This is a genomic window from Motilimonas eburnea (assembly GCF_021295345.1).
Classification (GTDB): Bacteria; Pseudomonadota; Gammaproteobacteria; order Enterobacterales; family CBDFNC01; genus Motilimonas; species Motilimonas eburnea.
In genome coordinates this window covers 230686-288356 of the sequence record NZ_JAIMJB010000002.1, presented here as the reverse complement: position 1 = coordinate 288356, position 57671 = coordinate 230686, and the positions used below count along the sequence as shown (strand labels likewise).

The following is a 57671-nucleotide window of genomic DNA, read 5'->3' as shown; positions in this document are numbered from 1 at the left end:
CAAAATACTCGGTGCGGGCTGTTTCACCCGTGTGGATACTTGATAGGGTTAATATACGTGGGCTCGGCGCCACGCTTTTACTTGCGAAAGCGGTGTTTGGCAAGATGCTTGAGGCTGCTGTCAGCCCACTCATGACTAAAAATTGTCTACGGTTTAACGAAGCCATAAATACTACTCAACTGTTATGGATGGGTAAAACGTGGAATGCAATTTAGTTGCCAAAGAGTACAACTGACTTTCTATCAAGCATGTTGATTAGAAAAGTATGAGGCGTTCCATGCCCCGCCACCATAACGATTGCACAAAAAAGGGTCAAATCAGATTTGACCCTTTTGAGTAGTTTGTGAACTATTTCACCGTCATTTTTTTATGAAAAAGCTAAAGGTTTTGCGTATTGCTTACCAAATTGCTAATAGAAATATTACTAACTGGTTGATCAAAGTCGTAAATATCTTTTCTAAAATTGACTTTACCTTGTCCGTCAACCCAAGCCGTTTGATAGATGGTGTGAACGGGCAATTTTAGCCTTAACGAAATGGCTTTGGTCTTAATTTCCCCTTCGTTACCTTGAAGGTAATCGTAATCTTTAGGGTTCTTTTTGTTCAAGGTTAATAAGGTTTGGGCAAATTTATTGGCATTTTCAACCCGCACACACCCCGAACTTAATGAACGGTTTTCTTTATTGAATAGGGATTTTCCCGGTGTATCATGCAGGTAAATCGCCATGTCATTGGGTGTATTAAACTTGTATCGCCCTAGTGCATTAAGGTTGCCTGGCGGTTGGCGCATGCGATAAGGGAAGCGTTTCGGGTTGAGGGTGTCCCAATCAATTTCTTCGGGTGGAATAACGGGGGCATTGGCACTCCAGCTGGCCAATACTTGATACCCTTTGCTCGATAAATAGCTTTGATCGCGTTTTGCTTTTGGCAAAATATCTTCACGCATGATCTTAACAGGTATATTCCAGCCTGGGTTAAATACGATGGAATCGAGACGTGTAGTGAAAATAGGGGTCTGGCGACTGGGTTTACCGACGATGACCCTGGCTTCAAAAACGCGCTCTTGTTCAACCCATACGTCCATTTCAAATGCTGGGACATTGACGACGATAATGCCTTTTTTATCCTCAGGCCATAAGGAAAGGCGAAGCATGTTTAGAGCAAGTAGCTGCTCACGCTTTTCAATATTGGCATTGAGCCAGCCTATGGTTTTAGGGCCGAGCAAGCCATCGGGGTAGAGGCCATGGCGACGCTGGAATACGCGGATATGCTCTTGTAATGTGTTAGACAGATACGTTAGGTGTTGCTCTCTCAATTGCTGCGCTTGGGTTTCATCTATATCGCCAAGCAGTAACAAGATATCGATAATTTGCTCGGCAGAATTGAGTGGATCATTATCACGTACGACTCGTACGTCTTCGTGTACCTGCGGCCAACTGACATCGGCTAGGCTTTTGAAGTGCTCTTTAACCGCTGCCATTTGTTGGTATTGACTGTAGTGAGCCTGATGTTGCTCAACAAAATCGGAGAATTGATTTTGCTGTAAGCTTTTATAAAGCGCGTAAGCTTGCTCTCTGGGTGGAAGCGTGTGCACTTTTTGTTTGCTGGATGAATTAGGTTGAAAGAACCAATCTACGCCAACTTGAGCCATTGACCCCTTATAGCGTAATACATAAAGCAATGAATTAGCGAACAAACGGCGTTGCTCTGCGGTCTCTAAAGCAAAGTCCTGTAATTCTAGCTCAAGCCAGTTTTGAGTCAGTTTATCATCAACGCGTGCTTGTCCAGCCATGGTGATTTGTTGTCTCGCGGCTGTTAAATTGCTTGCATCCTGCCAAGTAGCACGATGCATGAGCATTTGAAAGTTTTGCGCTTGTAAGCTGACACTGGATAGGTCTTGTCGGCTTGGCCATTCACTGGGAAAGCTAACACTGGGGTCGGCAAGTACGACCGGGCTGAGCAATAATGATGCGCAGGCGACGAAGAAAGGTTTCACTGTTATAACTCCAAAAAATAAAAACGGCAAAGGCCAAAGGTTGGAGAGCTTAAAATTGTATTATTGTGCCAATGGGTGTGCAACTGTGCACTTTATTTTTATATTGCACAAGTTAGAAAGTCGCAGACATTTTGTCAAATATAAATAAAAAAGCCAATAAAAAAGCGCACTTGTATAAGCGCGCTTTGTTAGATGCATGATCTGGGTTAAGCAACAGGCATTTTTGCCAACGCTTCACATACCATATCACCGAATTTTTCGGTCGTGATCAAGGTTGCTTCGCTGTCTTTAGACAGATCCGGTGTTGAGTAGCCCGCCGCAAAGACGCTTTGCATCGCTGCCCAAAGGTTCTTCGCTTCTTGCTCCATACCAAAGCTCATTTCTAGCATAAGCGCAACCGAGCCAATCATAGAGTAAGGGTTAGCAATACCTTGACCCGCAATATCGGGTGCACTGCCGTGAGATGGCTCGTAGTAAGATTTCTCAGGACCTTTACAAGCTGATGGCATTAGACCCAGTGAACCAAGAATACCGCCGCCTTGGTCACTTAAAATGTCACCAAACATGTTTTCCATTACCATCACGTCAAACTGAGCAGGGTTTAGACATAGGTAGGTCGCTGCCGCATCAACTAGGATGTTTTTCACTTCTACTTCAGGGAAGTCTTTAGCGACTTCATCGACGATTTCATTCCACAGAACAGACGATTTTAGGACGTTTGACTTGTGGATGTTGTGCAGTACTTTTTTACGCTTTTGCGCTACTTCAAAGCCTACCTTGATGATTTGACGAATCTGGTCTTCATCATATTCAAGCACTTCACGCACATAGCGTTTGCCGTTTTCGTCAATGCCGACTTCTTTATGACCGAAGTACAAACCACCAACCAATTCGCGGATGATCATGATGTCGATGCCTTCACCGATCACTTCTTGTTTAAGGGGTGAGAAGTGAGACAAGGCTTTTGGCAAGTACACTGGACGGAAATTGGCGTAAGTATTGTAACGACGACGAAGCGGAAGTAGGGCACCACGCTCAGGTTGCTCGTCTACAGGGATTTTTTTCGATTCTTCATGGCTAAGGCCGATAGTACCTTTAAGAATGGCATCCGCTTCATCACAAGCTTTGATGGTTTCTTCTGGGAATGACTTGCCCGTGGCGAAATATGCAGCAGCGCCGAAAAGCACGTCATTAAGTTCAAAAGAGACGTCTTGGTTACGCTGTTCTACCAATTTAAGTACTTTTACCGCTTCTTTCATTACCTCTGGGCCGATACCGTCACCGGCAAGTAATGCGATTTTATAGTTTTTCATTGTTTTCCTTAGCTTGCGCTACATCCTAATTTCTGGCCAGAATAATAAGGAAAAGGGCACATTATTGCAATCTGAGAGCACGATTAAACAATACTTATGCACCATATTTAAATAAGCTTGCACTGCGAATTTACCTAGAGGCTTGCCTAGAAGCCGGCTTTGAGCGTTAATTAAGTGACATAATTTGCCATTTTTGTCCGTGAAAGTGCCTTTTTTGGTCTCTGAAATAACCCCATTTGAATGGTTTACTGTTTGCTATCCCAAAGATGAAAAGGATAACAAAGATGAACCATCAATTCGGTAAAAGCTTATTACGCAAAGGATTTCAAGCCCTCTTAGTCACCTTGATCATGTTTTTTTTAACCAATATGCTCACCCCCCTTAAGGCCGCCACTTGGCAAGGCGAAACCGAACGGCAACGGGCTGCGCCAACAGACTGGCCGATAACGGCGGCGAGCGTTAACTATGCCAGCCATCCATTGGGTAACCCATTAAAAAGCCCATTACACTCCCGTGCAGGAAAAGCGCAAAGTGGGTACTTAGAGCATGTTTCTTCATCTATAGTGGTGATATTATTAGTCACATTTTGTTGCGGCGGCATTTTGTCTATCGCATGGTCATTAAAACTCACAAAATGATAATCATATGAACTTAGATAATTATTTAACAATGGATATCAATATCTTATTAAGCATAGTCAATATGAAGTTAAGAGATGAGGAAGGTGATATTGACGCTTTATGTCATCGTTACGACATGCAGCAAAGTGCGTTAGAGCAAAGGCTCAATGATGCTGGCTGGCATTACGTCGCGAAGAATAATCAATTTAAGCAGGTGTGAGTCGCTCATTGGGCGCCAAGGCAATGGCGACTCGGTTGTTGTCATGGCCTAGGCTAGGGCCTGTTGATCTTTGGAGCTTGTTTTTGCAGCGATTTGTTGGGTATTTATACAAAACAATCGTTGTGGGCAGCATCTTTGTGGCATAGTAAACTACGCGAAAAGGCGCTAACGTAGTAGAAATGACCAACAAACGCTGTCCTTTGGATTCGGCTAAAGCCCTTCGGGCGTAAGCATTCTACGCGTCGTTGAGCAGTATTTACTTAGAATGCTAAGCTACACACTACTCGCCTTGCTCAAAACGCTTTTAGACAGGGTGTCTCCCACCCGAACAAAAATTAACCACGAAAGGTCAACAGGCCCTAACTATTTTGCGCTAACCACTGATTGAATTGGCTCGGTGGCAATGCGCCGGCAAGCTGCTGTCTAATTGCTCCGCTCTGAAAAATCATTAACGTTGGAATGCTACGAATACGGTATTCACTGCTTAAGGCGGTTTGCTCTTCGGTATTAACCTTGACAAATACCACCTTTTGTCCAAATTCTGCTGCTGCAGCCTTAAATGTCGGCGCAAATTGCATACATGGGCCACACCAACTGGCCCAGAAATCCACCACCACCGTCAGGCCGCTATGGATTAAGGCATTGAAGTTATCTTGTGTTGCCTCGATAGGGGCGCCAAACAGCAAACTCTTCTTACATTTACCGCACTTGGGGTGATCCACGAGTTTTTGATTGTCAATGCGATTGTTGGCGGCGCAATGGGGGCAGCGAATAATGGTTGAAGTCATGGTTAGCTTCCTTATTTTTTTAAGCCTCATTGTACCTGATTCTAAAGGATTATTAATCAGATGAAATGGGGGGCGAATCGGCCAAAAGTGTGAGTTACATTCCCAGCTGTTGGAAAATGTGATTGTTTTGAATGTAAAAAGTTGAGTCTGATCTAATTTTGCCGGTCCCAATTGGTTAACGCGGACAAAATTGATTTATGATGAAATGGCAATAAAGGATCTTATTGTGACACTTTCAGGATGAAAATTATGAAGATGAAATTAACGGCCATCGCCTCTTTGGTGATTGGCGCTTGTGTAAGTTCACAAGCACTCGCTGCTGAGCCAATTCAATGGCAAGCAGGTAAAACAAAAGTAAGTAACGGCGATTTAGTCATTTATAAAGACAGCTGTTACGTGGCGAAAAACAACCCAGGTACGTGGGAAACCCCGACGGCCACCTCTTGGTTTTGGGATGCGGCAAGCTGTGGCACAACTCCTACCCAAGAGCCTACCGCTGAGCCAAGTGTTCCGCCTACATCAGAGCCAACCGTTGAGCCAACCGTTGAGCCAAGTCAGCCTCCAGTCGATATGATTGTTTGGGTGCCTGGTAAAACTAAGGTCAGTAATGGCGACCAAGTGACCTATAACGGCTTGTGTTTCGAAGCTAAAAACAACCCTGGCAGCTGGGAAACCCCGGTAGCGGGTGGCAACTGGTTCTGGAATGAAATTAGCTGTAGCGGTGTAACGCCGACACAAGAGCCGACTCAAGAGCCAACTCAAGAGCCAACTCAAGAGCCGACTCAAGAGCCGACTCAAGAGCCAACTCAAGAGCCGACTCAAGAGCCGACCCAAGAGCCAACTCCACCGCCATCATCAGGCGTATGTGATGAGCCTATGTACAAAGCAGGCACTGTATATGCAGCCGGTGATATCGTTCAAAACAACGAAAAAGGCTATGAGTGTGTCATCGGTGGTTGGTGTTCTTCTGACCAAGGTTTCTATTACGAGCCTGGCGTGGGCAGCGCATGGCAAGACGCTTGGGTAGAAGTTAAAGCGTGTCCTGCTGTTGTTACTGAAGTAAGCTTTACCGCCCCCGCGAAGGGCAGCGCGTACTTACAAGGTAGCTTGATTGATTTAGCGGTAAATGCGAAATCAACCGATGCTAATCGCACTATTACCAGTGTTGAATTTTTTGCCAATGGCGCATCAATTGGTGTTGATACCAATGCACCGTTCACGGCCAGCTATCAAGCCATGGACTTAGGCGATATTGCGCTTAAGGCCGTTGCTACAGACAGCAAAAACCTAACCGGTGTTGCTCTTAGCAATATCAAGGTAAGTGATCAACCTGTTGTTGTTAGCATCACCGAGCCAAGTAAAGCCAAGGTGAACACAGGTAAACCGGTGGCAGTTGAAGTCGCCGCTGAATCTATCCCTGCCACTATTACTAAGGTTGACTTCTATCAAGATGGCGCCCTAGTAGGCACAGATACCAGCTACCCATACAGCTACAACCTTGTGTTTAACACCGACGGTGATCACACAGTGAAAGTGGTCGCAACGGATAGCAAGGCGAACCAAGCCGAAGCGACTAAAACAATCAAAGCAACCAGCATTCCACCGCTAGCAGATCGCGCCGTGATTGGTTACTGGCACAACTTTGAAAACGGCAGTGGCTTCCCGCTACTTCCAGAAGTATCACCTGAATGGGATATCATCAACGTGTCGTTTGCTGAGCCAAAACGTGGCAGCGAATCTGACATGATCTTAGATATCCAAACTAAGCTAGGTCATAGTGAAGCGCAAATGAAAGCGGACATTGAATTTGTTCAAGCCCGTGGCCAAAAAGTGTTAATTTCAATTGGTGGTGCAAATGCCCATGTGAAATTGAAATCCGATGCTGAGCGTGAAGAGTTTACCACCAGCATGATCCGCATGATCGAAAACTACGGTTTCGATGGTCTGGATATCGACTTAGAAGGTGGTTCAACACTTGCGTTAGATTCTAATGATAAAGACTTCCGCAACCCAACCACAGTCACAACGGTTAATATGATCCGTGCGGTGAAAGACATTATCGCTCACTTTAATGGTGATTTGATCTTAACCATGGCACCAGAAACCCTATACGTCCAAAGCGGTTACCGTGCATATGGCCCGTTGGAAGGGGCTTACCTACCGATTATTCACGCTCTACGTGATGAGTTAACGGTTATTCACGTTCAGCTATACAACACAGGCAGTATCAATGCGCTGGATGGACAAGCTTACGGTCAAGGTACACCCGACTTTATCGTCGCCATGACAGAAATGATGCTAGCTGGCTTTAAGGTTGGCGACCACTTCTTCCCGGGCCTACGTCCTGATCAAGTGGCTATAGGTCTACCTTCTATCCCTGCAGCAGCACCTTCCGGCGGTTACGTCAGTGTGGCTGATACGCAAAAAGCCATGGATTACCTGATTTCAGGTAAGAGCTTTGGCGGTAAATACGTACTGCAAAACCCTGAAGGTTACAACAACCTACGTGGTGTGATGACATGGTCAATTAACTGGGACCGCACTCAAGGCAGTAAGTTTGTTAATGGACATGCAAGCTACTTTGACACGTTACCGCCAGTAACAAAATAATCCTAAGTTAACGTATTAATCATTCAAGCCCCACTCAGTTGGGGCTTTTTTTTGCTTAACAATTCAAATCCGCTACTTTTCTCCAACCGCCAGTCTTGCTATAACAAGAAAAAGTTCAACAAATACAGAGAACAGCATGACACCGGCAGTTAACTTGTTGCATAAGAAAAAGATCCCATTTGAGTTGCTCGAATATGAACACGACAAATCCAATCAGGACTTTGGTAAAGAAGCCGCCGATAAACTAGGTTTAGCGCCAGAAGCTGTGTTTAAAACCTTACTGGCCTGTGATGCCAGCGACAAACATAAAATGGTGGTTGCGATTGTGCCTGTTTCAGGCATGTTAGATCTTAAAGCGCTGGCCAAGGCCGCTAAGCTGAAAAAAATGGTGATGGCACAGCCAGCAGATGCGGAGCGCGTAACAGGCTATATCGTAGGCGGCATTAGCCCCATAGGGCAAAAGAAGCGTTTGCCGACATTTGTCGACAGTTCGGCCCAGCAGTTTGAGCAGATTTATGTTAGCGGGGGCCGAAGAGGGCTAGACATTGGGCTAAGCTATCAAGCCTTAAACCAAGCTACCGGTGCGGTGTTAGCTGACATAAAGGGTTAATTTTAGCAGGCATAAAAAAACCGGCCTTTAGGGCCGGTTCGTTGTAGTTTATCTTGCTAAGTTGAAATTATAGCGCAATAAAGAAGCCAGCTAGTGCAGCACTCATTAAGTTAGCTAATGAAGCCGCCGCTACTGCTTTCATACCTAAGCGAGCGATGTCATGACGACGTGTTGGTGCCATCGTACCTAGACCACCCAGTAGGATAGCCACTGACGCCAGGTTAGCGAAACCACATAGCGCAAAGGTCACGATAACTTGAGTGTTCATTGATAGCGTGTCGCGTACGCCAACGAAGTCGATGTAAGCAACGAATTCGTTTAGGATCAGTTTTTGACCGATGAAGCTACCAGCTTGTACTGCTTCTGCCCATGGCACACCGATTAACCAAGCAACAGGTGCGAACACGTAACCTAGGATTAATTGGATAGTGAAGTTTTCAGCGCCGAATAGACCACCGATGTAACCGACCATGTTGTTCATCAGTGCGATTAGACCGATGAAGGCAAGTAACATAGCACCTACGTTAAGCGCCAGTTGTAGACCAGAAGAAGCACCTGACGCTGCAGCATCAATCACGTTAGCATTTTCTTTGTCTTGTTCAGCAATGGCTGAGTCCATGTCTACCACTTGGTCAACTTCAGGCTTGATCATTTTCGCCATTAATAGACCACCTGGCGCCGCCATGAATGATGCAGCGATAAGGTATTTTAGCTCTACGCCAAGGCCAGCGTAACCTGCTAGTACAGAGCCTGCCACACTCGCTAGACCACCTACCATGATGGCAAATAGCTCAGACTGAGTCATCTTTGGAATGTAGGGGCGAACAACGAGAGGAGCTTCAGTTTGACCTACGAAGATGTTTGCCGTTGCAGACATGGCTTCTGGGCGGCTGATGCGTAGCACTTTGTGTAGTGCACCACCGATTAGCTTGATGATCCATTGCATTACGCCAAGGTAGTAAAGTACCGCAATCAATGAAGAGAAGAAGATAATGATAGGAAGTACACGGAACGCGAATACGAAGCCGCCACCGCCAAATACTTCAAACATCTTACCGCTCACTAGGCCACCGAATAGAAAGTCGATACCGGCTTGTGCGCTATCAATGATAGCTTGTACTGCACCAGAAATGCTTTCTAGTACATCTTTACCAAATGGGACATACAGTACAAATGCACCAAGACCCGCTTGAATCGCAAACGCCCCAAAAATAGTGCGGTAATTGATTGCTTTTTTGTTATCACTTAAAAGATAGGCAATGAAGAGCAGTGCACCTATCCCTATAAGACTCATTATTGCTGCCATATTAGTTCCTTTTTATATCGTTAATCTATGTGCTGCCAAACTGGCGGGTCTACGTTTAATCTTAATATTAGCCGTTTACTAGTTTTCTTCACTGTAAGGTAGCTATCCAATACATAAAATAGCTAGCAAAACATGTTTAGCCGAGGGATATCCCCTCTCTAAAAACTCCAGTGAAATATGCCTGAAATACAAGCACAGATTTCTTTTATGCTTCACACTTTTGAGGCTGATGGCGGGAATTTGTTTTGATATTTACCAAAGGTGTTGCTTGGGGAACTAGGTAGATATTCATTCAATCGGTTTATAAAGGAAAGTGTAACCTGACCAGCCTCATTAAAACATTCACTATATAGGTAAGCCGATGTTGGTGAACAATGCAGCATAAACCATCTCTTGCGTATGGTTTATGCTTCATCAGGCGTTTTTGAAGTTTCTACTGCCAACACAGATAAGTTAGGGAGCAATCGCAGAATGCTATAGTTAAATCCCGTTAATTATCAAAATATTGATTGATCAAAGCCACTTTCGCTCTAGCAACGGGGATGCTTTTGGTTACATCCATTAATGAGAGCAAGGTATTTCGAGATTCACGGTGAACGCGTATTACAAGGTTCAAGTTAACGATATAACTACGATGGACTCTCACTAATTTATTTGAAGCAAAATCGGCTTCAAAACTTGCCATAGTCGCTTCGGTGACTATGGTTTTTAGTTGAAATTTTTCCGCGGCTAGCGGGGTTAGGTTAACCTGCTGGTAGCGTCCGATACTTTCGATAAAACTGATATCTTTATCAGCCAACCTGTAGGTTGTTTTACCGTCAAAAATCAATATTTCGGAGGCAATTTCAGCGCTTACTTGAGAAGATAATTGCTCAATTTTTTCAAGACAACGCTCAATTCTAATTGGTCTCACGGGCTTTAATAGATAATCGATGACTTTGGTTTCAAAAGCGCTTAAAGCGTATTCGGCATAAGCCGTGACATAGATGAGGTGATACGGAATATGTTCAGTTGCTTTGGCAACCATTAAACCGTCCAATCCAGGCATCTCAATATCCATAAATACGATGTCGGGTGTCAGTTCACAGATGGCATCAATACCTTGTTGTGGATCCTGATAGCAACCTATCACTTCTAGCTGTTCAAACGCATTTAAACTGCGCTGCAAAGCTTTAGTCGCGGCGGGCTCGTCATCAATTAACAAAACTCGATACACAGGGACCTCCTTAAAAATCAGGACGAATAGTGATGACAGCCGAGGTAACTTGATTGGCAAAGCTTATTGAAAAGTTGGCGTTGTCGTATTCTAAACCCAAGGTTTCGCTGATATTGCCATGGCCACTGCCTGCTTCAAACTGAGGTATGGCGCTTTCAGACCAAGTGTTGTTCACTAAAATTGAGAGCACACCATCGACATAACGTGTTTTTACTTCGAGGTAAATCTTGTTTATGGTCTTGCTAAGCGCATGTTTTATGACGTTTTCTACCAGTGGCAAAATTAACATCGGGGGGATTTGAAGCGATTGGCTAGCCCGATCAATATCCATCTTGACATCTAATCGCTCGGTAAAGCGAGCCTTTTGGATTGCCAAGTAGTGCTCGATCAACGCCACCTCATCATGGAGTGAGATACGTTTTTTATCCGCAACTGCGATGGTCCCCCGAAGTAGATCACTAAGTTCAAAGATAAGCTCCTGAGCTAACTCTGGACGCTCGGGAATTTCACTGTGGAGTAGGTTTAGGGTATTAAACAAGAAATGTGGATTTGTTTGAATTCGTAACAAAGAAATCTCAGATTGTTTTAACGACATTTCCAACTCTAGTGCTTTTTCTTTCAGCTGCCAACTGTGAATAACCATCGTATAAACAGCTACTTGAAGTAGCATGTTGAGATAGATGAGGAATTTTAGACGAAATATCTGAAACACGGTTACGCTATCGAATGTTTGAGGTAGCGTGAAGCTGTAAGATGCGATAGCAATGGCTAATGAAACCAACCCTAAGTTGATCATCACCTGATAGATCAGCCTATATCGAAAAATTGCGTTATTGTTTGCTTCAATTAACCTACGGAAAAACCAGAATAATGCGCAAATTGTAAATATTGTCGCAAGTACACGAAGGGCATAGGTCGGGGCCCGAGGGTTATCCAATACGAACATGACATAATAAAGGGCTGTGTACACAATAATAGAGTTAACTAAAGGCCACACGACGAGTAAGAGCAGATCTTGTCGAGTAAGGGACAGCTTCGGTATCAGTGACTTCAAAATAGGCTCTCGATGATTTAAGTGTTTCGCATTATATGTGAAGCAATGCCATCTGTTGACCCAATCATGACCTAAATTGTGCCAAACGTACGCTTTCTTGTATCTAACTTCAATGAACTCATTACCATGGCGAGAAATTAGCGTTGTTATGGTTGGTAGAAATGAAAGTGTCACGCAGTTTTAAAAAAGAAATCATGGTCTTAATGTGGGTACTCCCGCTTGTGGGGTGTGAAAAAGCAGCAGTTTCTCAAGATATTACTGCACCAATTAAACCGGTTAAAACCCTCATAGTGAACCATAAACAATACCAAATTAGGCATTTCACTGGGGTGATAGAAGCCAATAAGACCATTGACATGAACTTCAGAATTCAAGGAGAGCTCACCGACCTACCTATTAAGTCTGGACAACACGTTGAAAAGGGACAGCTTTTAGCTCAGCTCGATGATCACCAGCAGCGGATCAACAAAAAATCGCGTGGCGCCGCTTTAAAGCAAGCCAAAGCGGAATATCAGCGAGGCCTAAAACTTAACCTTAAAAATGTCATCAGTGAGTCAAATTTAGAACTGTTAGAATCTCAGTATATTTCAGCCCAAGCCGCTTATGAACAAAGTTTAGAAGATCTTGAATATACATCATTAATCGCGCCATTTAACGGTGTGGTAAGCCAACGACATGTCGATAACTTTACCAAAGTGACCGCTTCGACCAAGGTTCTCACCTTACAAGATGTACAACAATACAGAATCACCATTACGGTACCCCAATCTCAGTTTGTTAGGCTGCAATCTGCAAGGGATGTGAAGCTGAGTGCGAACATTGAAGGTATCTCGAAACCCTTACAGCTCGAAATTGATGAACTTAGTATTAGCCAACAAAGTAGCCAACAGCTCCAAGTATCGCTAGTGATGCAGCCTCCGTTAGGGCACAGGTTATTTACAGGGACAACGGTTAAAGTCACGGCCGAAGCAGTTGGCATGGCCCAAACTGTGGTACTACCGAGTCATACCGTGCTGAGTCATGGTCAAGGGCATTATGTATTTATCGTTGATCCTGAGACAAATGTGCTTAAACAACGTGCCGTGACCGTGGCAGGTATGAGTGAGCAAGGCATTACCATTTCCAATGGGCTATTAGAGGGGGAACGAGTGGTTGTCGCTGGTGTCAGCCAAGTTAGAGAAGGGCAGCAAGTAAGCGTTGAGGATAAATAATGTCGATGACCTCTTTTTCGCTGAATAACAGTCGCATCACACTATTTCTTATTGCTGTGCTCACCTTTTTGGGCATTCAGGCGTTTAATACTATTCCTGAAGCCTATGACCCAGGTTTTACGATACGAAGTGCACAGGTGATAACCCAGTTTCCTGGTGCTAGCCCAAAGCGAGTTGAGGAGCTGGTCTCTGACCCACTGGAAAAAGCCGTGTTAGAGCTAGCAGAGTTAGATTATGTGAAAAGCCAATCAAAAAATGGCGTTTCGATACTCACTGTGGCCATTAAAGATGAATATTCAGAGCTTCAACCTATCTGGGATAAGTTACGCCGGAAAATTGAACGGGCTGCGATACAACTGCCTGAAGGGGTGGGGACTCCTGTTGTCAATGATGAATTTGGTGATGTGTTTGGCATTGTACTGGCTATTCATGGTGAAGGTTTTTCTTATCGAGAGTTAAAGCAAACCGCTGAAGATCTTCGTAGTGGTCTGTTTTTACTTGATGACGTAGCTAAAGTGGATCTGCATGGCGTGCAACAAGAGCAAATCAAGCTTAAATTCGACGCCAATGCTTTAGCGACTTATGAGCTCACACCAAATCAGCTCGCGGATATGTTAGCAAAGCAAAATATTGTATTGAGTGGGGGCAACGTCGCCTTTGGTCAAGAGCGTCTGCCGCTTGAGCCATCGGGCAACTACGTCACACCTGAAGAGATAAATGGCACCTTAGTGACTCTGCCCAATAGTGGTAAAACCGTGCGTTTAGATACACTTGTCACCATAGAATCAGGTTATGAATTCCCCGTTAACAATCCCGTATCATTTTCCGGAACACCGTCGGTTAATGTTGCTATTGCGATGGTTGAAGGGGGAAACAATGTTCGATTAGGCGACCAAGTTAACGACTATATTGACGCGTTTTCTCGCACGCTGCCGCTTGGGCTTGAGATTAGTAAAGTTTATTTTGCGCCTATAGAAGTCGAAGAAAAAGTAAATCAGTTTGTATTAAGTTTAGTGCAGTCGATGCTTGTGGTTGGCTTGGTCATGTTCATCTTTTTAGGTTGGAGAACAGGCTTAATTGTGTCTCTATTAATCCCCATCAGTATGTTGACCACGATTTTAGTCATGTCGAAGATAGGATTAGGCTTAGATCAAATCTCGCTGGCGGCACTTATCATTGCATTAGGTATGTTGGTCGACAATGGTATCGTGATGTCAGAAAACATCTTAGTTAGGTTCAACCAAGGTGTAGATAAAGTGACGGCAGCCATTGACAGCGCCAATGAGCTTAAATTTCCTCTTCTGACGTCATCATTAACAACTTCTGCGGCCTTTCTGCCCATTTATTTAGCGCAATCGAATATGGGGGAATACACTGGCGCGCTGTTTGTGGTGGTCTCTATTACACTATTGGCTTCGTGGGTATTAAGCTTGGTATTGATCCCTTTGCTTTGTGTTTTGTTATTAAAGCAGACTGAGCCAGTTACGCTTACTCGGTTCACTTGGTATGCCAATATACTCAAGTGGGTGATTCGTTATCGTTGGTTAACTATGGGCACCATGGCAATCGTGACCCTAATCGGCTTCCAAGCTATGAAGCTCATTCCTACTATTTTCTTCCCACCGTCTGAACGTAATTTTTTTAAAATGGAAGTAACGTTACCAATGGGCACCTCCATTGAGCATAGCCAAGAAGTTGTTGCTGATATAGAGCAGTTCTTATCTACCTTGAGCAGTCGTGAGTCTGATGATGCTGAACGTCAAATTACGACGCTAGCACCGACGAATCAAGGCATAAATAGCTGGTCTGTGTATGTCGGCTATAGCGGACCTCGTTACATTTTGCCGCACTCATCGCGAACGTCGAGCCCTGAATATTCATTTTGGATTATCAATACACATGATTATCGTGACAACCCAGAATTGATGCAGCGTATCGAGGCTTATGTTTATGAGCATCATCCAGACGCTATCGCAACCACAAGGCTAATTGAAAACGGGGCAGCCATTTTGAACCCTGTTGAAATTCGAATTAATGGCGTGAACCAAGAAAAGGTGTTGGAGATTACTCAAGGGGTGAAAGCAAAACTGGCGAGCATCGCGGGCTTAAAGGACATGACGGATGATTGGGGACAAAAAACCAAAACCGTCCGCGTCATTATTGATCAGCAAAAAGCAGCATTAGCAGGGGTGAGTAACCGAGATATTGCACTTAGCCTACAGTCTTCGTTAGTAGGGAAAAACTTGAGTGAGTTTCGCGACGGCATTGTCAATATTCCGATTGTTCTGACTCATGTGGATCGTGAAAAATTAAATATCGAACACATTCTCGCGCTCCCCATCTATACACCTACGGCAAGCATAGCGCTCTCGCAAATTGCAGATGTTGATATCGTTTGGCAAAACGCCAAGATCTATCGTCGCAACAGCTACAAAACGGTCACCATAGGTGCACAACTTGAGCCTGGCTATACAGCAAATGAAGGACTCAATGCCATCTTGCCTTGGTTAGAAGCAGAGTCTAAGACATGGCCTAGCAATACCTTTTTTGAAATAGGCGGCGAGTTTGAAAAATCTAAACAATCCTCTGGCAGTATTAGCGAAAATATCCCCTTAGCATTATTTGCCATTATTGCTTTGTTGATAGCACAGTTTAACTCATTTAGAAAACCCCTCATTGTTCTTACCGCGATCCCAATTTCATTTATTGGGGTTGTAGTTGGCTTATTAGTCGGCAATAGCTTTTTCGGATTTATGACCTTGCTGGGGGTGATATCGCTCGCTGGGATCGTTATCAATAATGCGATTGTCTTTTTAGAGCAAGTTGATATCGAGCTGGGCTCTAGTCAGTGTGCTGTTAAGGCACTGATTTCAGCTGGTGAGCGACGGATGAAACCCATTTTGCTCACCGCGTTAACGACCGTACTAGGCATGATCCCGCTGCTTCTCACTGGCGGCGCTATGTGGCAAACCATGGCGATTGCAATTATTGCAGGGTTAATCTTCTCCACATTATTGACGCTGATATTGGTCCCTGTGCTGTATAGCATTTTCTACCGCGTCGAGGTTAGAGATTAGCGCCATAGACATAAATCATATTGGGGGCATAACCAAGATGCCCTCACAACCCGCTACCATACTAAATTAAACTAGGAAATATGAAATGAGAAAACTAATACTGTTAGGATTAACTTCTATGCTGGTTGCATGCAGTGCTTTACCAGAGCGCTCGCAGCACAACGATTACCATTATCAGGTCAATAGTAACTCTGATTCATGGCGGTACGTTTGGCTACCCGACGCGTATTCAGAGCCAGCCTTATTAAAAAAGAAGTTCGCGACGTATCAGAGCTTTTATATCGCGCCAACCCAGTTGGCAGTGCAAGAATCCGAGTTTACCGAAGCGGAGCTCAGAGAGTTTGCCAACTTCTTAGAGTCTGAGGCTCAAAAAAAGTTAGGTGCTTACAAAACCCCCGTATCCGCTCCCCAAGTTAATGGCCTTAATGTGCAGTTTGCACTTGTGAATGTTGAAACGCCAAATTCTATATTGGCTGTAACCAGTACAGTGCTTCCGGTTGGGCTCGCTATTTCATTCGCCTCTCTGCTTGCCACCGGGGAGCACACCAATGTGACAACGGCAAGGATCGAAGTATTGATCTCCGATGGGGAAACAGGAGAGCCACTGTTCGCCGCTATTGATCCTACAGCTGGTGATAAAAGTTTGGATAACATCATAGATCCAGAACAAGAAATTAAAAAAATACTCAAAGTATGGGTAGACAAGCTAGGGCATACGCTAGAGCAACTGCCCAAGTCATGAATTTGGTTACTATAAAATAGACAAAAAAAAGCCAGTCAATGGACAGACTGGCAAAAGGGGAAGTAACACAAAGGAAAAGGATTGGAGTCTATATCAATTGGCTAATTACAGCTTATTTACACCGTAATCCATGGCGCTTAAGCCAAAATAACTGGCTAACGTTTGGCCTATGTCGGCAAAGGTTTCACTTTTGCCCAAAAAGCCGGGTTTCACTTTTTCGCCGTAGATCAAAACTGGGATATGTTCTCGAGTATGATCTGTGCCTTGCCACGTTGGGTCACAGCCATGATCGGCCGTGATAATCAAAATGTCGTCGGCTTGCATGGCACGGATAATTTCTGGCAAACGGCTGTCGAAATACTCTAACGCTTGGGCGTAACCCGCCACGTCGCGGCGATGGCCGTAAGCCGAATCAAAATCAACTAAGTTGGTGAAAACAATGCTGTTGGCAGGTGCCGTGGCCATCTCTGCTAGGGTGGCATCTAATAACGGACCTATGCCGGTTGCCTTGGTTTTCTTGGTAATGCCGCAGTGAGCATAGATATCGGCAATTTTACCGACCGAAATCACTTCACCTTTACCTTCATCTACCAGCTTATCCAACACGGTTGGCGCAGGTGGCTCAAGGGAGTAATCACGGCGGTTACCGGTGCGGGCAAATTTACCTGCACCTTCACCAATAAACGGACGCGCAATGACGCGGCCTATGTTGTAAGGCTCAAGCTCTTCACGAACGATTAAACAAAGCTCAAGTAAACGATCAAGACCAAAGGTTTCTTCATGACAAGCAATCTGAAATACTGAGTCTGCCGAGGTATAAAATATTGGCTTGCCGCTTTGCATATGCTCTTCGCCAAAATCATCCAGCACTTGGGTACCCGAGGCATGGCAATTAGCCAAATACCCCGGCAGGTTAGCGCGCTCGACGATTTTCTCTAATAGCTCGGTTGGAAAGCTGTTTTTCTTTTGCTCAAAATAGCCCCAATCGAATAGCACTGGCACACCGGCAATTTCCCAATGGCCCGATGGCGTGTCTTTACCTGTCGATAACTCGGCAGCGTAACCATAAGCGCCGATGATATTGGCTGATTCGCTGCAGCCCGCTGGCAACTTACCGGTCGATTCTTTAGCGGCTAGGCCAAGACCTAACTGCTCCAAATGAGGAAGTTTGATAGCGCCGCTGCGCTCTGCAGTATCGCAAAGGCCCGCCGCACATTGCTGTGCAATATGACCAAATGTATCGCTACCTTGGTCACCAAATTTTTCAGCATCAGCGCTGGCACCGATACCAAATGAATCGGCGACTAAAATAATGGCTCTTTTCATGGTTATTACCTCGTTATGCGGCTGGCTTTTGTTATTAATCTTCAAGACGTGCTTTAATCATTGCCGCCAATTTTTCTTGGTCCGCAGCGAATAAGCGGATGCCTTCGGCGAGTTTCTCAACGGCCATCGGATCTTGATTATGTTGCCAATAGAACTCAGCTTCTGTTAATGCAGTCGGCTTAGCTGTTTGCTCAGCAGCTGGCGTTAATTTAGGCGTTACAGCATCTTCACTTTGCTCAAGTTGTGCAAGCAAACCTGGGCCTATGGTTAATTTATCACAGCCGGCTAGGGCAATGATTTGGCCAATGTTTCTGAAACTTGCACCCATCACGACCGTGTTGTAACCGTGTTGTTTATAGAAGTTGTAAATCTTAGTCACCGACGCCACACCGGGATCATTTTCGGCTGTGTATTCAATGTTATTTTGCTTTTTATACCAATCGTAGATACGGCCCACGAAAGGCGATACCAGATAGACGTTAGCCTGTGCACAGGCTTGTGCTTGGGCAAATGAGAACAATAATGTCAGGTTACAACGTATGCCTTCACGCTCTAGTTGTTCCGCGGCTTTAATGCCTTGCCAAGTCGAAGCCAGTTTGATCAAAACACGGCTTTTATCTATGCCTTTGGCTTGGTAAAGGCTAATCAATTGTTTCGCTTTAGCGATACTGGCATCGGTGTCGTAAGATAATCTTGCGTCCACTTCCGTTGAAATTAAGCCCGGTACTTGATTGACAATTTCAGCGCCAATAGCAACTGCTAGGTAATCACTTGCGGCATCGATTTGTTGTTCAAGCTCTGAACTGCTCTCTTTGGCATAAGCGATGGCTGAGTCAAACACGGCTTCATACTCAGGTAATTTTGAAGCACTTAAGATTAGCGACGGGTTAGTCGTGGCATCTTCCGGCTTAAATTGCTTGATGGCATTAAGGTCGCCGGTGTCAGCAACCACAGAAGTCAGTTTGCTTAGTTGCGCTAATTGATTAGCCATGTTTGCTCCTTACAGCTCAATCGCAGTCGCGAGGGCAACTTGCATCATGTCATTAAATGAGGTTTGTCTTAGTTCGGCAGACAGTTTCTCGCCGCGGCGGATATGATCCGATACGGTTAAAATACAAAGGGCATTGGCGCCTAACTCAGCCGCTACACCGTATAGCGCAGCCGCTTCCATTTCCACACCTAAAATGCCGTATTTCTCCATCACATCAAACATTTCAGGTTGTGGTGTGTAGAATAGGTCGGCTGAAAAAACGTTACCCACACGCACATTAATTTCTTGAGCGCGAGCATTGTTAACGGCTTTCTCTAAGATGTTGTAATCGGCAATGGCAGCAAAGTCATGATCTTTAAAACGCATGCGGTTAATTTTTGAGTCGGTGCTTGCGCCCATGGCAACAATCACATCCATCAATTTCACGTCTTCACTGATAGCGCCACAGCTACCAATGCGAATGATGTTTTTAACACCGTATTCGCTGATCAATTCATGGGTATAGATAGAACAAGATGGAATCCCCATACCGTGGCCCATTACCGAAATGCGTTTGCCCTTGTATTCGCCAGTAAAGCCAAGCATGTTACGCACATCGGTCACTTGCTTTACGTTTTCTAGGTAGGTTTCAGCAATAAACTTAGCGCGCAGCGGGTCGCCCGGCATTAAAACCGTTTCAGCAAAATCACCTGGGTTAGCATTAATATGTGGAGTAGCCATGTTAAAAATCCTTTGTTATATCTAAATTCGTGTTACGAAAAAAAGCGTTCAATGATCATCGCGTAGGCTTTACCGCCCAAGTAAACACCGACAATACCCATGATCCCACTCAGCACCGGTGGAGCAGGAATAGGCAGCTTAAGCGCGCTAAATATCACACCGACAATAAAGCCGGCTAACATTGCTAAAATGACTTCGTTCATATCTATCCCTGCTTGGCTGTGTTGTTTTGTTATATTCAGAATAGAGCGCAAGGGTGTGTCGTATAGCGATCTTGGTCACATAATTATTCCTAAATATTTATTTATTTCTAAATATTAACCATAAATGTTGTTTTGGTGGTAAAGGAAAGCTAAAACTTAAAAAAGCCAATGGTGTAATGAACCGGGCTGTGTTTTTAAGGATAGGCCGCGATGAGAAGTCAATTTAACTGCTGTAAAAGTTATCCTTGCCATAATTTAGGAGTTGTGGAAAGTGATGAATATGAGATGGAAAGCAACCATTTAGGTTACCCGGCCATTCATTGTAAAGCATGTGGCAGTTACCCCCCTTTGGTGGACGATGAAAGTGTCGCCAAAGTAATACATGAGAAGATTGCACGCCACTTCAGTCGCAGTTTAACCGGGTGTCCGCAATGCCAAACTTTATACTTTGATCATGGAAAAGGGCTCGTCAAATCCAATCGTTATGGCCACACTAAAGCGGGCCAGCAAAGGTTGAAATGTCAACAATGTAGTCAAGTCTACACGGTCAAAGCCATTAAGCACGCCGACAAATTGTTATTGCTACTAGAGCATATCGCCAAGCAAACGCCGACAACTCAGGTGATCACCGCATTAGATTGTGCCCCCAAAATTTATTATCAATTACTCACTCGTTTATCGAATTTACTACGTGAGTTTAGTAGGCAAAAAGAGCAAGCTGCCCTGCAGCGGGACTTTTTAGCGTTACACACCGAAAGTGCAGTGAGCCAGTATGCTGGAAACAAAGCCTTGTGGTGCATTGCGACAACAGAAGCGCAATCCGGCTATTGCCTGTTATACAGCCATAATCTTCTGCTTCAGGAAACGTTAGCTGAAGCCTATCTTGGTGGTCAATCGAGTGTATTACCTACGCCCAAATTACCGTCGATTCTTGCCGCCTTGACCGAACGTTACCAAAGCACGATGCGCCGCCAGCACTTTGAGTCTTTACATTATGGCCAATTGGCTAATATTCGTGGAGCCCAATATATCAAGCCGAGTATTTTGGCCTATGCGCATTTTCAATTGCTTGGCTTAATGACGGCGAGTTCACCCCATTTCCATCACTACATTGAGCATGAAAGTGCTATTCGCGGTGCCGCCTTGATGGCGTGTAGTGAAGAAATATTTGCCGAACAAGCGGAGGTTTATTTTGTTTATCGCCATTTTACAGGCGGGCAGGAGCTCCCCGTTAATGGCAATAACATAGGGTGGTGGAGTGACCGTTGGTATGGCACCCATTATGGGGCCTATTGTCCAATTACTTACCGAAATAAATACAAGGTTCCTTTTTCATTATTTGATGCTGACGGCCCTAAATCTGTGCATCAATGGCTCCAACAGCAGCAATGTTTAAATTTAAAAAGTGCCAAGCCGTTGGATCCGTTAATTGAAATCCAGCGTTGCCTATACAATTTTTGTCAGCCGCAAAAAAACCAACAAACTCCGGCCATGCGTTTAGGCTTAAGCCAACAAAAAATGAGTCTAACGGACTTATTAACGGCAGCCATAAAGCGCCTTGAGCACACTCATTGAATGGTTATATTTCTACAAATGGAGCTAGCTCGATGATATCGAGGTAAAACATCGGAATCGTCGAGTTGATAAATAGTTTAAGCCTTCCCAACCTATCTCATGTCCAAGTCATGTTTTTTGATTATGTTTTAGTCAATTAGCTTGAGGTATATAGTTCAAAGTCCTAGAATTTATAAAAAGTATAGGTTTTATGTTTAATTAACAAATAAACACCAGAGGTTAACACCTAAAAAACACGATATAAAAACAGTAAAAAATGTGATTTAAAGCCGCTTTATTTGATTGACGCACTATAAACTCAGCCCCTGTCAACGCAAGTACACCTACATCAATCACGACATTGTAAATGTACATTGCATATTCAATACCGTAAGCAAAGACAGGGAATAACAATGAAAAAAATTGCCATCGCAGCCGCAGTAACCATGGGTCTAAGTGCACCAGCGAGTGCTGAATACTTATACGGTTTCGGTAACATCAGTGCCAACTACCTTGATTGGTCAAAAGGGACCGAGCAACGCGCAGGACACCAAGAAGACTTCGTCTATTTAGAGCTAGAAGGCGGAGCGGGTTTTACTTGGGGCGAAATATACGGCTTCTTCGATGTTGAAAACGTACAAGAAGGATCTGACGAACTGCGTACATCTTACAAAGGTTCAGTCGCTTACAAACTGGGTGAATCAGGTTTTCGTGCCTACGCGCAACATTACGCAACCGACGGTCAATTCTTCTCAGCTAGCAACACGGTGCTAGGTGGCCAGTACCGTTTTGAAGGTCAAGGTTGGTTTGTTGCACCTTGGATCGGTGCCCATTACACCATCACTAACCCAGCCTGGAACAACGGTTTTTCTGATTTCAACGGTGGTATGGCGGGTTGGACTGCAGTCTATAACTTCACCGCATTTGACCAAAACTTCTGGGTATCAAACTGGCACGAGATGGAATTTGGTCGCGATGATGACTACCTAGCGGTATCCGGTGAAAGCGATGATACGTCAATGAACGGTGCGGTGGGTTTTTGGTGGAATGCAACCGATGCTATTACGGCAGGCCTACAATACCGCTATGCTTATAACAAGCTAGGCACCAGCGGTAACCAAAATGCATTGATCTACTCTTTACGCTATAACTTTTAAGCCTTAACGATTAATCAATGAGCCATCATTGATAGGGCCTGTTGATCTTTGATGGTTGATTTTTGTTCGAGATAAAAGCGTTTTGGGCAAGGCGAGCAGTGTGAAGCTTAGCATTCTAAGTAAATACTGCTCAACGACGAACAAAACGCTTTTAGCCGAATCCGTAGGACAGCGTTTGTTGGTCATTTCTACTGCGTTAGCGCCTTTTCGCGTAGGTGACTATGCCACAAAGCCGCTGCCTGGTATAAATACCCAACAAATCGCTGCAAAAACCAGCACGAAAGATCAACAGGCCCTAATAGATGCAAAGTCAGGCTACGGCCTGACTTTTTGTACCGGGCCTGTAACCGTGGTCAATCAGCGCTAATTAATACCAATAAGGACAGTAAACATGATCAATAAACACTTTCCTCTCGTGGATCTACATCGTCACCTTGATGGAAACGTCCGAGTCAACACCATTTGGGAGCTGGCGCAACAACACAACATTGCATTACCGGCCAATTCGTTGGCAGACCTTGCCCCTCATGTTCAAATTCAAGGTAAAGAATCTAGCCTAGTGGCTTTTCTTGCGAAACTAGATTGGATGGTGGGGGTATTAGCTGACCTTGATGCGGTTAAGCGCATCGCTTATGAAAATGTGGCCGATGCGGCCCTATCTGGACTTGACTACGCTGAATTACGTTTTAGTCCTTACTACATGGCGATGAGTCACAAACTGCCGCTGCAAGGGGTAGTGGAAGCTGTGGTCGACGGTGTCAAAGCGGGTTTGAAAGATCACACGGTTAAGATAAACCTGATTGGTATTATGTCGCGCACCTTTGGTCAGCAAGCTTGTCTTGATGAGTTAAACGCCTTATTAGCTTGTAAGCAGCATTTAGTCGCGATCGATTTAGCGGGTGACGAGCTGGGTTTTCCGGGTGCGCTGTTTAATGAACATTTTGCTAAGGTGAGAGCCAGCGATTTAGCCATCACGGTACATGCTGGCGAGGCCGCAGGCAGCGAAAGTATTTGGCAAGCGATTAATGAATTAGGCGCCACCCGTATTGGCCATGGGGTTAAAGCGGTGACTGATGAGAAGTTACTTGCTTACATGGCGCAACATAATATTGGTGTTGAGTCTTGCCCTACCAGTAATTTACACACGTCAACGGTGGCCGATTATGGGACTCACCCGATCAAAACCTTCCTTGAAAAAGGCGTATTAGTCAGTTTAAACACAGATGATCCTGGTGTAAGCAATATCGATATAGCCCACGAATATGCGGTTGCTGCAAACGAAATTGGCTTGAATGAAGCCCAGTTATGGACCCTGCAGCAAAATGGTTTAGCCATGGCTTTTCTTTCAAATTCTGAAAGGCAAGCCTTGATCGAGCTTAAAAGGAGTTAAGTATGCCGGGTTTTTGTAATAAATAAGCTCAAGCCGCTGTTACAGCGGCTTTTTTGTCCATTATACCCAATCAACCTGGAGATGCTTGATTTCAGCAAGCGTTTACAGGCGTTTAGGCAAGGCATTGATTGCAGGTAATGGTTGTTCCCTTATCAAAATCAATAACGCGGCATAAACGCCTGTAAAACTTGCCCTTTGGGAGCGCCACCGTACTTCCACTACGTTGTTACGCTAATTTAGAAGGTGCTTACATTCCTACATTATCGTGCCTAGTATTGAAAGCACGGTGGCGCTCTGAAACATGCATCTTCAAGTAGATTGGGTATATTCAGAGGACTTGTTATCGGCTACGCCAACGTGTTAAAACAGGCAACTAATCAGTCAGTCATACTTGGAGCGATGCGTGAGTCAAGATAACGAAGAGCAGTGGATCAAGCAGTACATGAAGGAGAGTTTTTCAGAGCAAAAGCGCTCTCGGCGCTGGGGGGTTGTCTTTAAGCTACTGACCTTCGCTTACCTGTTTATCGGCCTGTATCTGTTTATCGACTTCTCAGCAGGTAAAGGAAAAAAGGGGGCTGATGAGCCCCATACCGGCTTAGTGCAGGTACATGGCATGATAGCCGCAGATCAAGACGCCAATGCTAATGCTATTGTGACAGGCTTGCGTCGTGCCTTTGAAAATGAGATGAGTCAAGCGGTGATTATCCATATCAATAGTCCTGGGGGAAGCCCAGTACAGGCCGGTTATGTTTATGATGAAATCAAACGCCTACGAGGTATTTATCCGAATAAACTGGTTTATGCAGTGATATCTGAGCTGGGTGCTTCGGGCGGCTATTATATTGCCGCTGCCGCTGATCATATCTATGCTGACAAGGCCAGTTTAGTTGGGTCCATTGGGGTGACCGCGTCCAGTTTTGGCTTTACCGAAACGATGGAGAAACTGGGGGTTGAGCGGCGCCACTTTACTGCCGGCGAGCACAAAGCATTTCTTGACCCTTTCTCACCGCTAAAACAAGATGAAAAAGCATTTTGGCAGCAAGTGCTCGACAAAACACATCAGCAATTTATTGATGTTGTAAAACAAGGCCGGGGGGAGCGCTTGGTGAGTCATGCCGATGACACTCTCTTTAGCGGCCTGATTTGGAATGGTGAGCAAGCCCTTGAACTCGGTCTTATCGATGGTTTGGGCAGCGCAGGTAAAGTCGCGCGCGATATTATTAAGGCCGAAGATATCGTTAATTACACGGTACAACCCTCTCCACTGGATGCGTTTACTAAGAAACTCGGCTTGGCTTTGGGGCAGGGAATAAGCCAACAGTTGGTGCATAGTCAATATTCACTGCAATAAGTGACAGCTCCTCGGCTGAGGGCTTAGCTTGACAGGCTAAACCTTCAGCTGATTGGGTATATACTTAGATCAAGCTCATCAATCCATTTGGTACCGGGTTGATGGCTGTGTAGGAGTATAGGGTATGATCCAAACTAAACTTCATCGCTTATTGCAAGCGCATCACGTCTCTTATTATATTGCCGAGTTTTCACCTGCATATACATCGCAGCACCGCGCCGAAAATGCACATGTCACTGGATTTGCCTTAGCGAAAGCCGTGATCATTAATCAAGATGAACATCTGGCTATGGTGGTGGTGCCGGCGCCGTATAAACTCGACATTCATGCTTTAGCGAAAGAAATTGGCGCGAGTCGAGTATTATTAGCTTGTGAGCAAGAGTTTATGCCCTTGTTTAGCCAATGCGAGCTTGGGGCCATCCCGCCCTTAGGCCCGCTATTTCATTTGCCTGTTTACATGGCAAAAGCGCTCGAATCTCAGCCTTGGGTTTATTTTAATGCCGGCGCCCATGAGCAAATGATCAAGATGCGCATTGACCATTTTTTACACTTGGTCGAGCCCGTGGTCATCGAAACAGGCTTTTATTTAGCCGGTGATGCTCATGGCAAATGGCGCAATCAATTACAATTTCATCGTGTTGCGAAAACCTTGCACTGATATTGGGGTGGACAAACGCCAATTAGTTAAACTGTGTTCAGTTAATATTCAGCTAAATGCAAGTAACATAATCACTATGATTTAGGAGGTGATTATGCAAATTTCAAATACTGCCAGTTACACACACGCACATCGTATGCCGAGCAGCGCGTCAATCCCAGGTGCGAATAATGGCCAGGCATCCTCAGCTCCTAATCAAACCAAACCTCAAGCCATTAGCTATGCGGATAAGGTGACCTTGTCAACGGCTGCAAGAGAATTAAGTGCACAAGTCGAGCGAGGCCTAGTTGAACGCCCCGTACCCTTACCTGAAAAACCGTCTGATGCGGATATCAAAGGGGATTATATCGCACTGAAACAGACACAGTACAAATATAAGGTTGCTTCCGATGCAGTTAACTTGGCAACAGGTAATTCACAAGGCTTATCCGCGTCATCTGTTCATTACCTTGCGAATAATGATCAGGCCAGAGAGCAAACGGTGATGGTGATGGCGGCTCAATCCCAAGCAAGCTTAGCGCAAAGTTATATGCAGCAATCGAGCGGCGAAGAGCAAGAGAGTGATAATGAGCCGGTGACAGTGCAACCCTACACGCCAACGTTGGAAACAGCGCTATTAGCCGCGTCAGCCAGTTTATTAGCTAAGTACGGTAAAGAAGAACAAGCTAGCAGCAACATGGCCCAAACAGCCGCATAAATTACCTCGTAGCAAGTGCTTGCTGAGAACGCGGATACAAGATGCGGTTAGTTGAATAGGTGAGTGGTAACCATTTCCCCCAGTCGCGAGAGCATACCGGGGGGAAGCTTATTCAGATACGCGGTTAGCTGATGGAGTGAGTTGACAGTGTGCGTTTAAAGTCTTGGTAGTCAAACTTGTTCAATAGCTCTATCTGCCCATCGGTACGCTGACAATAAATAGCGGGCATCTTGATGCCGTTGAACCAATTAAGTTTAACCATGGTATAACCGCCGCTATCAGCAATGGTTAAGCGTTGGCCGATACTTAAAGGCGCTTCAAACTTGGCTTCGCAGAACTGATCCCCTGCCAAACATGAGCAAGAACCAATCACGTAAGCATGTGATCCTTCTTCACTGGCTTCAGCCACGGTCGCTGGCTCATTGTATATCAAGGTATCTAGGCGGTGAGCTTCGGTGGCACTATCAACAATGGCCGTCAGTTTTTTGTTTTCAACGATATCAACCACGGTAACAACCAGATCTGTGGTGCGTGTGATCACGGCTTCACCGGGCTCGAGATAAAGTTGCACCCCGTGTAGTTCACTAAAGGCTTTAAGTTTGGCCGCGAGCCCTTCTAAATCATAGCCTGGGTAGGTGAAGAAGACGCCGCCCCCTAAGCTGACCCATTCTAATTGCTCAAGTAAATCAGAAAAGTTCTCACTGATATGGTCAAGTAGGGCACTGAATGAAGCAACGGATTTATTTTCGCAATTCATGTGAAACATAACACCGGACAGTTTATTGGCGATGTCTTTTTCTAATGCCGACTTTTTTACACCCAAACGACAAAATGGACGAGCGGGATCCGCCAAGTCTTGACCGGCGGCGCTACGCTCCGGGTTGATGCGCAGGCCAATTTTACAAGTATCAGGCACTAAATGGGCGTAACGAGACAGCTGCGATTGCGAGTTAAATATGATTTTGTCACTTTTGTCTGCAACATCAATAACATCTTGCTCACTGTAACCTACGCTGTAAGCATGGGTTTCTTTACCAAAGGTTTCGTAGCCAAGCATCACTTCATAAGGGCCACTACTGGTTGTGCCATCAAGGTAAGGCTCGATGGTTTTAAACACACCCCAAGTCGAAAAGCATTTCAGGGCAAGAACCAATTTAACGCCACTTAATTCTTTTAAGCGCTGACACTTTTCAAGGTTTTCAATTAATTTGTCTTCATGGATCATGAAGTAGGGGGTTGCAAGTTCGTTCATGATTTAGCTCTAATATCTGGTTGAAAAAAAAGCCCCCAGTTGGGAGCTTTGTTAGTTACGCGCTAGGCGTCAGCTCTTGAACTTCCCAGCTTAAGCCGATTTCAGGCATCAGCTCAAGGAAGTCATCAGGGTTGAGTTGTTCGACATTGAACAAGCCAGACTCTGACCACTTACCTTTGAAGTATAAAAGTGCCGCCGTGATGGCCGGTACACCTGTGGTGTAAGAAATGGCCTGATGTTCTACTTCTTGATAAGCCTCAGCGTGGTCACAAATGTTGTAAATAAAGACGCTGCGAGGCTGGCCGTCTTTTTTACCTTGTAGCCAAGTACCGATACAGGTTTTACCTGTATAACCGGGTGCTAACGAAGTAGGATCGGGCAACAAGGCTTTAAGTACGCGAAGGGGCTGGATTTCAACGCCGTCAACATTAATGGGATCTGGACTGAGTAAGCCAATGTCGCGCATGACATTGAAGTAGTTCAGATAGCGATCTGAGAAGCCCATCCAAAATTCAATACGTTTGGCTGGGATAAACTCGGCCAGTGAACGGACTTCATCGTGTGCCATCGAATACACTTTTTGTTTACCGACAACAGGGAAATCAAATTCTAATACGCGGCTATGACAAGGTACTTGATGCCATTCATTGTTTTCAAAGTAGAATGAATCACCTTGAATTTCCAGCATGTTGGTTTCTGGGTCGAAGTTGGTCGCGAATTTACGACCGTGATCGCCAGCATTGACATCCATTACATCAATGGAGTCAATCTCGTCAAACAGGTGTTTGTGCGCGTAGGTAGCAAACACACTGACCACGCCTGGATCAAAGCCTGCGCCGAGAATACCTGTGATACCAGCCTGCGCGAATTTCTCACGAAATGCCCATTGTGGATCGTACGCTTCTGGTACTTGTTGGCCTGGGCTGCATAAATCAGTGGCAACCGAGGTATCTAAATAAGCCGATTTGGTTTGATAACAGGCTTCCATGATGGTGACATTCACCCACGGCGGCCCTGCATTAATGACCAGTTTTGGCTGTACTTCTTTAATCAGTTTAACTAATGCGTCTAAATCGTCGGCATCCACTTGTGCTGCCGTGATACTTGCATTTTTGTCTTTTTGATTATCGCGTAACGCAATAGATGAAATGATCTTTTCACACTTCTCAATATTGCGCGAGGCGATGGTAATATCACCAAAAACATCGTTATTTTGAGCACATTTATGTGCAATTACCCATCCGACCCCGCCGGCTCCTATTTGTAAAACTGACATAGTATTTCCTAAAAATTATTTAAGCGCTTTCGCAAATTTGACGATCTTATCGAATAGCTCGTTAAAATTGTTCAGTGTTAAACAAGGGTTTAAAATGGTGAGCTTTAATGCAGCTTGACCATCTACGGTTGTTTCCCCTAAAACCGCTATACCTGCTTTTAGCAATTGCACCCGTAATTGACGGTTAAATTCGTCAATGTTATTTGAGTTGCATTGGCCAACGTAGCGAAACAGTATGGTTGATAAAGGCGGCTCGGTTAATAACTCAAACTCAGGGTGGGCGTTGACCAAAGCCGCCACTTGCTGAGATTGTGCCAACAAGTGATCGATCATGGCTCCTAAGGTGTCACTGCCCACCGCCCGTAGCGTCATAAGCACTTTCAATGCATCAAATCGACGTGTGGTCGAGATGGTTTTGTCCACCAAGTTTGGCAAGTCATCACTTTCACGGTTTAAGTAGTCAGCATGGTGCAATAAGTACTTAAAGTTAGACTTATCTTTAAGCATGACTGCACTACAACTGACTGGTTGAAACCACAGTTTGTGAAAATCCACCGTGATCGAATCCGCTGTTTCAATCCCCGCTAGGCGTGTTTTAGCTTGACTTAACATCAAGGCACCACCATAAGCCGCGTCAACATGGAACCAAATTTTGTATTGGTCAGCCAGTTCACGGATGGCTGTCAGGTTATCAATGGCGCCATGATCGGTTGTGCCAGCCGTGCCAACAACAACAAATGGGATCAGCTCAGCTTCTTTTAATTGCGCTAGGGTGTCAGATAACGCACTGATAATTATTGTGCCATCGCGGTTGGTTGGCACACGCACCACTGCTTCCTCACCTAAGCCCATGATAGATGCTGCTTTTTTAACGGTGAAATGGCTTTTGGTTGAACATAAGATACGCAATTTACTGGCGTATTCCGGTAACCCATCTTTTTGAATGTTATGACCGGACATCACATCGGCAGCCCAATCGCGTGCCATCAACAGCGCCATGATGTTACTTTGGGTGCCACCACTGGTGAATACCCCATCACTGTGTTGGTCAAAGCCAAACTTGTTGCATAACCAATCCGTGACGTATTGTTCAACGTAAGTCGCTGACGCTGATTGATCCCATGAATCCATCGATTGGTTTTGCGCAGCAATAAAGTTCTCGGCAGCAATACCCGCAATCAGGGGAGGCGTATGTAAATGAGCAATACAGTCAGGGTGTTGCACAACAATGGCATTGCGGGCAACGATTTCGGCGGTTTCCGCAATCACTTGTGATAAGGGAGCAACCTGTGCTTGGTCTAAGGACAAATTATACACGGCTTGTTGCAGTGTATTGGCGTCCATCGCAGAGTAGGGCTTTTCGGTTGTTTCAAATAACTGCACAAGTTGTGCAACACTTTGCTGCATTGCGTCACGGTAGCTGTCGCTACCGTGTTGGCCAACTTGAATAAAATGTTGTTGCCAATTATTCACTTAACTTACTCCGCGCACACTTTAACTGCTTCAGCAAATGCCCATGCTGCATAGTCAATTTGTTCTTCGTTAATGATCAAAGGAGGTAAGAAACGTAATACCGCGCCGTGACGACCGCCTTTTTCAATGATCAAACCACGCTCTAGGGCGGCGCGTTGAATACGCGCAGCTAGTTCTGGGTTAGCTAGTGGCTCACCTAAAGCATTGACTTCACCCGGTTTAACGATTTCAATGCCTATCATTAGGCCTTTACCGCGTACTTCTGCAATACACGCTTGTTCAGCTTGTAATTCGTTAAGTTTCTCGGTTAAACGCTGACCCATGTTCAGGGCGTTTTCAACCAGATTATCGCGCTTGATTATTTGTAGGGCTTTTGTGCCGGTGGCCATGGCTAGTTGGTTTCCACGGAACGTCCCGGTATGTTCACCGGCATTCCAGCGGTCAAATTTTTTCTTAAATACTAAACATGACAGGGGTAGACCACCACCAATGGCTTTAGACATGATCACGACATCTGGCTCAACCCCTGCGTATTCAAATGCAAAGTTACGGCCCGAACGACCAACACCACATTGAATTTCATCGAAAATCAATAGAATACCTAGCTCTTCGGTAATGCGTCTTAACTCTTTTAGCCAAGTAACAGAGGCAGGAATAACACCGCCTTCACCTTGAATTGGCTCAAGGATGATAGCCGCTGGCTTAACAATACCGCTTTCTTGGTCATGTAATACCGATTCAATATAGCGAATAGAGGCTTTATCACCGGCTTCACCGCCTAAACCAAACTTACAACGCAATGAGTATGGAAACGGGAAGAAGTGCACGTCAGACATCAGACCTGTGCGACGCTCTTTCGCGTTTAGGTTGCCTGTTAATGCCAGTGAACCATTAGTCATACCGTGGTAAGCGCCGTGGAAAGAGGCAATGGTGTTGCGACCTGTGTAAAGTTTAGCGAGCTTGATCGCCGCTTCTACCGCATCGGCTCCTGATGGACCACAAAACTGAATACATGCTTCTTTGGCAAATTCAGATGGCAAAAAGTCCATGACTTCCTTGATGAAGGCATCCTTGGTCGGTGTTGTTATATCAAGGGTTTGATAAGGCACGCCCGAATTTAATTTGGCAATGATTTCCTGATTAATTTCAGGGTGATTGTAGCCCAGCGGTAATGCACCGGCTCCCGCTAAACAATCTAGGAAAGTTTGGCCTTTAGTATCTTGTACCAGCACCCCTTTTGCGTGCCCAATAGCAATCGGGAAACGTCTTGGGTAAGAGCGTACTTCTGATTCATAGTGCTCCTGGCTTAACAATACATTATCTGGTGTTAAGTCATACACTTCTTTGAATTCAGGGATCATTTGGTCTTGGATTAGCTCCTCAACCCCTAGGTTAACAACGTTATTCATACTGGTTTATCCCAACAATAAATTTTTTGTGCTAATTGCCTGCCAATGTAGGTATCGGCAATTAGCGAATAAAAAGGAAAACCCCTGCATAAAGCAATGCTTATCACAAAGCGATACAGAAGGGAGAAATTTAAATTGAGTAAGGGGCGATCAAGGCTCTGGCATCAGGCAAAATAGACTGATGGCCGGATATAGGTTGGTCTGTTGAGAGATCATAATCATTTCGGGCTCCTAAATCTGTTAATGATAGAGCTGGAGTCATCCAGTCCGTTCACTATCCCTACTATTACGGGGGCTGGTTACCCCATACCGATTATCTTGTCTGTGCAGATTAAGGCCGCACAGCAAGGGCTGCTCATTTTATCACCAACTTGACGTTTATCAAGCTAAGCGATCTTCCTATCTCACACTTTTTCGTCGTTAAGATTAACATGACGGATGTTAAAAAGCGGCGCAAAAATACCACATATGACTAAATGTGCAAGTATATTTTTAATAGAAACGAGAAAAATTTACGTTAAAAATAGTAAGCTCAATTATCCCTTATGTTTCATAGGGTTATGCTAGGTTGCTGGCGAGGGAAAATGGGATGTTTAGACGGCCAAAATGATTCGCAAAAGAAATGATAAAGCTAACCTTAGGTTAGCTTTATCTGCGAGGGTAAAATTTAAATGCCAAGCTCGTCGAGTAAGTCTTGATCTATGTCCACCGTAGGCGCCGGTGCTGGTTTAGATTGTGATGCGGCTGAATTTTGTGTGTCGTTAATGATTTGGTCAGGATCAATATCGTCCTGAGGATCCACATCGTGCAGTTTAATAAACTCGGTTTTATCCATCGCCAGTTCAAGATAGAAGATATTATGCTTGGCTGTGGTAAAGGTGACGCGGCGCGCTTGTGGGCGATCTAAGTTCGTATCGATTGACACCACCACTTGTTTATTAATGGTTAGCATCTTAGGTTGGTTTTGGGTTATGGAAGTATGTAGTTCTTTACCAATGGCACCAGTGAAGTCACCCACAATTTGGTTCATCAACTCGCCCATGACATTACCAACGTCGTCGGAGGTATGCATGGTGGCCAGTTCCTCTTTGGGGATCCCCATATTCACCATGTAATTGTGGTAAATCTCCAGTGCGGCTGCGGCAGAGAAGTTGATCAGGACTAAGCCTGAAAAGCCGCCATCAAATAGCACAAAACAGCCTATATCGGGTTTAAGACAGGTTTTGTTTATTTTTTGTACCATGGCTGAATAGTTAATATCGCTAGCTGTTGCACTGGACAGCACGCTGGTAACGGATTTACATAACACCAACAGTATGTCGTCTGTGGTTACTATTTCTGTTTTTCTCATTTATCTTCCCGTATCAGCTGTTTATTAATGATCTAGGTATTTATATATGTCATCTAGGCGTAATTGGGAATGACTAAATTGACATTCTGCTACCTTTGTCTCTTGTTATATTAGGTAAGCACACAGTTTTTGCCTTATTAAGCGCCATGATTTTATTTCTTTGTGATTTTTTCGCCAACGTGGATGGGCTGTCATCGCGATCGTGTCATCATCCCTATTTGCACTAAAATCAGCGATTGAATCTCAATCTTTAATGAGTATCCTAGTGCTGATAGCAATTAAGGTAATGAGATGAAAGATCAGAAGTTAGCTTGCCAAGTTACGCTCCTTGGCCACTTAGTGTCAAAACAAAACACGGTACGCTATTTTGCTGATGGCACCGCGATATTACTACTGGATATAGTGGTCAAGAAAACCTGGACATCAGCCCAAGGTGAGCAAAAGATCCAAGAGAGCTTTTTCACCGTTCGCGCCCTTGACCAATTAGCACAAGAGGTGGCCTTAGGCCTACAAGCCGGCGATGCTATTTTTGTGCAAGGCATCCTCGGCAAGTATTTGGATGCAACCCAAATTCGTATCGCGGGTAAAAATAACCTGTATTGGAATCAAGCTTATTGCTGCGGTGAAGTGGTGAAGATTGAGCACCTTAAAACCGTGAACGATCTTGATTACACGAAAGTTCACCTGCAACTTGAACATCACCAAATGGAAGTCAACCTGCGGGGTAAAACCGCGAAATTAATGCGTGATAAATTGAGTTTACAAAGCCATTTGTTAGTTGAAGGCGCGATAAGCTCAAAGTCAACTAAGGTAAAAGATGCCTTTGAGCGTCATTATTGGTTAGATGGCCATACTTGTGTTTGTTTTTAGCTTGATGCTTTCGGAGTTAAGCTTGGCTCGGATAGGCCTGCTCTAAGCCAAGGTAAACTTCCTTGGCAAACTGAGTGGATTGACTATCGAGTCGATTTAAAATGTCCATTAAATGCTCGTTATCTTCACGACCATGCCAAATTTTTATGTATTCACCGGTTTGATAACCGTGATTTTGGCGAAACAAATTCAACGTATTTTTACCCACATACATACGGTAGAGTTGGTCAAAAGAAAGGCCAATTTGCGCCATGCAGCCGGCAAAAGCGTAACCATCAAAACGTTGTTCGGCCACGGCTGCACTGGCAAGCTGCTCTAGAGTTTGAGGGAAATCCGCTGCCGTTTGTGGCTCACTGAGCTCAAGGGCCAATTGCTGGGCAATCGCCTCAAAAGTCGTGATGCCATCAATGCGCATACTCAAACCAAAGTGAAATATATCGACCAGCTCTAACATCACTTGCTCGGTATCCGGCGTTTGCTTTTTCCACCACTTCCAGCCGTAGTGATCCAGCATTTCTGCGCACTCAACCCAAATAGCACGGTGCCAAGCAAAGCCTTGGTCAAACCATTGTGGGTGTACCTTAGTGTTCATTTTATGCTGCATGTCTAGCATTTGCTGAATTTGACTCGTTGTTGCGCTGGCGCTCATGGGGGTTCCTTGTGTTGATTCTAATTCGTCTAGTGGCGAAAAGGTGGTATTGTTACGTCAGAAAGGGCATTAAGCAAATAGTTTCAAAAAGGAAAAGAAGTGGCAGTGTTTTCGGCTTTACAAGATCGTATTAAATCATGGCTCTCACCCCAAGATTTGATTGAGCCAACTCAACAAGCATGGATAGAACAAATGATGGGCGTTTTTTCGCAATATGCGCAATCCCATCAGTTTAAAGCTAAGCTGATCACGCCCACGGTGACCGATTTTCCTTCTAAGGCCACTTCGGCCAATGAGTTAGCGCAAGCAACCTTAAGTCAGTTGCAGCTGTATTTTGGTTTGAGCCAACAAGGGTTTGCCATCAGGCCGCCTGTGAATTACCAAACGCCATACAGCGCCCAGTTAACCGAACCTATGGTCGTCAATTCATCCCACAACGTGTTAACGCAGCCGGTTTATATTGATTACCATCCTGGCCACTTGAATAACCCCAATGCCTTGGTATCCGTGTTTGCCATTCAGTTATGCCAATGGTTGATGTCATCGCCTTTACTTGCACAAGGCGCAGGTGATGCTATGCGTGAACAAGCCACCGAGCTGTTAGCCATTAGTTTAGGCGCAGGTGTGATGGTGGTAAACAGTGCCTTTACCTTTCGTGGCGGCGGCTGTGGCAGTTGTCATAATACTAAACTCGGCCGTCAAGCCATGTTATCGGAGGCTGAAGCTTGTTATGCGCTAGCCTTGTTCTGCTATCAAAACAACATTGCCCTTGCTCAAGTTAGGCCGCATTTGAAACCGCATTTACGAGGGATGTTAAAACAAGGGCATCAACAGGTTTTACGTTTTCGCGCCAAGCCCACACCCACGGTCAACCGCCTCAGTGAAAATTAGGAGAATATGATGAAACATAAGTGCAAACAGGGGGTTACCGCTGCCGTGTTAGTGGCTGGATTAGCTGGTTGCAGTGACGATGTGGGTAAGGTGAGTTTAGGTTTGTTTACCACCAAAGATGTCCACATCGAAGCATTAAGCGACCCTAAAATTCCGGGCGTGACATGCCATCTGAGTCATATAAAAGCAAACTTAGATTTTGCCGACCCATCGGATATGGGCATCGCTTGTCGACAAACCGGGCCTATCACCTTGGCGCAAATTAACCAAATTGATAAATCTAAAAGTGGCGAGGTGGTTTTTACCGCTTCAAAAAGCATACTTTTCAAAAGCTTAAAAGTACGCAGGTTATTTGATGCCGAACATCAAACCTTGCTTTACCTCAGTTATTCAACCAAGGAAATGAACGGCAGTCACAAGCATTCATTATCAACCGTGCCGTTATACGGCAGTGATGCTTGGCAAGGGCCGAGCCAACAACAATGACAAAACATGCAGTACAACAGCTTTATAAGCAGCGCATGGCTCGAGTTACTCGGCCTTATTTAGCCCGTGGTGCAAACGTCGTCAGGTGCCCCAAGTGCATGATCAATCTGCACTTATGTATATGTGAATATCGACCTAAGATCGACAGTCAAGCGGCCTTCTTATTGGTTTTTTATGACGACGAAGTCCTTAAACCCAGCAATACGGGGCGTTTAATTGCGGATGTTGCCGCTGATTGCCATGCCTATATATGGTCTAGAACCGAGCCCGATGCGGCCATGCTGGCCTTATTACACGATGAGAAGTATCAACCCTATGTCGTGTTCCCGCAAGAATACTGCCAACCGGAAAGGGTAGTGCATAAGCCCCTTGTATCTAATGACAAGATCCCCTTGTTTATTTTGCTCGATGCCAGTTGGAGTCAAGCGCGTAAGATGTTTAAGAAAAGCCCCTGGCTTGATGATTTTCCTGTGTTGGCTTTCACCCCTGAGTTAGTGTCGCGTTACCTGATCCGAAAAAGTGTGCAAGACCATCAATTGGGCACGGCAGAAGTGGCGGCATTAGTCTACGACAGCTTAGGCGAGTCTAAAAACAGTGCCATTATGAATGCGTGGTTTGATGTGTTTAAAGAGCATTATCTAACCGGAAAAAAGCAGCGGCAACTTCCCAAGCCGGGTGCAGTGGCTCAACTTGAAACCGTTTTAAATTCTTAAGCTTGTACTGTGGGGCCAGCTTTAGGCTCCCATGGCTTTGATATGATCCAACCAATGGGAATACACGAATTGTTATGCCATCATGCTTATTGTCGATATATGGGGCTCACTTTGTCAGAGACACGCACTGTTCAATTACACTTGCGCTGTCGGCTTGTCACAAAAAATTTAAATCAGCGTCATTCGTTTGAAATCAACACGCTAAGAGGGTTGTTTATTAAATAGACAAAATTGATTAATTAGTACGTTGGCAGGGGTGAGTTACTCGTCTATTTTGAATGTTACGGCCTAATTTGGCCAAGGGTAACAGGTTGCCTAATGTTGGGAAGGCACTTGTTAATATTCATCTTTGTGGAGAAATTAATAATGCGTACAACACATAAGCTTTCCGATGCCTTGATCATGCTACACACCCAAAAACAAACCAAAGGAGGGTGGTTACAAACCTATGTGATCCCCCATTCCTCGGTCAAGGTTTTACAAATTTGTACGCCAACACCACAAAAAGACCAAACCATGTGCTGTTTATCTTGTTACTTTAATCGTAAAACCTTTAAAAACGGCCAATGTTACGGCGAGATAGACAGAGAGCACTTTGTTATTCACTAACTCCCGTTCAAAAAAGAGAAGGGAGCTTAGGCTCCCTTCTTGCTGTTTAGCTGCGGCTGGTGACTTCTAACAAATGATAACCAAAGTCTGTTTTTACAGGACCTTGCACCGTATTGACTGGGGCACTAAAGACCACTTTATCAAATTCTGGCACCATCATACCGGGAGCAAATTCACCGAGCTCACCCCCTTGGGCACCCGATGGACAGTTAGAGTGTTGCTTGGCAAGTTGGCCAAAATCAGCACCGGCTTCGATTTGTGATTTTAGTTCGTTACATTGCTGTTCGGTGTCGACCAAAATATGGCGTGCTGTGGCTAATGGCATGGCGTGTTTCTCTTGTTTATGAATGTAAAAAAAGTGTACCCGATTTATTGGCTATTACCAACTTATCCATCAAGAAACGCAGTATAGCCTCTTGATCTTATAGGCTAGTTTATTGATATCTGTCTTGATAATAATGCTTACGGCAAACAGAAATGTATTTGTCATTACCGCCAATTTCAATTTGGTTTCCCTGCCTAAGGACATCACCTTGTTCGTTGACGCGCACCACCATATTGGCTTTACGGCCACAGTGACAAATGGTTTTTAACTCGACCAATTTGTCAGCCCACGCCAACAAGTATTGGCTGCCTTGAAATAATTCCCCGACAAAATCGGTGCGTAATCCGTAACAAAGGGTCGGGATGGCGAGTTCATCAACGACTTGGGTTAATTGCTTCACTTGCGCTTTAGATAGAAACTGACTTTCATCTATCAATAGACAATCGATTTTTTGCTGCTGATGTAATCGTTCAACCTCAGTAAATAGATTGGTTTCAGCATCAAATACATGGGCCGGTTGACTCAGTCCAATCCGCGAGGCAACTTGGCCAACTTGTACCCGATCATCAATAGCTGCGGTAAAAATTTGACTGTTTAAGCCACGCTCATAATAGTTATAGGCTGATTGCAATAAAGACGTTGATTTACCTGCATTCATGGTGGAGTAATAAAAATACAGCTGGGCCATGGGAAAACACACCTTGGTAAAATGAGCACGGATTTTACCTCAAATAGTCTGAGGTAAACACTGATCCCAAGCAGGAAACACTAAACTAGCGATAATGGACTTTATCTTGCTCTATCTGGCGTATCAGGCTGCTTTCATCAACCGTTTGGTGCTGGCCATATTGGTCAAAACTCACTAATTCGGCTAGGGGTTTTCGTGTCGCCCAACCCTTAGTTGCCAGCTCGGGTTGGTCATAAAATTCACTGACATAACCGACACATAAATACGCAATAGGGACAACATGTTCTGGCAACCCTAAGATGCGCTTCATGGCTTGCTCATCAAGGATACTGACCCAGCCAACACCTAAGCCTTCGGCTCTTGCAGCCAGCCAGAAATTTTGCACCGCACATACCGAGCTATATAGATCCATGGTGGGAATGGATGTTTTACCCAATACCACGGGGCCGCCACGCTGGCGATCGCAAGTGATGCACAGATTAATGGGGGCTTCCAGAATACCTTGCAGTTTTAGTGATGAGTAAAGCGTGCGCTTTTCTCCTTCGAATAAGTTTTGGGCTTGTTCATTGGCTTTAACAAATTCTTGGTGTATTTGCGTTTTTACATCATCGGATTGGATCACAACAAAGTCCCATGGCTGCACAAAGCCCACCGACGGTGCATGATGCGCGGCATAAAGCACACGGCTCAGTACCTCATCTGTTATGGGCTTTGGCGTGAATTGTCCGCGCACATCGCGCCGACCAAAAATGGCTTTATAAACGCCCGCTAAGTGCTGCGCATCAAACGGGCCATTGTCGTTTTTATCCATCACTTCCTCTTCAATTAGAACAGCATAAATACCTGCGCATTTTAAAAGAGTTCAAGCTATAATGCGCCGAAAATTGTAGATAGGTGTAGAACATGGCAAAGACAGGAATAACGAACTCATTACAGGTGATCAAATTGGTCCCTTTTGGTGCCTACCTTGATGCAGGTGATCTGGGTGAAGTGTTATTACCCAATAAGTTCATGCCTAACGATTGCGAGGTTGGCGATTGGCTTGATGTGTTCCTGTACACAGATTCAGAAGACATGATCATTGCCACCACGCAAAAAACCTTGGCTCAAGTGGGTCAGTTTGCTTATTTAAAAGTCGTCGCCAACAGTGGCCCAGGTGCATTTTTAGATTGGGGCTTAGACAAAGACCTGTTAGTGCCTTTTAACCAGCAACGCACGCCGATGGAAGTGGGCAGAAAATACGTCGTGTATGTTTATCGTGATGAACAAACTCAGCGCCTTGCAGCCACCACTAAGCTAGATCGCTTCCTAGACAAAAAACAGCCGCGTTTCAAAAAACACCAACAAGTGGATGTCATTATCGCCCAGCGAACAGATTTAGGTTACAAAGCGGTCGTTAATAATGCTTTTTGGGGCGTGATTTACAATAATGAAATTTTTAAGCCCATCCGCGTGGGTCAACGCCATCAAGCGTTTATCAAACAAGTGCGTAATGATGGCCGCATCGATTTAAGCTTGCAACCACCGCAGCACGAAATAGTCGATCAACTCAGCCAAGCAATATTGAATCACCTTGAGCAAAACGGTGGCAGCAGTAGCCTCAGCGACAAAAGTGATCCGCAAGTGATTTCTCAGCATTTTGGGGTGAGCAAAAATGCCTTTAAACGCGCCATTGGTGGTTTGTTTAAACAAGGTAAAATTGCGTTAAGTAAAGAGGGAATGAAGCTGCTTGATTAAAGGCGCTAACCTTTTCGTCGGTCTCCCGGTGCTTGCGCAATAGCACCGTAACCGCGCCAAACATTACGACAACGCTGACGATAATTCTCGGGAATACTGCTCGAGAATTTTAATTCGTAACCTTTACCCCTGCGCACCGCGTAAACGTCACCACTCACCAAGCTCGATGTAAAAATGCGTTTTAATTCGGTTTGAAAATACGCCGGCATCGCTCCTCTTTTATTATTAAGTTTGCCTTGGTTAAGTTTAACCCAAATCGGAGCGGTGATTTTTAACAGCATAATCTTCCTTTTGTTTTCGGCGCAATTTCGCCATTAGCGTAACGTTCCCGAGGTATAAATGGATAAGGTGGTTAAATCACTATGACCGGCATTTTTCATCACGGTTTGCAGTGATTGATCTTGTGCAATGGCATGGCTTATTCCCGTGTGCCTAAGGGAATGTACACTAAAGCCACTTAATTCTTGGGCTTCATAAGGGTGAGTTTCGGTCATGGCCTGCGCCGTTATCTGAAAAACGTCATTAACTATGCCGCGTATCGCCTCTACACCAAGTTGTGCTTGCAATATACCTTTTTCCCGACCATGAGTACCAGCCTGATGACGCACAAAAAGCGGTATTGCTTCATTGGGCAGGGGTAAGGGCGATAAATTCAGCCATGTTCGGTACTGTTTCAACATCTCCAAAACCGCTGGCGGGCAGGGCACCTGTCGGCTTTTACCTCCTTTACTCTTAGGGATATGAAACACCCAAACACCACTGCGATGTTTTTTAAAATGACTCATTAATGGCGTAAAACCGGGTCTTGCAGCTATTTCCGATACCCGAGGATAAAGATGATACAGCATTGTAAACAATAACTTAGTTCGCATATGCTTGTCGGGTTCTTGGTTTGCCAATTGTGTTATCGTGCCCTTAACCCATTGCCATTGTAACTCACTCAACCCCTTGTCGGTTTCTTCCGTTTCGGCCACTCGGGTATTGTTCACATTCAGCCGACGTAGTAGCACCGCCGCTGGGTTTTTCTCCATGTATTCCACATCGGCCAAAAACAAGAAAAAACCACTCAGTAGGGAGAGCTGCGCCTTAAGGGTCGCTTCTTTTCGAATATAGCCATGCTCACCGCGAAGCACAAAAGGGCACCACTTAGGATTGACTTGTTGCTCACCGGTTTGTTTATCCAACACAAAATATGGGTAGGAGGTAGGGGCAATCAGCTCTGTGGGTGGATCATTACAAAAATCAACAAACTTACGCAATAAGATACGGTCTACCTCTGCCAAGCTCACACCTTGTACAAACCATAGCCAGTTGAATAAGGTATTGAGCTCACCGCGGATAGATTTAAAGTTATTAGCATTAAAGCGGTTTTCAGCCAAATACTCGATCGCCAAGCTATAACTGTAACTGGCGTCAGCGATGGTATGGTCTAAGGTTGTTATTTGAGTATTGATTTGTGCAATGCCAGCATCTAATTGATCAGCATGGGGGAACAAAGGAATAAATGACACCATAGCCTAAATTGAACTTACCCGTATAATTAGCGTTATACGGATAATAACTGTATATACATACAATATCCATTGCTTCATGCAAAATTACATATCCTAGATCATGGTGCTTTAACTACGAAAACTTTAAAAACGATTAATACGACACAAAAATGACTACTAATCATACAGACAGACGTCATTACAGCATAAAAGTGTGATCTCTATTTTTTCGCATTGCTACGTGAAATTTATGCCTTCCATAAAGGTAACCTAAGCGATATTTCTCATAGGACCGCTACAATTTGTTCTCTTCCTTTTAAACTTTCACAATACTTGTCATGGTGTAAAACTCTATCAATTTTATTTTTTTCTTCCTGATGTATGTTTTTTATATCATCAATGTATTTTTCCAGTTCTCTTACTGTTTCACCCTGATCGGCCATGCTTAACAAGGGGCGATACACTTGGTGATGCAAATCGAGCATTTCTTCCATTTCCTTTAATGTTGTAAATGCCAGTCCATAACAAGTTAATTCGTATTCAATCCTTGTGGTCTTCTTAAACCAATAAGAAGTAATAAGAATCGTTTTTAAACTAAAAAAGTGATTAGACATTAATTGCCAAGTTTGAAGTAATTCTTCTTTCTCATCATATCCATAGGTAAAATTAGAAAAACGTTCCTTGAGCATGACTACTAGCCAGTAATAATTTTCCAATGTAGTTAGTATTTGTTGGCAATTTAAAAAAGTCATATCGGGTTTAACTGGTTTTTCCGTTGACTTTGCCCCGAAGAGTGTCTCTGGATACATTTTCTTTGCAATATAAGCTGTCTGGTAAGAGATTTGAATCGGATTGCTCGTGGAACCAACGCGGCATTTCAGCTGAATATCCTGTAAATCAGATACTAATTTTCGGATCGTGATATATCGTGCCATATGATCAGTTCTGTTATTTTTCTTTCCTATACCAACTAAATACCGAGCAAACTTAATACATGCGATTACCAAGAGCAGAGACATCGTGATGGGATAGAAAGTATCAATCTGCTTCAGAGACTGGAGCAAGATAGTAAAGGTCAAAATATCAAAATGATCCCGCACCAAGAATAGCTCATACAAGCAAGAAAAAAGAAGTAAAATACTCATCGCACCGATTTGGAGCCTTGCACCCATATTGGTATAACCCTCATTAATTAACCCAAAACATAGTAACACACTCAACCTAGAACGCCGAATGGTCACTACATTAACTGCGCATTATGTATATTATGTTAAATAGCTAATCTGTTCAGGGTCGGTAGCGGCTGTTTTGTGTTAAACATCATTCAATTTGAGATTTGCGGGTTTTGTGAGATTTGTCGGTGTTGGCTAATCTACTGTTGTGTGCTAACCGTTACTCTTATCTATGCTTGATACTGGCTCCTACGTGAAATCTAGGCGGCATTGCATTACCCAGATAACTCATTGAGATTTCACGTAGCACGCGATTATGCGCTTTGTGCCTTGGGGCTATTTCCACTTTTTCTTTAACTTCCCATGTGGCGATATCTAATCAGCTACCTAGGCGCTACATGTGAGCAGAGTCATCCTCGCATTAGGGTTATATCTGCCGGATATGGCTGGCTTATCGATCACCTGCGTGGTTTTGTAGTAACAGGTTTTGTGCTTGCTCACGCGTTATCCAACGCTCACTATTGTCTCATTTACGCCTTGGCGGTACAGTAACCCTTTGATACTAAATATATGGTGAGCCATTGAAAACCATCTTTAAAGCATTAGCTCTGGTCTTGATAACGTATAGGGGGTAACCATCCCCCAAACGAAGGTCAAACAGTAACATTAACTGGATTTAGGTTACTCGTTGAAAATTATTCTTAAAGTCTTAGGTTTGCTTTTTTTGGTGGTGCTGATTATGACTATTTTTGTCGGCATTTCAGCCCATTATCTCGGCGTCATAGGTACTGTTTACAAGCGTGTTGATTTTAACAATTACGATCGTACCTACTCACCAACATTAATGAAAACAAAGTGCCGTCGTCTCGGTAATGAGTTTAAACTATTACATCAGCGGACTAGCGGCATCAATCCCGATGACTTCAATCTTAGTTTTTGTAAGTGGGGCTTTGACGAAAGTTTATCTGGTTACATATACCCTAAAAACAACCCAAGATTACGGGTGTTCTGGATAGAAAAAAACGGGCAGCTAGCCTACGATCAGCAATTTCACCATAAACCTTCGCTCACATTCATGGTTAGTCAGTAGTCCCCCTAATGCATCTTTAAAGCCAAGCCCTAACACAGGCCGAGAGTCGAGTACGCTTCTCGATGGTTTTCCTCAGAGACTCACTGCGTCTCGTTTTACCGTTTCTTGCTATTACTTTTACGACTTTGACTATCTCAACTACACTCAGTTTATGTCTTTTTTATCAATAACATTATGAAATCAGCCAAGTTACCCGATAATGAATTAGAACGATTGCAAGCCTTGTATCAATATGATGTGCTTGATACCGAAGCTGAGCGCGTGTTTGATGATTTAACCGAGCTGGCATCGCAGATTTGTGAAACGCCCATTTGTTTGATTAGCTTGGTTGATCCCGACCGGCAATGGTTTAAATCTAAATTTGGCTTAGATGCTCAGCAAACCAGTCGTGAAATCGCCTTTTGTTCCCATGCGATTTTGCAAGATGAGTTGTTTGAGATCCCCAACGCATCGGAAGATGAACGGTTCTTTGATAATCCCTTGGTTACAGGTGCACCCGATATTCGCTTTTATGCGGGCATGCCATTGAAAACACCGTCTGGCCATAACATAGGAACCCTGTGCGTCATTAGTGAAAAACCCAAAGTCCTTACTAAACAGCAGCGTAGCGCGTTAATTATCCTCGCCCGTGAGGTCATTTCTCAGTTAGAGCTGCGTATCCAAAATAAAAAGCTCGCCTTGGCCAATAGCTTTAAAACCCAGTTTCTCTCTAATGTTTCCCATGAGATCCGCACCCCGCTCAATGCCATTATTGGGCTATCGGACTTGTTGTTGCATCAGAAATCCTTATGCGATGTTGATCAACAAGCTAAAGAGTATATCCAGCAGATAGCCTTTAGCGGTGAACGCTTGCTGGGCATCATTAATTCGGTACTGGACTTAGGTAAAATTGAGTCGGGCAATATGGAGCTTGAGCCACAGTCAACGGATCTTGCTGAAGTCATGGATAAAAACATCGCCTTATTGAGTGTAAAAGCGAAACAAAAAGGGGTGCAGATTATTTCAACTAGCCGCTTAACGGCCCCTACCCTGGCTTTGATTGACGCCACTAAGTTGTCACAAATTTTTACCAACCTGCTCAATAACGCCATTAAATTCACCCCAGAAAATCGCCAGATATTTGTTAACTATTCAATTTATAACAATGAGTTAGAGATTGAAATAAAGGACCAAGGGGTGGGCATTAGCGAGGCTGACCAAGCTTCTCTATTTAATAAGTATGTGCAAGTCGGTAAACAAAAATCGGCTCAAGAAGGCACGGGGTTAGGCCTGTCCATCACCAAAGGTTTGGTTGAATTAATGGGCGGACAGATCACGCTAAGCAGCCGATTAGGTCAAGGCTCAACTTTTCGGGTTTGTTTGCCTATCGACTTGGTCGCTAGCCCAACGGTTTCACCTGCGGTGGCCCACCAAGGTGTGTTACCGAGCGATCTTAAGGTGCTGATAGTTGAAGATAACAAGGTTAACCAATTGGTGCTGGAAGCCTTGCTCGACCAACTTAATGTTAGTCATGACACGGTCGACACAGGTGAGGCGAGCTTAGTTCAGGCGCAGCAAAATCGTTATGATTTGATCTTAATGGACATTAATTTGCCCGGCATCAGCGGCCTTGAAGCGACCAAGCAATTAAAGCAAGCCCAACTTCCCAGTAAGATTGTCGCCCTCACCGCCGATGTGTTTTGTCGCAATGATGAAAAAGCCCTGTTTGATGATTTTTTAACTAAGCCGATCCAAATCGAGGGCTTACGCCAAGCCTTGCATAAGCTGTTTTAACTTGAGCTTAAGCTTATCACGCTGTTTTACGTGCTAATGCTTGCCCTGCCAGTTGTTCGATTAATGCATCTCCGGCAGGCCAATCGCCAAAGCCGGCTTCGGTATGAAAATGATCAGCACCTTTAAAAAAGGCCAGTTCACTGCCCCAACATTGAGCAAAATGTTCACTGACTTCAGGGCGCGCATGAGCGTCGTTGTCACTGTAAGCCAAGATGGAAGGAAACCATAACGCTTGTATGGCTTGTGGCCGCTGCACTTGAATGGCTTTAACGGCGCTGGCACTGTCGATATCAGCAGGGGCCACTAATAAAGCCCCGATGACGTTGGCATTGTTATGTTGCTGCGCCCACTGCACTATGGTGTTGGCACCGCAGCTGTGCCCCACTAGCACCACCTTGCCCGAGACTTGGCTTAAGGTTTGTTCTAACCCATCAATCCAAGTTTGGCGCACGGGAGACAACCAATCTTGCTGCTGTACGCGAACGGTATGTTTAAATTTTTTTTCGATGTAGGTTTGCCAGTGCTGCGGCCCTGCGTTGGTGTAACCGGGCACATTTACGATGGTGATGGTCATTGCTAAATACCGCGTTAAATTGATAATGAGGCGCGCCACTATTCTAGCAAGGCGCTCTAGCTTTGCCTAACCTTCTCTTTTTATTATCCAAATGGGGTCGTTGCCCTATCGTCTTAATTCTTGGCCAAATGGAATATTATTCTCCCTCACAATAAGCATGATGGCATAACTTTGTCGTGCTATTTCTCATTTTTTCTCAGGCACTTACTTGGGCGTTTTCCTGCACTCGTTAGCTGCTCGTCTTAGTACGACAAAGCATACGAGGATGAGGTGTAAAACAGAGATTGTCTCTGTTTCATAACACTGCTACTATTTACTGTATATTTATACAGGTTACATATCAATGCGAATAATCCCGATCAAAGTGGCCTGCGGGATCACCGGGTTTGAATCTCCAGCAGCCACCTATACCGAGCAAAAACTAAGTTTAGATGAACTACTCATTGAGCACCCCAATGCCACCTTTATTGGCCGAGCCTGTGGTGACAGCATGCGTAATGTCGGCATCATGGATAATGACATTTTAATTGTTGATCGCGCTTATCGTTATGGCCACCTTGATGTCATTGTGGCTAATTATAATAGTAACTTTGTTTGTAAAATCATAGACCTAAACAAGCGTATGTTGCTCTCAGGCAATGATGATGAACTGCCTGTCACCATTAGTGAACATGATGAGTTTTCCATTGAAGGCGTGGTCACCCGCTCTGTTCGATTACATAAGCCAAGCCATTTACTGCTGGAGTAAGCCATATGTATGCCTTAGTTGACATTAATGGTTTTTACGCAGCGGCTGAAGCCGTGTTTGACCTGTCATTGCGACGCCGACCTGTGATCGTATTAACCAATAACGATGGCTGTGTTTGCGCCATGAACAGTCGTGCTAAAGCCCTAAACATCCCCCGCTTTGCTCCATACTTTAAGGTCAAAGAGCTGTGTCAGCGTCATCAGGTGGCGGTGCGCTCAAGCAATTATGAGCTCTATGCGGATTTATCGGCGCGATTTAGTCAAACCTTAGCGCAGTTTTGCAGCAATATGCATGTGTATAGCATCGATGAAGTATTTCTCGATTTATCTGGCATGACAAGCCTGTGGCCCAACCAGGCCCAATTAGGTCACGCTATCAGGCGTTGCATCTGGACTCAGCTTAGGTTGCCTGTGAGTGTGGGCATTGCCAATACCCTGACGCTGGCCAAGGCGGCCAATCATGCCGCAAAGAAAGTCGCCGGCTATCAAGGCGTCTGCGTGCTCCACAGTGAGCAACAGCGCCAAGCTATTTTAGGGCAAATGAAGCTGGATGATGTCTGGGGCATTGGCCGTCGCTTAGCCAAAAAGTTACCCCTGCTACATATCAATAATGCACTGGATTTAGCCAGTATGAAGCCTGAGTTCGCCAAGGCTCAGGTCAACATAGAGCTGGCCAGAACGGTGCGCGAACTCAACGGCGAAGCGGTAAAAAGTTGGGATCACGTTCGCGCTAATAAGCAGCAAATATTTTCCACGCGCAGTTTTGGTGAACGGGTAACGGATAGCACGAGTTTAAATCAAGCCTTAGTACAGCACGGCGCCATCGCAGCCAAAAAAGCACGCCAGCAAGGCAGCTTATGCCATTACATGATGGCGTTTGCCGCCAATTCACCGTTTGATGCAAATCCCATGTCGTTTAAGGTTTTTCATCGTTTTAGCCAAGGCACGAATGACAGCACCACCATCGCCAACGCGCTAACGGCGCAGTTAGGAGCCTTATTTAAACCCAACGTGGCCTATTATCGCGTCGGGGTTGGCCTGCTGGAATTAGTCGACGAGCAGCAGCAACAATTAGATCTATTTTGTACCGAGCCCAGTCATCCCGCTTTAATGCGCTGTATGGATCAAATCAATCAACGTTTTGGTCAGGTGATGCAACTTGCCGGCGAAGGGATCAGCAAGCCATGGGCAATGCGACGCGCATTTTTATCGCCGCACTATACGACTCGCTGGTCCGATGTCCCTAAAATTCGCTGCTAAATAACCAAATCGCCAAAGCCCTTAGCCTAAGTTGTTTATCGAAGTATCGCTACATGACAGCAGCACCCACAGAATTAGGAACACCTCAATGGCCAACTGATTTGCTGTCGCGTTTTTGGCTAAACTAGGTAAAATGGAGTCAGTACGAGTCACATTGGAATGTTATTGTTATGTCATCATTAGCCGATCAATTACTTAAGTCTGGGTTGGTATCAAAGCAAGCCGCCCGCAGTGCACAGTCTGAAAAACGTAAAAAGCAAAAACAGAAAAAGAAAAAAGGCACCGTTGAAAAAACCGAACTTCAGCTCGAGCTAGAGCAAGCCGCCGCCGCACAAAAACAAAAAGACGAAGCCCTCAATGAAGCGCGCAAAGCCGCCACGGCCGAAAAAGAGCACCAAGAGCGCGTTAAACAAATTATCCTGCGCAATGCGGTTAAAGAGATAGAAGGCGAAGTGGAATACAAGTTTACCTATGACAAGGTGATAAAGTCCTTGTGGGTAACGGCAAAAATCCAACAAGATCTAGTGAAAGGTTTGTTAGCCGTGGTCACCTTCGACGAACGTTTTTACGTGGTACTTGATCAAGTGGCCCAGCGCCTTAACACGATTGATAGCGACGCCGTCGTATTACTCCATGAGAAAAGCGCCGCGACACAAGCAGAAATTGAAGAAGAAGATCCTTACGCAGGTTACGAAATTCCTGATGATTTAATGTGGTAATCCCGTGTAGTGGCTAGCAAAACTGCGCCCGGCAAAATAGCGGGCGCAGTGGTATCCATCGTCTTATTCAGGCTCGTCGGGATCGTCCATGGGCTCAAGGCTTAACGATAAACCAGACGAGGTTTTCATCGTCTTATCATCCTCTTGGGCAACCTCTTCTTCACCTTGACCTTTATGATGCAATTTAAAGCGCAGACGCAAGTTATTAGGCGAATCAGAGAACTTGATGGCTTCTTCTTCGCTGATGCGACCTTCTAGGGTCAAATCAAACAGCGCCATATCGAATGTTTTCATGCCCAATTCTTTGGACTTTTCCATTACCTCTTTGAGTAAGCCAAAATCCCCACGTTGCACCATATCGCGAACCGTCGGACTGCCTAACATCACCTCAACGGCCGCACAGCGTTTACCATCGACCGTTGGCACCAAGCGCTGCGATACAAAAGCACGCAAGTTGTTACCTAAGTCATTCAATAATTGGGGGCGGCGCTCTTCAGGGAAAAAGTTGATGATGCGGTCAAGGGCTTGGTTGGCGTTATTGGCATGCAAGGTCGAAATCGCTAAGTGGCCTGTTTCTGCAAAGGCGAGCGCGTGCTCCATGGTTTCACGATCTCGGATCTCACCAATCAGGATCACATCGGGAGCTTGGCGCAAGGTATTTTTTAATGCAGCATGAAAACTGCGCGTATCAACCCCTACCTCGCGTTGGTTAATAATACTCTTCTTATGTTGATGCACGTATTCGATAGGGTCTTCGATGGTAATAATGTGCCCGCCCTGGGTCGAGTTACGATGATCGATGAGTGCCGCGAGCGAGGTGGATTTACCCGAGCCGGTACCGCCAACAAATAACACCAAGCCCGTTTTCGTTAAGATCACCTCTTTTAATACTTCAGGCAACTTAAGATCTTCGAACTTGGGAATATCCATCTTGATATTACGCGCCACAATAGAGATTTCATTGCGCTGCTTGAAAATATTTACCCGAAAGCGACCAACACCGTGAACCGACAACGCCAAGTTCATTTCCAGCTCTTGCTCAAAGATTAACCGTTGTTCGCTGTCCATGATGGAATCCGCGATGGCTTGTATTTGCCCCGGCTCAAAACGGGTTTTATCGATGGGTTTTAAAACCCCTTGAAATTTACCGCAGGCGGGCGCCCCAGTAGAAAGGTAAAGATCCGAGCCGTCATGACTGGCTAAGATCTTTAACATTTGTTCAAATTCCATATATGACTCCACGCTTGAAAAAAGCGTTGTTTTTAATGATTATTTAACGGTATCCACCGATTTGATAAGCGCATCGAATTGTTGTTTAAACTTAAGCATGGCTTGCTCGGTTTCGGGGGTGAGTTGTGGGTTAGTTAATTCAATGGCATTACGCTCGGCCAAATGCAACTGCGCCAACGACGCCCCAAATTGCTCCTTAAACATCTGGTGATATTCACCCGATTGATAAACACGGTTCAGCCCCAACTCAATGCGTTTAGCAAGCTCAGGTTTTGCCTTATTAACAAAATAAAACAGTGGAAAAGGATAATAAATCATCATGTTGTCTTCGATGGCTAAGCCCTTATCGGGATGACTGGCAAACTCTTGCACGATTTCATTCGCGCCCCGCGAGAAACAATCGAACCGCCCCACACTGAGCTGGTCAAATAAGATCGCGTATTTGGTGCTTTTCCATAAGGTTAAGCCATTGGCCTCCATGATGGAGGTATCGGGCCAATCTTGATGTTGCCCGATCACCAATTTTGATTCGACGAGTTGATTGAGGTTGGCAATGCCATTAAACAAGGATTGTTTACCCTGTTGGATCAGGCAAACACGATAGCTTAGCAAGGTGCCCGTAACAGGAAATCGCACCGGAATAGCCACGGTTTCACGAAATTTATTGGGGCCAAACACAGCAACATCAATGTGCGGGCTTTGCGCTAAAAAGCGGATCACTCGCCCCTGCTCCATAGGCTCTGAAGGAACGAGTTCATAATCCCCGTATTCTGGCTTAGTCACATCCAGTGCTTTAATCAATAACTTGGGAACGATCTCATTGGGGTGGCTTAACAGCTGATCCCAAACCATAATGGTTTGCTTAGCATGCGCCATCGGCAACCCTAGCCAAAGGCAACACAAAAGAATAAGGAGGTTATAAGTACGCATAAATCACCTTCGTTAAACGAACCTTGCGAGTAAAGACTTGATCTAGCAAAAGCCAGCAGTCTATTAAATAATAGACCGTGACAACAGATCCTAGGCCTACACGGAGTAAATATCGTGATCTTACTGACAAAGCACAAAAAAACTGTGGCAAAATAGAGCCTTATTTATTCTTCATTATCAGCGCAAACAATCAAGGACCGCCATGCAACGTATTATTGCATTAGTCGAAGACGAACCAACGATCGCCGCTAATTATCAAGCTTCTTTTCAACGCTTAGGGTTTATCGTCAATGTGTTTGCCACTCGCAGCCAAGCTCTTAGCTACTTTGGTGAACGCGGTTTACCTGACTTAGCCATTATTGATGTGGGATTGGCTGACGAATATGAAGGGGGCTTTGACTTATGTCGGCAATTGCGTGAGCAATCGGCAACCTTACCCATCATCTTTTTAACGGCCCGTGACAGTGAACTGGATGAAGTATCGGGATTGCGCCTGGGCGCCGATGACTATTTAACCAAGGATATTAGCTTGACCCAAATGGTGGCCAGAGTAAAAGCCTTACTCAGGCGGGTTGATGCTCTTGAGCAACGAGGCAACCAAGATAACGACGTCTTGACACGCGGTGAGATGGAAATAAACAACCTCACCATGACCATTACTTGGCATCAACAAGCCGTTGAATTGACCCTCACCGAATTCTGGATAGTGCACGCATTAGCGAAGTACCCAGGCCAGGTGAAATCTCGCCAACAGCTGATGGACGCCGCCAATGTGGTGCAAGATGATAATACCATTACCACGCATATCAAGCGCATCCGTCGAAAATTCAAACACATCGATGCTGACTTTGATCATATACGCACGGCATATGGCATGGGCTATCGTTGGAGCGCTCAGTGAAACTAAAAACCCAGCTATTGCTGATATCCATTGTGATGCTGGGGCTACCTTGGGCAGGCTGCCAAAGTATCAAAGAAATCACCCAAGTATTGGCCACCAGCCAAGAGCAAATGCTCGCCAATTCCCTCAATAGTGCGGCATTAGTGCTAAAGCAACAGCCCAGTATGCTCAACCAACGTCATCCCAATACCTTTGGCGATGCGGTCTATGCAGTTAAAGCTAAAGACCAAGTGCAGCTAGATGGCTATGATAATGACTGGCAACAGCCCATCGCACCTGAGCTAAATTGGCCGTTTATGAACGCGAATATGTCGTTAGCGGCGCAATATCAAGGCGATGACTTGTTCCTTAAGATCCAGTTAATCACAGATAAGTCCGCCTTTAATCTGCCAGGAGCCAACGAATGGCAACAGTTACAACTTAAAGGATTAAGTGACCACAACGCGACCACCGTGTATGACATACACGTCGCCGGAGACGGCCAATTTATCATCGATGCTAGCGACAGCCCTAACGTCAGTCACCATCGTGCAAAAGGCTATTGGCGCACCACAGCTTGGGGGGCAAGTATCGAACTAAAACTGCCATTGTCTGATTTTAATCGGGGCCTCAGCCTTGACTGGCAACGCTTCGAACGCACCTTTAGCAAGGCCAATCAGGCCCATCCTTTGGCCGATGTCGAGGACAGTGTCACCAACCAACTCAGATCCAGTCTGGGCACCTTAGGCGGATTTCGACCGGTCTTGCGTCAAGATGATGAGATCACCCGCTTACTGACACCGTTGATCCAACAAGGGATCCAACTTTCACTGGTTGATCAGCAAGGTTGGTTACTCAGCCAAGTTAACGGCCCCCGTGTCAATCGCGATATTCCCGGCTTTTGGTTAATGGAAAAAATTTACGCTTGGCTTCAGCAAAACGACGCCCTGCCCCAGTGGCGTGAAATATTTGAACGTAATCAGTTGGTCTACCCAGAATTTGTTAGCCAATTTAAACAGCCGACTTGGTTTAAACAAGGATATCGTAGCCACTTACTGATGGTTGAGCCGATCAAGCTGGATCAGCATAGTCAGTATTATCTGATCGCAACCCAAGGTGGTGAAGTATTGATCCGCTTGGCCGGAAGCAGCTTTAACCGATTACTCTTTATCAGTTTAATTGCATTTATCATCCTCGTGTTAGGCCTATTAAGCTACGCGACCTGGTTAACTTGGCGGGTAAACCGCTTAAGCGCCAGCGCCGCAACTCAAATGCAACAAGACGCCAACTACAGCGGCGAATTACCCTTAATAAAAAGCCAAGATGAATTAGGGGAATTGGCGCGCAACTTCAATCAATTATTAACCCTAAAACAACAGCAAACCGATTACCTGAGTAGCCTAGCCAGCAAATTATCCCATGAGCTGCGCACACCGCTTGCCGTGATCCGTTCATCACTGGATAATTTAAGCCACTTGCAGCAAAACAATACTGAGCAAACGCCCTTTATTACCCGAGCCAGTGATGGCTGCCACCGCCTAAGTCAAATTATTACCGCCATGAGCGAAGCGAAACGCCTAGAGCAAAGTTTGCATGATTTCGACTATCAGTTAGTGAACGTGCCCGAGTTACTGAAAGAGCTCAGCCAAGCCTATCAACAAACTTGGCCCGATCATCCCATCGAGTTTATAAATCAGCTAGGCCCAGAATTTGAAGCTTGGATATACCCTGAATTGTTGGTGCAAGCCTTGGATAAAGTGATCGATAACGCCATTGATTTTGCCAAGGCAACCACGCCCATCACCTTAACCTTAACCCTGTGCAAAAATGAACTAAACTGGCAAATAGACGTATATAACCAAGGCGATGCCTTGCCGCAGCAACATGAGTTAACAATTTTTGACTCCTTGGTTTCAATGCGCGCGCAGCAAAACAAGGCATTGCCACAGGATACGGGGCCCAATCAAGGTAAAAGTCACCTGGGTCTAGGCTTGTATATAGTGAGCATCATTCAAAAGCATCATCAGGGCACTTGCAGGGCCCAAAACGTGGACCAAGGCGTTGTGTTTAGTTTGTGTTATCCGTTAGGGCAAACCAACACGCAACGAGGATGAGGATAGTCACATCGACAGCGTAGCGATCAGACCCGGCACCAAACGCAATGCCTACACGTTAACCTATGGCAGTGCGATAGCAATTATGCTGCTGTTATCGGCCATGCTAAGCTGGCCGCAATACAGCCTTAGCCTATTGCTTTTATTATTGGTCGCCTTCATCAGCATGATGCTGGGCATTGCCAAGATAGTGGAGCCACAAATCAGCATAAAACTCGACGAAAACGGATTAACCTATTTTCATAGCAAAGGCTGCTTTTCCATTCCATGGCAAGATATCCAGCGGGTGGATATTCCTACCTTAGGCTATCCGCCGCAACAGCTTGCCTATCTCGGCATCAAGCTGAAGCGGCCAGAAGCGCTGTTAGAGAGTATTTCACCCCGTTTATGCAGCCACTTTATCGTCGAGCAGCGGGCCTTGCTCATTCTTGCCATGCGTCATCATAGTGATTGCCCCAGTTGCGCCAGCGATCACCTGTTTGATGTTCGTGATTACGTCGCCCCAGATAAAACTCGCTACCGCGGTCTCAATGGGATGTTAGGTCATCGGATCCGGTTATTAAATCAATTACTGGGCTACCACATTTACCTCAGCAGTAACTGTTTAGATAGGCCTATCCAAGATTTTTTGCCGTTATTGCGTCAATACCAACAGCAAGCCATCATGGCTCCCTCAATAGACTAGCGCCAGCCTTGCCTTTGCTAAGTTAGATGATTAATAGCTCAAACGAGAGGTAAACTCAATCCATCACTAAGATGAAAGAAATGATGGAAAAAAGAGCAAAGTTAAGCAGCAACAGACCTTTGTGGCTACAATTGATAATAAATTGAGCAATTGATTGGTACCGCATGGTCAAAACCGTGTCGACAGATATTCCCAAGTTAAAAGTGGTCATGATCACCTTAGGCATCTTTATTGTCCTCATGACATTGCTTTACGGTGCGTTTATGCGCGTGCATGGGGCACAAAGCCACCTTGAAGCCTTCACCGAGCTTGAGATAGATAAAGCCAACTACCTCAATCAGGCCATCTACATCACCGGCTATGGCGGGTTTATTCATAACTTTAAAAATGCCGTTATCCGGCGCGATATTCACTATCTTGATAATGCAGAATCACAAGTAAAACAAAGTATTCAAACCTTAGACCAATATCTCGCCCTGTCACCCGAGCATGCAAAACAAGTTCTGGCCATACAAACCGTGATTAACCAGTATCGCCAAAATATTCCTGTTCTACGCAAGATGATAGTCCAAGGCGCCAGCACACAAGAAATTGATGCAAGGGTGAAAGTGGATGATACCTTGGCCGTGGTAGCCATTAAAGAAATACTCAATAGCCACCAACAGCACCCATTAGCCTTACTAAAGCAAACGGGGCAAGACTATCAGGCAATCACCTATCGGCTATTGATTGTGGTAAATATTTTATTTGTCGTCAGCCTGCTGACCATAGGTTACATCTTTCACAGCTATAAAAAGCTGCGTATTGCATTAGTTGAAAAAAACATCATCTTTACCTGTGCCCCTAGCGCCATTATCGCAGCCGATGAAACCGGCAACATCACCCAAGCCAATACCAGCGCCATGCAACTGTTCGAATTTAACGAAACGGAAATAGGCCATATTAATATTGATGACTTGGTGCCCAATGAGATAAAACAAAAACACACACGGCTGCGACGCGAATTTCAACGCTCTGAGCGGATCAAACCGATGGCGGATCGCAGTCAAACCTTTACCGCCCAAAAAAGGAGTGGCGAACAATTTCCCGTTGATATCTCCATTGCCACCTATGAAGTCAACAGCAGTAAGCACAGCATCGTGGTGGTTGATGATTTATCCGAGCGCGAGAGAATAAAGCAGCAGGCTTGCACCGATGCATTGACCGGCATAGGTAACCGCTATGCCATCAATCAACGTCTGCAGCACGTATATCACTTAATTAAGCGGGAAACGCACCCAAACAACCCCAGTCCAGACCACTTCACGCCATTTGCCATCGCCATGGTAGACATCGACTTTTTTAAAACCATCAACGATGAATACGGCCATCAAACCGGCGATATTGTGTTACAGCAGCTTGCGCATTTGATCCAGCAGCACATTCGCGCGGTGGATTTTGTTGGACGCTGGGGCGGCGAAGAGTTTCTGTTGATCTTAGAGCGTGTCGATTTAACTGGGGCAACCAAGATAATGCAAAAGCTGATTGACGTCATCAAATATGCAAGCCAGCGCTCCCCCTTTCCGGCCCCCATCACAGTGAGCGCCGGGATTGCCACGTACGACAAAAACAAAACAATTAACACCTTAATATCACAAGCCGATCAAGCCTTATATCAGGCCAAAGACGCGGGGCGGGATCAGGTGGCGGTATTTTCTCAAGCGACATTAGCACCGCAAGATACCGGCTCAACATCCGATTAAGCCAGTCACTTAAACCAAATTTATTCGTTGTGGGATTGATAGAGCTTAGAATGCAAAATGGGCGCCATGGCAAGAATGCAAGCCTGTTCATAAACCCCTGCACGTGAAGCTTGATGCTGAGTTAATAACCCAATCGCCCCCCCTTTTTGCTTGATATTGGTGGTGTTAAACAAGCGGTCCATCACATCACCTAATTCTTCACCTTGGGTTAACGCTTGATAAATACGCATGGGCAGGGGTAATTGGCAACTGCGACCCACCCCTTGCTGGCGACCATTGCTGATCACCACATAAGCAAAGGTAGCTGGGCCATCAACAAACTGATCCACACCGCCCTCAATCGCCACAAAGAAATCACCTTGATAATGATCGATGCAATATTGACAACGATTAATGGCACCCAGTCGGGTCTCTTCATCCGTCATGGGTTGCTCTGGTACGCCAGAAGGCGCATCGACTCCTTGACACTCGATCTTGTGGTCAGGAAAAAGTCGTGAAATAGCGCCGCGGGCCGCCGCCACCTTAACCGGATTACGAGAGCCCACTACAACCGTTAAGACGCGTTGAGAAGTGATAGAGCAAGAATGAGTCGCCATGAAATACCTAAATAAATGATTGTTTTCGCTTGAAAGTTATTTTACCTGCAGCCACCGCGCAATAACACCACAAAAAAAAGCCGGAAGAAACAGGGAGCAAACATTTAGAGATAGAGAGGTTAAACGGG

The 57671-nt window shown here is 45.0% G+C and carries 56 protein-coding genes (1 of these 56 running past the window's edge); 29 read left to right on the top strand and 27 right to left on the bottom strand.

Translation table 11 applies throughout. The annotated features are described in order from the left end of the window. From mepK to leuB, 3 genes are all read right to left on the bottom strand, one after another. Positions 1-166: the start of a peptidoglycan L,D-endopeptidase MepK gene (gene mepK / locus K6Y21_RS03325; protein WP_233070289.1), read on the bottom strand. 380 nt of this gene lie to the left of the window's left edge; the window shows 166 of its 546 coding nt (coding positions 1-166); the start codon lies at positions 164-166; its stop codon lies beyond the left edge, outside the window. Between the two features lie 212 nt (positions 167-378). After that, complete coding sequence (locus K6Y21_RS21365; protein WP_233070286.1) at positions 379-1995, bottom strand: L,D-transpeptidase family protein; 1617 nt, start codon at positions 1993-1995, stop codon at positions 379-381. A 206-nt stretch (positions 1996-2201) separates the two neighbouring features. Beyond that, complete coding sequence (gene leuB / locus K6Y21_RS03315; protein WP_233070283.1) at positions 2202-3308, bottom strand: 3-isopropylmalate dehydrogenase; 1107 nt, start codon at positions 3306-3308, stop codon at positions 2202-2204. A 284-nt stretch (positions 3309-3592) separates the two neighbouring features. Between leuB and K6Y21_RS03310 the strand changes: the two genes are divergently transcribed. After that, entirely contained in the window at positions 3593-3946 is a 354-nt protein-coding gene (locus K6Y21_RS03310) for a hypothetical protein (RefSeq protein ID WP_233070281.1), read from the top strand. 7 nt (positions 3947-3953) lie between these two features. Next, positions 3954-4148, top strand: coding sequence for a DUF4250 domain-containing protein (locus K6Y21_RS03305; protein ID WP_233070280.1), 195 nt, complete (start codon positions 3954-3956; stop codon positions 4146-4148). Positions 4149-4507: 359 nt separating this feature from the next. Here the strand turns inward: K6Y21_RS03305 and trxC are convergent, their stop codons facing one another. Further along, positions 4508-4936, bottom strand: coding sequence for a thioredoxin TrxC (trxC, locus tag K6Y21_RS03300; protein WP_233070279.1), 429 nt, complete (start codon positions 4934-4936; stop codon positions 4508-4510). A gap of 249 nt (positions 4937-5185) precedes the next feature. On the opposite strand from trxC, the gene K6Y21_RS03295 reads away from it, so the two are divergent. Together K6Y21_RS03295 and ybaK are read left to right on the top strand one after the other, a co-directional pair. Then, positions 5186-7546, top strand: coding sequence for an Ig-like domain-containing protein (locus K6Y21_RS03295; RefSeq protein WP_233070278.1), 2361 nt, complete (start codon positions 5186-5188; stop codon positions 7544-7546). A 136-nt stretch (positions 7547-7682) separates the two neighbouring features. Then, the gene (gene ybaK, locus K6Y21_RS03290; protein ID WP_233070277.1) at positions 7683-8156 is read left to right on the top strand and encodes a Cys-tRNA(Pro) deacylase; all 474 of its coding nucleotides are present in this window, start codon (positions 7683-7685) and stop codon (positions 8154-8156) included. A gap of 67 nt (positions 8157-8223) precedes the next feature. On the opposite strand, the gene K6Y21_RS03285 is transcribed toward ybaK, so the two are convergent. From K6Y21_RS03285 to K6Y21_RS03275, 3 genes are all read right to left on the bottom strand, one after another. Beyond that, on the bottom strand, positions 8224-9462 hold the full coding sequence (locus K6Y21_RS03285; RefSeq protein ID WP_233070275.1) for a NupC/NupG family nucleoside CNT transporter: 1239 nt from the start codon (positions 9460-9462) through the stop codon (positions 8224-8226). A 490-nt stretch (positions 9463-9952) separates the two neighbouring features. Next, positions 9953-10678: a LytR/AlgR family response regulator transcription factor gene (locus K6Y21_RS03280; RefSeq protein ID WP_233070273.1), complete on the bottom strand. Its 726-nt coding sequence runs from the start codon at positions 10676-10678 to the stop codon at positions 9953-9955. A gap of 10 nt (positions 10679-10688) precedes the next feature. After that, positions 10689-11321 (bottom strand): sensor histidine kinase, encoded by a 633-nt coding sequence (locus K6Y21_RS03275; RefSeq protein WP_233070272.1) that lies wholly within the window; start codon positions 11319-11321, stop codon positions 10689-10691. Between the two features lie 572 nt (positions 11322-11893). On the opposite strand from K6Y21_RS03275, the gene K6Y21_RS03270 reads away from it, so the two are divergent. The 3 genes from K6Y21_RS03270 to K6Y21_RS03260 all read left to right on the top strand — a co-directional run bounded on the left by K6Y21_RS03270 (position 11894) and on the right by K6Y21_RS03260 (position 16762). Continuing rightward, positions 11894-12943 carry an efflux RND transporter periplasmic adaptor subunit gene (locus K6Y21_RS03270; protein WP_233070270.1) on the top strand — a complete coding sequence of 350 codons (1050 nt, stop codon included), beginning with the start codon at positions 11894-11896 and terminating at the stop codon, positions 12941-12943. Continuing rightward, on the top strand, positions 12943-16020 hold the full coding sequence (locus tag K6Y21_RS03265; protein WP_233070269.1) for an efflux RND transporter permease subunit: 3078 nt from the start codon (positions 12943-12945) through the stop codon (positions 16018-16020). The genes K6Y21_RS03270 and K6Y21_RS03265 overlap by 1 nt, the downstream gene beginning before the upstream one ends. Before the next feature lie 85 nt (positions 16021-16105). Continuing rightward, complete coding sequence (locus K6Y21_RS03260; RefSeq protein WP_233070268.1) at positions 16106-16762, top strand: DUF3313 family protein; 657 nt, start codon at positions 16106-16108, stop codon at positions 16760-16762. Positions 16763-16867: 105 nt separating this feature from the next. Here the strand turns inward: K6Y21_RS03260 and K6Y21_RS03255 are convergent, their stop codons facing one another. Genes K6Y21_RS03255 through K6Y21_RS03240 form a run of 4 tightly spaced genes read right to left on the bottom strand, consistent with a single transcriptional unit; the run spans position 16868 to position 20002 of the window. Further along, positions 16868-18088: a phosphopentomutase gene (locus K6Y21_RS03255; protein ID WP_233070264.1), complete on the bottom strand. Its 1221-nt coding sequence runs from the start codon at positions 18086-18088 to the stop codon at positions 16868-16870. Between the two features lie 34 nt (positions 18089-18122). Beyond that, positions 18123-19079: a transaldolase gene (gene tal, locus K6Y21_RS03250; RefSeq protein WP_233070263.1), complete on the bottom strand. Its 957-nt coding sequence runs from the start codon at positions 19077-19079 to the stop codon at positions 18123-18125. A gap of 9 nt (positions 19080-19088) precedes the next feature. Beyond that, entirely contained in the window at positions 19089-19799 is a 711-nt protein-coding gene (gene deoD, locus K6Y21_RS03245) for a purine-nucleoside phosphorylase (protein ID WP_233070261.1), read from the bottom strand. A 32-nt stretch (positions 19800-19831) separates the two neighbouring features. Beyond that, positions 19832-20002, bottom strand: coding sequence for a XapX domain-containing protein (locus K6Y21_RS03240; RefSeq protein ID WP_233070260.1), 171 nt, complete (start codon positions 20000-20002; stop codon positions 19832-19834). A 285-nt stretch (positions 20003-20287) separates the two neighbouring features. Between K6Y21_RS03240 and K6Y21_RS03235 the strand changes: the two genes are divergently transcribed. From K6Y21_RS03235 to K6Y21_RS03205, 7 genes are all read left to right on the top strand, one after another. Continuing rightward, positions 20288-21577: a hypothetical protein gene (locus K6Y21_RS03235; protein ID WP_233070258.1), complete on the top strand. Its 1290-nt coding sequence runs from the start codon at positions 20288-20290 to the stop codon at positions 21575-21577. Positions 21578-21969: 392 nt separating this feature from the next. Next, positions 21970-22713 (top strand): outer membrane protein OmpK, encoded by a 744-nt coding sequence (locus K6Y21_RS03230; protein WP_233070257.1) that lies wholly within the window; start codon positions 21970-21972, stop codon positions 22711-22713. Positions 22714-22813: 100 nt separating this feature from the next. Next, complete coding sequence (locus K6Y21_RS03225; protein WP_349629455.1) at positions 22814-23080, top strand: hypothetical protein; 267 nt, start codon at positions 22814-22816, stop codon at positions 23078-23080. A gap of 24 nt (positions 23081-23104) precedes the next feature. Then, entirely contained in the window at positions 23105-24103 is a 999-nt protein-coding gene (add, locus tag K6Y21_RS03220; protein ID WP_233070254.1) for an adenosine deaminase, read from the top strand. Between the two features lie 403 nt (positions 24104-24506). After that, complete coding sequence (sppA, locus tag K6Y21_RS03215) at positions 24507-25454, top strand: signal peptide peptidase SppA (protein WP_233070252.1); 948 nt, start codon at positions 24507-24509, stop codon at positions 25452-25454. Between the two features lie 124 nt (positions 25455-25578). Beyond that, on the top strand, positions 25579-26112 hold the full coding sequence (locus K6Y21_RS03210; protein WP_233070250.1) for an aminoacyl-tRNA deacylase: 534 nt from the start codon (positions 25579-25581) through the stop codon (positions 26110-26112). Between the two features lie 94 nt (positions 26113-26206). After that, the gene (locus K6Y21_RS03205) at positions 26207-26809 is read left to right on the top strand and encodes a hypothetical protein (RefSeq protein WP_233070247.1); all 603 of its coding nucleotides are present in this window, start codon (positions 26207-26209) and stop codon (positions 26807-26809) included. 124 nt (positions 26810-26933) lie between these two features. Here the strand turns inward: K6Y21_RS03205 and nspC are convergent, their stop codons facing one another. The 5 genes from nspC to K6Y21_RS03180 all read right to left on the bottom strand — a co-directional run bounded on the left by nspC (position 26934) and on the right by K6Y21_RS03180 (position 33570). After that, the gene (nspC, locus tag K6Y21_RS03200) at positions 26934-28061 is read right to left on the bottom strand and encodes a carboxynorspermidine decarboxylase (RefSeq protein WP_233070246.1); all 1128 of its coding nucleotides are present in this window, start codon (positions 28059-28061) and stop codon (positions 26934-26936) included. A 55-nt stretch (positions 28062-28116) separates the two neighbouring features. After that, on the bottom strand, positions 28117-29337 hold the full coding sequence (locus tag K6Y21_RS03195; RefSeq protein ID WP_233070245.1) for a carboxynorspermidine synthase: 1221 nt from the start codon (positions 29335-29337) through the stop codon (positions 28117-28119). Positions 29338-29352: 15 nt separating this feature from the next. Then, positions 29353-30810, bottom strand: coding sequence for a pyridoxal phosphate-dependent decarboxylase family protein (locus K6Y21_RS03190; RefSeq protein ID WP_233070244.1), 1458 nt, complete (start codon positions 30808-30810; stop codon positions 29353-29355). A 5-nt stretch (positions 30811-30815) separates the two neighbouring features. Beyond that, the gene (locus K6Y21_RS03185) at positions 30816-32219 is read right to left on the bottom strand and encodes a diaminobutyrate--2-oxoglutarate transaminase family protein (RefSeq protein ID WP_233070241.1); all 1404 of its coding nucleotides are present in this window, start codon (positions 32217-32219) and stop codon (positions 30816-30818) included. A gap of 667 nt (positions 32220-32886) precedes the next feature. Then, a complete protein-coding gene (locus K6Y21_RS03180) occupies positions 32887-33570 on the bottom strand; it encodes a DUF3334 family protein (protein ID WP_233070240.1) in 684 nt (227 codons plus the stop codon). 291 nt (positions 33571-33861) lie between these two features. On the opposite strand from K6Y21_RS03180, the gene K6Y21_RS03175 reads away from it, so the two are divergent. Then, positions 33862-34440 carry a single-stranded DNA-binding protein gene (locus K6Y21_RS03175; protein WP_233070239.1) on the top strand — a complete coding sequence of 193 codons (579 nt, stop codon included), beginning with the start codon at positions 33862-33864 and terminating at the stop codon, positions 34438-34440. Between the two features lie 16 nt (positions 34441-34456). Here K6Y21_RS03175 and K6Y21_RS03170 read toward each other — a convergent pair whose 3' ends face one another. Further along, positions 34457-35089 (bottom strand): dUTP diphosphatase, encoded by a 633-nt coding sequence (locus tag K6Y21_RS03170; RefSeq protein WP_233070238.1) that lies wholly within the window; start codon positions 35087-35089, stop codon positions 34457-34459. Positions 35090-35188: 99 nt separating this feature from the next. Here K6Y21_RS03170 and K6Y21_RS03165 point away from each other — a divergent pair, with 99 nt between their 5' ends. The 4 genes from K6Y21_RS03165 to K6Y21_RS03150 all read left to right on the top strand — a co-directional run bounded on the left by K6Y21_RS03165 (position 35189) and on the right by K6Y21_RS03150 (position 37788). After that, positions 35189-35980, top strand: coding sequence for a hypothetical protein (locus K6Y21_RS03165; RefSeq protein ID WP_233070237.1), 792 nt, complete (start codon positions 35189-35191; stop codon positions 35978-35980). Positions 35981-35989: 9 nt separating this feature from the next. Further along, a complete protein-coding gene (locus K6Y21_RS03160) occupies positions 35990-36466 on the top strand; it encodes a CreA family protein (protein ID WP_233070383.1) in 477 nt (158 codons plus the stop codon). After that, a complete protein-coding gene (locus K6Y21_RS03155; RefSeq protein ID WP_233070236.1) occupies positions 36463-37179 on the top strand; it encodes a tRNA-uridine aminocarboxypropyltransferase in 717 nt (238 codons plus the stop codon). Before K6Y21_RS03160 ends, K6Y21_RS03155 begins: the two co-directional genes overlap by 4 nt. Positions 37180-37545: 366 nt before the next feature. After that, complete coding sequence (locus K6Y21_RS03150) at positions 37546-37788, top strand: hypothetical protein (protein WP_233070235.1); 243 nt, start codon at positions 37546-37548, stop codon at positions 37786-37788. A gap of 46 nt (positions 37789-37834) precedes the next feature. Here the strand turns inward: K6Y21_RS03150 and K6Y21_RS03145 are convergent, their stop codons facing one another. The 3 genes from K6Y21_RS03145 to bluB all read right to left on the bottom strand — a co-directional run bounded on the left by K6Y21_RS03145 (position 37835) and on the right by bluB (position 39612). Then, entirely contained in the window at positions 37835-38113 is a 279-nt protein-coding gene (locus tag K6Y21_RS03145; protein ID WP_233070234.1) for a peptidylprolyl isomerase, read from the bottom strand. 109 nt (positions 38114-38222) lie between these two features. Beyond that, positions 38223-38801, bottom strand: coding sequence for a thymidine kinase (locus K6Y21_RS03140; protein WP_233070232.1), 579 nt, complete (start codon positions 38799-38801; stop codon positions 38223-38225). Positions 38802-38886: 85 nt separating this feature from the next. Then, positions 38887-39612, bottom strand: a complete 726-nt coding sequence (gene bluB / locus K6Y21_RS03135) for a 5,6-dimethylbenzimidazole synthase (protein WP_233070231.1) — start codon at positions 39610-39612, stop codon at positions 38887-38889. 92 nt (positions 39613-39704) lie between these two features. Here bluB and K6Y21_RS03130 point away from each other — a divergent pair, with 92 nt between their 5' ends. Then, a complete protein-coding gene (locus K6Y21_RS03130; protein ID WP_233070229.1) occupies positions 39705-40538 on the top strand; it encodes a CvfB family protein in 834 nt (277 codons plus the stop codon). A 5-nt stretch (positions 40539-40543) separates the two neighbouring features. Here the strand turns inward: K6Y21_RS03130 and K6Y21_RS03125 are convergent, their stop codons facing one another. The 3 genes from K6Y21_RS03125 to K6Y21_RS03115 all read right to left on the bottom strand — a co-directional run bounded on the left by K6Y21_RS03125 (position 40544) and on the right by K6Y21_RS03115 (position 43203). Further along, positions 40544-40819, bottom strand: a complete 276-nt coding sequence (locus K6Y21_RS03125) for a DUF3634 family protein (protein ID WP_233070228.1) — start codon at positions 40817-40819, stop codon at positions 40544-40546. Positions 40820-40852: 33 nt separating this feature from the next. Beyond that, a complete protein-coding gene (locus K6Y21_RS03120; RefSeq protein WP_233070226.1) occupies positions 40853-42052 on the bottom strand; it encodes a tyrosine-type recombinase/integrase in 1200 nt (399 codons plus the stop codon). Positions 42053-42315: 263 nt separating this feature from the next. Continuing rightward, the gene (locus K6Y21_RS03115; protein ID WP_233070224.1) at positions 42316-43203 is read right to left on the bottom strand and encodes a hypothetical protein; all 888 of its coding nucleotides are present in this window, start codon (positions 43201-43203) and stop codon (positions 42316-42318) included. A 688-nt stretch (positions 43204-43891) separates the two neighbouring features. Here K6Y21_RS03115 and K6Y21_RS03110 point away from each other — a divergent pair. Then, positions 43892-44293: a hypothetical protein gene (locus K6Y21_RS03110; protein ID WP_233070223.1), complete on the top strand. Its 402-nt coding sequence runs from the start codon at positions 43892-43894 to the stop codon at positions 44291-44293. Between the two features lie 174 nt (positions 44294-44467). After that, a complete protein-coding gene (locus K6Y21_RS03105; RefSeq protein WP_233070221.1) occupies positions 44468-46066 on the top strand; it encodes a GAF domain-containing hybrid sensor histidine kinase/response regulator in 1599 nt (532 codons plus the stop codon). 16 nt (positions 46067-46082) lie between these two features. Here K6Y21_RS03105 and K6Y21_RS03100 read toward each other — a convergent pair whose 3' ends face one another. After that, complete coding sequence (locus K6Y21_RS03100; RefSeq protein WP_233070219.1) at positions 46083-46640, bottom strand: RBBP9/YdeN family alpha/beta hydrolase; 558 nt, start codon at positions 46638-46640, stop codon at positions 46083-46085. Between the two features lie 343 nt (positions 46641-46983). Between K6Y21_RS03100 and K6Y21_RS03095 the strand changes: the two genes are divergently transcribed. From K6Y21_RS03095 to K6Y21_RS03085, 3 genes are all read left to right on the top strand, one after another. Beyond that, positions 46984-47388 carry a S24 family peptidase gene (locus K6Y21_RS03095; RefSeq protein ID WP_233070218.1) on the top strand — a complete coding sequence of 135 codons (405 nt, stop codon included), beginning with the start codon at positions 46984-46986 and terminating at the stop codon, positions 47386-47388. Positions 47389-47393: 5 nt separating this feature from the next. Then, complete coding sequence (locus K6Y21_RS03090; protein ID WP_233070217.1) at positions 47394-48647, top strand: Y-family DNA polymerase; 1254 nt, start codon at positions 47394-47396, stop codon at positions 48645-48647. A 170-nt stretch (positions 48648-48817) separates the two neighbouring features. Next, positions 48818-49366: a DUF2058 domain-containing protein gene (locus K6Y21_RS03085; RefSeq protein WP_233070216.1), complete on the top strand. Its 549-nt coding sequence runs from the start codon at positions 48818-48820 to the stop codon at positions 49364-49366. 63 nt (positions 49367-49429) lie between these two features. On the opposite strand, the gene K6Y21_RS03080 is transcribed toward K6Y21_RS03085, so the two are convergent. Together K6Y21_RS03080 and K6Y21_RS03075 are read right to left on the bottom strand one after the other, a co-directional pair. Beyond that, on the bottom strand, positions 49430-50596 hold the full coding sequence (locus K6Y21_RS03080; protein WP_233070215.1) for a PilT/PilU family type 4a pilus ATPase: 1167 nt from the start codon (positions 50594-50596) through the stop codon (positions 49430-49432). Between the two features lie 39 nt (positions 50597-50635). Further along, on the bottom strand, positions 50636-51472 hold the full coding sequence (locus K6Y21_RS03075) for a transporter substrate-binding domain-containing protein (protein WP_233070212.1): 837 nt from the start codon (positions 51470-51472) through the stop codon (positions 50636-50638). A 256-nt stretch (positions 51473-51728) separates the two neighbouring features. Between K6Y21_RS03075 and pdsR the strand changes: the two genes are divergently transcribed. From pdsR to K6Y21_RS03055, 4 genes are all read left to right on the top strand, one after another. Next, entirely contained in the window at positions 51729-52427 is a 699-nt protein-coding gene (pdsR, locus tag K6Y21_RS03070; RefSeq protein WP_233070211.1) for a proteobacterial dedicated sortase system response regulator, read from the top strand. Continuing rightward, the gene (locus tag K6Y21_RS21360; RefSeq protein ID WP_233070209.1) at positions 52424-54520 is read left to right on the top strand and encodes an ATP-binding protein; all 2097 of its coding nucleotides are present in this window, start codon (positions 52424-52426) and stop codon (positions 54518-54520) included. The genes pdsR and K6Y21_RS21360 overlap by 4 nt, the downstream gene beginning before the upstream one ends. 85 nt (positions 54521-54605) lie before the next feature. Further along, positions 54606-55205, top strand: coding sequence for a DUF2982 domain-containing protein (locus K6Y21_RS03060; RefSeq protein WP_233070207.1), 600 nt, complete (start codon positions 54606-54608; stop codon positions 55203-55205). 164 nt (positions 55206-55369) lie between these two features. Continuing rightward, a complete protein-coding gene (locus K6Y21_RS03055) occupies positions 55370-56947 on the top strand; it encodes a sensor domain-containing diguanylate cyclase (protein WP_233070206.1) in 1578 nt (525 codons plus the stop codon). 20 nt (positions 56948-56967) lie between these two features. On the opposite strand, the gene yjjX is transcribed toward K6Y21_RS03055, so the two are convergent. Next, the gene (yjjX, locus tag K6Y21_RS03050; RefSeq protein WP_233070205.1) at positions 56968-57543 is read right to left on the bottom strand and encodes an inosine/xanthosine triphosphatase; all 576 of its coding nucleotides are present in this window, start codon (positions 57541-57543) and stop codon (positions 56968-56970) included. Between the last annotated feature and the right edge of the window lie 128 nt (positions 57544-57671).

Coding starts and splice junctions, on each gene's coding strand:
- K6Y21_RS03305 (WP_233070280.1), top strand. CDS start 3,954: ATGAACTTAGATAATTATTTAACAATGGATATCAATATCTTATTAAGC.
- K6Y21_RS03180 (WP_233070240.1), bottom strand. CDS start 33,570: ATGAGAAAAACAGAAATAGTAACCACAGACGACATACTGTTGGTGTTA.
- K6Y21_RS03060 (WP_233070207.1), top strand. CDS start 54,606: ATGCTGCTGTTATCGGCCATGCTAAGCTGGCCGCAATACAGCCTTAGC.
- K6Y21_RS03235 (WP_233070258.1), top strand. CDS start 20,288: ATGGAAAGCAACCATTTAGGTTACCCGGCCATTCATTGTAAAGCATGT.
- K6Y21_RS03210 (WP_233070250.1), top strand. CDS start 25,579: ATGATCCAAACTAAACTTCATCGCTTATTGCAAGCGCATCACGTCTCT.
- K6Y21_RS03265 (WP_233070269.1), top strand. CDS start 12,943: ATGTCGATGACCTCTTTTTCGCTGAATAACAGTCGCATCACACTATTT.
- K6Y21_RS03240 (WP_233070260.1), bottom strand. CDS start 20,002: ATGAACGAAGTCATTTTAGCAATGTTAGCCGGCTTTATTGTCGGTGTG.
- K6Y21_RS03150 (WP_233070235.1), top strand. CDS start 37,546: ATGCGTACAACACATAAGCTTTCCGATGCCTTGATCATGCTACACACC.
- K6Y21_RS03275 (WP_233070272.1), bottom strand. CDS start 11,321: ATGGTTATTCACAGTTGGCAGCTGAAAGAAAAAGCACTAGAGTTGGAA.
- trxC (WP_233070279.1), bottom strand. CDS start 4,936: ATGACTTCAACCATTATTCGCTGCCCCCATTGCGCCGCCAACAATCGC.
- K6Y21_RS03155 (WP_233070236.1), top strand. CDS start 36,463: ATGACAAAACATGCAGTACAACAGCTTTATAAGCAGCGCATGGCTCGA.
- K6Y21_RS03185 (WP_233070241.1), bottom strand. CDS start 32,219: ATGAATAACGTTGTTAACCTAGGGGTTGAGGAGCTAATCCAAGACCAA.
- leuB (WP_233070283.1), bottom strand. CDS start 3,308: ATGAAAAACTATAAAATCGCATTACTTGCCGGTGACGGTATCGGCCCA.
- K6Y21_RS03090 (WP_233070217.1), top strand. CDS start 47,394: ATGTATGCCTTAGTTGACATTAATGGTTTTTACGCAGCGGCTGAAGCC.
- K6Y21_RS03125 (WP_233070228.1), bottom strand. CDS start 40,819: ATGCTGTTAAAAATCACCGCTCCGATTTGGGTTAAACTTAACCAAGGC.
- K6Y21_RS03195 (WP_233070245.1), bottom strand. CDS start 29,337: ATGTCAGTTTTACAAATAGGAGCCGGCGGGGTCGGATGGGTAATTGCA.
- K6Y21_RS03175 (WP_233070239.1), top strand. CDS start 33,862: ATGAAAGATCAGAAGTTAGCTTGCCAAGTTACGCTCCTTGGCCACTTA.
- K6Y21_RS03120 (WP_233070226.1), bottom strand. CDS start 42,052: ATGGTGTCATTTATTCCTTTGTTCCCCCATGCTGATCAATTAGATGCT.
- K6Y21_RS03285 (WP_233070275.1), bottom strand. CDS start 9,462: ATGGCAGCAATAATGAGTCTTATAGGGATAGGTGCACTGCTCTTCATT.
- ybaK (WP_233070277.1), top strand. CDS start 7,683: ATGACACCGGCAGTTAACTTGTTGCATAAGAAAAAGATCCCATTTGAG.
- K6Y21_RS03145 (WP_233070234.1), bottom strand. CDS start 38,113: ATGCCATTAGCCACAGCACGCCATATTTTGGTCGACACCGAACAGCAA.
- K6Y21_RS03105 (WP_233070221.1), top strand. CDS start 44,468: ATGAAATCAGCCAAGTTACCCGATAATGAATTAGAACGATTGCAAGCC.
- K6Y21_RS03085 (WP_233070216.1), top strand. CDS start 48,818: ATGTCATCATTAGCCGATCAATTACTTAAGTCTGGGTTGGTATCAAAG.
- K6Y21_RS03295 (WP_233070278.1), top strand. CDS start 5,186: ATGAAGATGAAATTAACGGCCATCGCCTCTTTGGTGATTGGCGCTTGT.
- K6Y21_RS03095 (WP_233070218.1), top strand. CDS start 46,984: ATGCGAATAATCCCGATCAAAGTGGCCTGCGGGATCACCGGGTTTGAA.
- K6Y21_RS03140 (WP_233070232.1), bottom strand. CDS start 38,801: ATGGCCCAGCTGTATTTTTATTACTCCACCATGAATGCAGGTAAATCA.
- K6Y21_RS03130 (WP_233070229.1), top strand. CDS start 39,705: ATGGCAAAGACAGGAATAACGAACTCATTACAGGTGATCAAATTGGTC.
- add (WP_233070254.1), top strand. CDS start 23,105: ATGATCAATAAACACTTTCCTCTCGTGGATCTACATCGTCACCTTGAT.
- K6Y21_RS03260 (WP_233070268.1), top strand. CDS start 16,106: ATGAGAAAACTAATACTGTTAGGATTAACTTCTATGCTGGTTGCATGC.
- yjjX (WP_233070205.1), bottom strand. CDS start 57,543: ATGGCGACTCATTCTTGCTCTATCACTTCTCAACGCGTCTTAACGGTT.
- tal (WP_233070263.1), bottom strand. CDS start 19,079: ATGGCTAATCAATTAGCGCAACTAAGCAAACTGACTTCTGTGGTTGCT.
- deoD (WP_233070261.1), bottom strand. CDS start 19,799: ATGGCTACTCCACATATTAATGCTAACCCAGGTGATTTTGCTGAAACG.
- K6Y21_RS03115 (WP_233070224.1), bottom strand. CDS start 43,203: ATGGGTGCAAGGCTCCAAATCGGTGCGATGAGTATTTTACTTCTTTTT.
- K6Y21_RS03205 (WP_233070247.1), top strand. CDS start 26,207: ATGCAAATTTCAAATACTGCCAGTTACACACACGCACATCGTATGCCG.
- K6Y21_RS03100 (WP_233070219.1), bottom strand. CDS start 46,640: ATGACCATCACCATCGTAAATGTGCCCGGTTACACCAACGCAGGGCCG.
- K6Y21_RS03075 (WP_233070212.1), bottom strand. CDS start 51,472: ATGGCGCATGCTAAGCAAACCATTATGGTTTGGGATCAGCTGTTAAGC.
- bluB (WP_233070231.1), bottom strand. CDS start 39,612: ATGGATAAAAACGACAATGGCCCGTTTGATGCGCAGCACTTAGCGGGC.
- K6Y21_RS03270 (WP_233070270.1), top strand. CDS start 11,894: ATGAAAGTGTCACGCAGTTTTAAAAAAGAAATCATGGTCTTAATGTGG.
- K6Y21_RS03080 (WP_233070215.1), bottom strand. CDS start 50,596: ATGGAATTTGAACAAATGTTAAAGATCTTAGCCAGTCATGACGGCTCG.
- pdsR (WP_233070211.1), top strand. CDS start 51,729: ATGCAACGTATTATTGCATTAGTCGAAGACGAACCAACGATCGCCGCT.
- K6Y21_RS03310 (WP_233070281.1), top strand. CDS start 3,593: ATGAACCATCAATTCGGTAAAAGCTTATTACGCAAAGGATTTCAAGCC.
- K6Y21_RS03230 (WP_233070257.1), top strand. CDS start 21,970: ATGAAAAAAATTGCCATCGCAGCCGCAGTAACCATGGGTCTAAGTGCA.
- nspC (WP_233070246.1), bottom strand. CDS start 28,061: ATGAACGAACTTGCAACCCCCTACTTCATGATCCATGAAGACAAATTA.
- K6Y21_RS03055 (WP_233070206.1), top strand. CDS start 55,370: ATGGTCAAAACCGTGTCGACAGATATTCCCAAGTTAAAAGTGGTCATG.
- K6Y21_RS03170 (WP_233070238.1), bottom strand. CDS start 35,089: ATGAGCGCCAGCGCAACAACGAGTCAAATTCAGCAAATGCTAGACATG.
- K6Y21_RS03160 (WP_233070383.1), top strand. CDS start 35,990: ATGAAACATAAGTGCAAACAGGGGGTTACCGCTGCCGTGTTAGTGGCT.
- K6Y21_RS03255 (WP_233070264.1), bottom strand. CDS start 18,088: ATGAAAAGAGCCATTATTTTAGTCGCCGATTCATTTGGTATCGGTGCC.